We start from the raw sequence: 57347 nt of genomic DNA on the forward strand, positions 1-57347 counted from the left end.
CAATGCCGGACTTCACGCTGACGCCTGATCAGCAAGACCCGTTCTCGCGCCGCGTCATGGACGGGATCGAGGCCAGCACGGTGCCGCTCAGCGAGACAGAGGTGCTGCGCGCACGTCGGGCCTATCTGGCGAATGTCAGTTATTTCGACAGCAAACTGGGCGCCATGGTGAAGACGTTGAAAGATATCGGAGAGCTGGACAACACCGTCGTCGTCGTCACCGCTGATCATGGCGATATGCTGGGTGAGCGGGGATTGTGGTACAAGATGAACTTCTTCGAACACTCCGCCCGCGTACCCCTTGTAATGGCCGGACCCGGTGTTGCGCAGGGCTCTGCTGCCAACGCATGTTCTCTGATCGATCTACTGCCGACTTTCGTTGATATCGCCGGGGGATCGACTGACATGCTGGGTGAACCCATCGATGGGCGCTCGCTGATGCCCTTGGCACGAGGCGAACATGATCCGGTGGATGAGGCAATCGGTGAATACTGTGCCGAGATGACGCCTTATCCGGTCTTCATGATCCGACGCGGGTCGCTGAAATACATCCATTGCGACCCGGACCCGCCGCAGTTGTATGATTTGTTGCACGACCCGTTGGAGAAGGTGAACCTTGCGGATGATCCGGCCTATGCAGATGCGTCAGCGGCCTTTGCTGACGAAGTCGCGCGCCGTTGGGACAGCGAGAAGCTGCGCGCGGATGTAATCGCCACACAGAAATCCCGCCACGCACTGCATGCGGCGATGGAGGCCGGGGCGGGCGAGGCTTGGGATTACAATCCGCCGCGCGATGCCGCGCAGGAATATGTGCGCAATCACATGGATTGGACCGTGGCGGCGACCCGCTATCGTTATCCTCCTTGGAAGGAGACTAAGGAATGATGCTGGACGGCAAAACCGCGCTGGTCACCGGCGGGCGCGGCGGGATCGGGCGCGCCATCGTTGCGCGTTTTGTGCGAGAAGGCGCGCGGGTCTATGCCGCGGACCTGACGCCTGAGGGTTCTTTGGCCGCCCATGACCATGACGGCAGCACCTTCATCCGGCTGGATGTCACGCAGGAAGCGGATGCAATTGCCGCGATGGAACAGATCGGTCGCGAAGCGGGACAGTTGGACATTCTGGTCAACGCGGCAGGGATCGAGATCGAAAAGACCATCGAGGACACCTCGCTTGAGGAATGGAACCTGTCATTCGCGGTCAATGTGACAGGAACGTTCCTGACCTCGAAACATGCCTTGCCGCTGATTCGCGCGGCGACCGCATCGGGCTCCACGGCGTCGATCATCAATTTCGGCAGTTATGACGGTTTCATCGCTGACCCCGGTCTTGCGGCCTATTGCGCCACCAAGGGTGCGGTGCATGCGCTGACCAAGGCGATGGCCTGCGATCATGGCCCCGAGGGCATCAGGGTCAACGCGATCTGCCCTGGTTACGTGGACACGCCGATGTTGCAGAGCTTTTTCACCGGCGAAGGCTCGGGCGCAGGCGGCAAGTCCATTGATCAGTTGCAGCAGGCCGTACGCGATGTACATCCGATGCGCAGCTACGGCACGCCCGAGGATATCGCCAATCTGGTCAACTGGCTGGCCTCGGACGAGGCGCGCTATGCCAGTGGCCAGCTTTGGGTTCTGGATGGCGGATTGTCTGCGCAAGTGCAGCAGATGCGGCTATGAACCAGTGACGTGGGCAACGGCGTTGGGCTCGTATCCCCGCGCATATCATCTGATGGAGGATCGTGGATGCGATTGGCGGGAAAACGGGCTCTGGTGACCGGAGGTCGGCAGGGGATCGGGCGCGGCATTGTTGATGCTTTCAGGCGGGAAGGGGCCAACGTGGCGACCTGCGGTCGAGGCGCGCGGCCCGACGGTCTGGCGGATGATATCCTATGGCACAGTCTGGACGTTACGGATGTCGCGGCAGTCGATGAATTGGCGCGCACGGTGGAGGGGCTGGATATCCTCGTCAACAACGCAGGGGTTCAGGTTGAAAAAACCGTAACCGACAGTTCGGATGCCGATTGGGAGGCCGTGATCGGCACCAATTGCCGAGGCGTGTTCAACCTGTGCCGCGCTTTCATCCCGCGTATGTCCGAGGGTGGGTCGATCATCAACATCGGCTCCATCTCCGGCAGCGTCGCCGACCCATCCATGGCGCTTTACAATGCATCCAAGGCTTTTGTGCATGGGCTGACGCGTTCGATCGCGGTCGACCATGGCCCCCTTGTTCGATGCAACGCGATCTGTCCCGGTTGGATTGAAACCGGAATGCTGGATGCGGGCTTCGATCTGGCCGCCAACCCGCAGGCAGCCCGCGAGGATGCGCTGGCGCGGCATGCGACCCGCCGGTTTGGCAAGCCCGAGGATATTGCCAGCATGGCGGTCTGGCTGGCCTCGGACGAGGCGAGCTTTGCGACCGGACAACTCTTCACCGTGGATGGTGGCATGACTGCGGCCTCGCCGCTGAACCCGGGATTGTTCTGATGGTTGTTCAACACACGGCCTGTCTGGGTGGAGGCGTGATCGGAGCCAGTTGGGCTGCGCTGTTTCTGGCCTCGGGTCGCTCGGTCGCTTTGTTCGATCCCGAGCCAAAAGTTGCGGACACTGTGCGCCGCTATGTCGACACAGCATGGCCCGCGATGACCGAGTTGGGGCTGACTGAAAACGGCACCCCTGACGCGATCCGCTTTTGCTTAAGCGCCGCTGCGGCGGTCGAGGGGGCTGGGTTCGTGCAGGAGAACGTCCCGGAACGGCTCGAGGTCAAACACGCCACCTTCCGCGCCATCGAGCCTGCGTTGTCGTCCGAGGCTATCGTCGCCAGTTCGGCCTCGGGGCTGACGCTCAGCCAGATGCAGCCGGGCTGGCAGGACCCGGGGCGGTTTGTGCTGGGCCATCCGTTCAATCCGCCACATCTGATCCCGCTGGTTGAGGTGCTGGGCAATGACCGCACCGCCGATGGTGTCGTCGAACGGGCGCAGGCGTTTTATCAGTCCGTCGGCAAGACCACGATCCGCCTGCACAAAGAGGTGCCGGGCCATGTCGCCAATCGCCTGCAGGCTGCGATCTGGCGCGAGGCGATACACCTTGTCACCACAGGTGTGGCCTCGGTCGAAGATGTGGATAAGGCGGTCTGGGCCGGGCCGGGTCTCAGGTGGGCGGCGATGGGTCCGACCATGCTGTTCAACCTCGGTGCAGGCGAGGGTGGGCTTCAGGCGTTTTGCGATCACTTCGCCGACACGTTCAACGGATGGTGGGATGATCTGGGTGAGGTTCAGCTGACCGAAGATGTGACCCGCACGTTGGTCGACGGCGTCATGGCCGAAGCCCAGGGCGAAACACCCGCCGCGCTGTCGCAACGGCGGGATGCGCTGATCGTCGCGCTGCAGAAATCCGTCGCGGACCTGCGCTGAGCGGCCTTAGGCGCTGAGGGTAACGGTTTCGCCGCACTCTGCCGCTTGCTGTGCGGCCAGCCCGACGCGCACCGCCCAGATGCCATCAGCCAGCGAGACATCCGGGGCCTGACGCTCACCACGCAGCAGCTCCAGAAAGCCCCTATGCTGATAATAGGTTGATCCGTTGTGATCCCCTGCGGCCAGCAATTCGGGGTCAACCGGAATGTCGCGGGTGACCGGGCCTTTGGGCGCGCGCGGACTTACGATCAATTGAGGCACCGGGGGCTCGCCCAGATGGTCTGGCCAGAACCGCCCCGGTCCGGGGATCAGGGCCTCAAGTTTGGCGGCGGGGCCGATGGCGCAGATCTCTTCCTGATAACGTGATCCTTCGGCGAACATGCATAGCTCGAGCATTGCCCTCGCGCCCGAGGCAAAATCGACGATGACATAGCCGTTGTCCAGAATGTCCGGGGTCTCCCCCGCATATGCCTCATCCAAATGGTTCACCGACTGACCACCGCTGGCCGAGACGCGTACCGGGTCTGATTGCAGGATCAGGCGCATGAGGTCGAAGAAATGGCAGCACTTCTCGACAAAGGTCCCGCCAGTGTTGCGGTTGAACCGGTTCCAGTTGCCGACCTTCTCAAGGAACGGAAAGCGGTGTTCCCGGATCGACAGCATCTTGACGCCACCGGTCGTCTGCGCCTCATCAATCAGCGCCGCGATGGGGGGCATATAGCGATACTCCATCGCCACCCAGATCGGGTGCGGGTAGGTGCGTTCCAACTGCTCAAGCCGGTCCAGATCGGTGGGATCGGTGAACAGCGGTTTTTCCACCAGCAGGGGCAGGGGGCGGGTCTGCGCGATCTCGATGAGCTGTTCGACATGCAGGTGATTGGGGCTGGCAATAACGAGGCAATCGAGATCATCGACCGCCAGCAGGTCCTGGATAGATCCGACCATCTGTGCCTCGGGCGCGATGGTTTGCGCCTTTTGCGCCATCTCTGGGTCGGGTTCGAAAATGGCCGCGACGCGCGTGCCCTCAAGCAGCGCGATATTGTGCAGATGTTCCTGCCCCATCATGCCGCATCCGATCAGCCCGTATTGGATGGTCCGGGTCATGCGCAGTTCCTTTTACTTCAGGCGTTGGACATAGGTGGCCCGATCCGGATCGAACCATGTTTTTGAAAACTCGACAGGGTCCGCCTTTTCGGACCAGCTGAACCGTTCGATATAGCCCGCGACCTGGCCAGCGGGTTTGGTGAAACCTTCGGGCGTCCAATCGGGCAGGGTGCCGACCGAAACGCGATCCTCGGCCCGGGTGATCCAGAAGCCAAGCTGTTGCTGGTAGTAGCGATAGAGCGAGTCCGACAGCAGGTTCTGGTCGATGGTTCCGGCTGATTCGTCCAGCCAGATCTCTTCGACCGCGATGATTGTGTCATTCAGATAGCGCATCCGCCGTACCCGTGATCCGCGCCTGGATTGGCCGAAATCCGGCAGGTCGGATGGCTTTTCCAGCTGATCGACCGACAGGATATCGGCGCGCGGCAAGCCACCCCCCTCGGGCAGTTCCAGCCGGAACATCGCATAGACGCTGTTCTGCGTCCCGGTCTCGCGGATGTAGTTGCCCGAGCCCTGAATACGCTCCAACATGCCTTTTTTCTCAAGCTCCGCCAGCGATTTTCGCAAGGTCCCGACCGAGACATTCAGGTTGGCGGCCATGTCCCGTTCAGGCGGCAGGCGTTCGCCATCGATCAGGCGGCCCGCTGCGATATCACGGATCAGCAGCTCGGATATCTGCACGTAGATCGGCAGGGCGTTGGGATTGCGGCTGTTTGGGGTCACTGTCGCGCGCTTCATTCGGTCGCAGGAAAAATTGATACACTATTGATCTACATCAATGTGGTTGCTACGCAAGAGAAAAGTAAAAGATGTACGGAGCGCGAATCAAATGACCATCGTCCCCATCACATCCCCCGATCTGGATGCGGCTGAGGTCTCGTGGTTTGCCGCACTTTGCTCGGACGATTATCAGTTCCTTGGTGTGCCCGATGGCGATCTGCGGTCCAGTTGGGATCACTGTTCCGGCATCGTGAAAGAAGCCGAGGCGCAGGGGTTCCGCAACATCCTGTGCCCGTCCTCGTATCAGGTCGGTCAGGACACGCTAAGCTTTGTCGCCGGTTGCGCACCGATCACAGAAAAGATCAACCTGCTGGCGGCCGTGCGCTGTGGCGAGATGCAGCCCATCATGCTGGCCCGCACCATTGCGACGCTGGATCACATGCTGAAGGGGCGGCTGACGGTCAACATCATCTCGTCCGACTTCCCGGGTGAGAAAGCCGACAGTGCCTACCGGTATCAGCGTTCCCGCGAAGTGGTGGAGATACTCAAACAGGCCTGGACCCAGGACGAGATCAATCATGCGGGTGAGGTCTATACCTTCTCGGGCCTGACCACCGATCCGGCCCGACCCTATCAGACCGGTGGCCCGCTGCTCTATTTCGGTGGCTATTCCCCATCTGCTTTGGAACTGTGCGGCGAGCATTGCGATGTCTACCTCATGTGGCCCGAAACCAAGGATCAACTGGCTGAGCGGATGAAGGCCGTCCACGCGGTGGCCGAGAACTACAACCGCACGCTGGATTACGGCCTGCGCGTCCACATGATCGTGCGCGATACCGAGGCCGAGGCGCAGGAATACGCGGATTACATCGTCTCGAAACTGGATGATGAATATGGCCGCGCGATCCGCGAGCGGGCGCTGGATGCGACCTCGCTGGGGGTGGCGCATCAGGCCAAGAACCGCGATCTGGCGGATGAATATGGCTATGTCGAACCGGGTCTGTGGACCGGCGTTGGCCGCGCGCGGTCGGGCTGTGGAGCGGCGCTGGTTGGGTCTACCGATCAGGTGATGACCAAGATCGAGGAATATCAGAAGATGGGCATCCGCGCCTTCATCTTCTCGGGCTACCCGCACATGGACGAGGCCCGCCATTTTGGCGCGCGCGTGTTGCCCAACCTGAAAACCTGCTCGCTGCCCGAAGCCTATGGGCGCGTGCCTACAACGATCCCGGCGACCCCGCTGGGTAACGGAGTTCGTCGCTGATGGAACGTGTGAAACTGTCCGACACGCTGGAAATGAGCCGCCTTGTCTATGGCATGTGGCGGCTGGGCGATGACAGCGATACTTCGGCAGCGCATGTTGAGGCCAAGATACAGGCCTGTCTGGATCAGGGCATCACCACCTTCGATCAGGCGGATATCTATGGCGATTACAATGCCGAGGCCGTTCTGGGCGCGGCCCTGCGCGAAAATCCTGCGTTGCGCCAGAAGATGGAGATCGTCACCAAATGCGATATCGTCGCGCCATGCGGCAGGTATTCGCATGCTAAGGTCAAATACTACGACACCTCGCGGGATCATATCCTGAAATCGGTCGATACCTCGCTAACCGGGATGGCGATTGATCATATCGATCTGCTGCTGATCCACCGTCCCGATCCCTTCATGGATCACCATGAAACCGGCGCGGCACTGGATGAGGTCGTGGCCAGCGGCAAGGTTGGTGCGGTGGGCGTGTCAAACTTTCGTCCATGGGATTGGTCGCTGCTGCAATCGGCCATGAAAACGCAACTGGTCACCAACCAGATTGAAATCTCGCTGGGCGAGATCAGCCCGTTTACCAACGGCGATCTGGCCTTTCACCAGCAGCATGGTCACCCGTTGATGGCATGGTCTCCGCTGGGTGGGGGCGTGCTGATGGCCGGAAACCCGCCCGTCGGTGTTGTCGCGGATGAGATCGCAGAGGAGTTCGGTGTGGACCGCGCTGCTGTCGCGGTTGCCTTCCTGCTGGCGCATCCGGCCCATATCCTGCCCGTTCTTGGCACAAACAATTTGGACCGGATCAAACGCGCGTCGGACGCATTCAAGGTCAAACTGGGCCGGGAAAGCTGGTTCCGCCTGTATGAAGCGGCGCTGGGCCAAGAGGTGCCATGATGAATGCAATCTCGCGTGACATGACCCATACTTTTGTGCCGCACAAAGACGACACCCGCACCTTGCGCGACGCGTTTGGCCGCTTTGCCACCGGCGTCACCGTTGTGACCTGCGACAGCGACGATGGGCCGATCTGCATCACGGCAAACAGCTTTTCGTCCCTGTCGCTGGACCCCCCGCTGGTGATGTGGGCGGGCGACCGCAATTCGCGCCGGTTCCGCTATTTCCACGCGGCGCGCCATTTCAGCGTGCATGTCCTGTCTGCCGAACAGGCCGAGCTGTGCTTTGGCTGCTCAAAAGACGCCCATGCGTTGCGGGACATCGAACATGACCGTTGTGAAAACGGCACCCCTTTGCTGCCGGGCAGTCTTGCCCGGTTCGAATGCGAGCAGCACGCCTACCACGACGCAGGCGATCACGTGATCATGGTGGGCAAAGTTCTGAAGGTCAGCATGGCGGATGGAGACGCGTTGACTTTCTTTGCCGGAAAACTCGGCCAATTCGCGCAAAGCTAGGCGCGATATGACGATCGCGGGAAACACCCGCGGCTGACAGTGGGAGGATCCGCATGGGCGGACTGGCATCGGCGTTGACGCCGATTGCATTCGTGAACGAAGCCGTGCTGCGACTGGGCCGCGCGGTAGGGGTTGTTGCGATTGCTTTCATGGTGATCGCAATCCTGATTCAGGTGTTCTTTCGATATGTCCTCGGCAATGCCCTGCCTTGGCCGGATGAAGCTGCCCGGTTCTGCATGCTGTGGATGACGGGCCTGATGGCCCCCACTGCATTCCGGCGCGGCGGGTTCGTGGCCATCGACATGGTGCCTATGATGCTGCCGCGTGTTCTTGGGCAGATTCTGATGCTGTTTCTGTTGTTTGTCTCTTTGGCGGTGCTTCTGGTTGCCGTGAATATCGGCTGGTCCGAGGTCACCGGCTTTGGCGGTCGTTTTGCAACTGCGGCGCTGTATCTTCCCACATCTCTTGGGTTCGACGAATGGTACCGCATCCCCCGCAGTTGGATGATGGCCTCTTTGCTTGTGGGGGTCGTTCTGCTGATCGCGGTGAATATCGAGCTGATCCTGCGCGCCGTCATCACTCTGCTTGGCGGAGGCGATCTGTTGCCGGAAATCGCAGACGCTCCGGTGGGGGCTGAATAGATGCTGATCTGGTTCCTACCCACCTTCCTCGTCTTCCTGATGATCGGCCTGCCGGTCTTCTTTGCGCTTCTGGCGGCCCCCGGCATCCTGTTGTGGCTGAACGGTCAAACCGCTGACATCACGCTGCTCTATCGCAATGTCTATAACGGTATGGACAGCTTTCCGCTGATGGCGATCCCGTTCTTCATGCTGGCGGGCGAGTTGATGAACCGCGGTGGCATCACCATCCGCCTTGTCGAGTTCAGCCAGGCCCTGATGGGCCACCTGCGGGGCGGCCTTGCGCATGTGAATGTGCTGAGCTCAATCCTGTTCGCCGGGCTTTCGGGGTCCGCCGTGGCGGATACCTCGGCGCTGGGCTCGATGCTGATCCCGGCGATGGAAAAGCAGGGCTACTCGCGCAAATTCGCTGCGGCGATCACGGCGGCGAGCTCGGTGATCGGGCCGATCATTCCGCCCTCGGGCATCATGATCATCTATGCCTATGTGATGGGCGAAAGCGTGGCCGCCCTGTTTCTTGCGGGCATCGTGCCGGGCGTGATGGTAGGCGTCGGCCTGATGCTGATGATCAAATTCATGGCCGACAAGTACGACTTTCCGGTTGCCAGCCGCAAATACACATGGGGCGAGCGTCGGCAGGCCAGCCTTAAGGCATTCTTTCCGCTAATGACGCCCGTGATCATTCTGGGCGGCATTTTGGGCGGAATCTTCACCCCGACCGAGGCCGCTGCGGTGGCCGTGGGCTATGCCTTCATCATCGGGTTCTTTGTCCTGCGGACGCTGACCCTGAAGGAGGTGCCCGAGATTCTCAGCAACGCGGGCCTGACCTCGGCCGTTGTGCTGCTGCTGGTGGGCGCTGCGATGGCGTTCAAGACGGTAGTCAGCCTCAGCCATGCGCCCGAGCAACTGGCCTCGCTGATCCTCAGCTTGTCCGAAAACCCGCTGATCCTGCTGTTTTTGATCAACCTGCTGCTGTTCATCGTGGGCATGTTTCTGGACGCGGGCCCCGCGATCATTATCCTCGGCCCGATCCTTGGCCCCATCTTTACCAGTCTCGGTGTAGACCCGATCCATTTTGCCATTATCATGAGCGTCAACCTGACCGTTGGTCTAGCGACGCCGCCTATGGGCCTGGTGTTGTTCGTGGCCGCAGCCGTATCACGCGAGAAGGTCGAGACCATTGCCAAGGCGATCCTGCCGTTTCTGGCTGTCGAAATCATAGTGATCTTCCTGATCACCTATGTCCCCGCACTATCCATGACGATCCCGAGGATAACGGGATTTGCAAACTGAACTGAGTATCACAGGGAGGAAACGCATGCTCAGAGATTTCATTAAAACCGCAGCGGTGGCCACGTCGCTGGTGGCTGCGTCCGCCATCGCCGCCACGGCCGCCGACTATACGCTGCGCGCCACTGCGAACTCGAACGAAAACGACGAGGACTATGACGGCCTGATCGTGTTCAAGAACTATGTCGAAGCCGCGTCGAACGGCGCGATTGAGGTGGAGTTGTTCATCGGCACGCAGCTGTGTTCGAACGGGGCCGAATGTCTGCAGGGCGTGGCTGATGGCACGATTGATATCTACATTTCGACCTCGGGCGGGGCCTCGGGCATCTTCCCCTACGTGCAGGTTCTGGACCTGCCTTACCTGATGGCCGATGATCGCATTGCCGAGCATGTTCTGTCTGGCGATTTCACCCGCACCATGCGCGACATGGCGCTGGAAGACTCGGGCGGCGCGATCCGTCTGATGACCATTGGCAACACAGGCGGTTGGCGCAACTTCGCCAATACGCAGCGCCGCATTGCAGAGCCTGCCGACATGGAAGGCCTGAAAATCCGCACAGTGGTCGCCGACCTGCCGCAGGAACTGGTCAAAGCGCTGGGCGCGTCGCCGACACCAATCCCATGGCCGGAACTGTTCACCAGCTTCCAGACCGGCGTGGTTGAGGGCTCCAAGAACGGCATCACCGACATCATGGGCATGAAGTTCCCGGATGCGGGTCTGCAATATGTCACGCTGGACGGCCATGCCTATATGGGCGCGCTGTGGTGGATGAACAACGCCAAGTTCCAGGAGATGCCTGAGGATCTGCGCCGCGTCGTTGTCGACGGTTTCTATGCGCTGCAGCAGGCCACCTTTGCCTCGCCCAAGCGCAAGTCGATTCAGGCCTATGAGGATTTCGTGGCAGGGGGCGGCGATCTCTACGTCCTGACCCCTGACCAGAAAGCCGCTTTCAAAGAGGCTGCAACGCCTGTCTATGACTGGTTCCAGTCCAACGTGGCCCGCGGGGATGAGATCTTTGCGGCGCTGACCGAGGCTGTTGCTGCGGCTGAGGCCGATGTGAACGCGTCGCGCGACGCGGACCTGAACTAAGCGAACAGGGCCGGGCGGCGCGTCCGGCCCTTACCGAAACGGGTACATCCACCCTTTGTAGTCGTTGACCAGAACATGCGCCCTTTCGATCTGCTCCGGCGTCATCTTCTTGACCACTTCCTCAAGGCTGATCGCCGCATCGGGATCGCCGCCAATCGCGCTGAGCGTGTACCACATATAGGCGCGCACCAGATCGGGCGCGGGCATGCCCAGACCCAGCTCATAGTACCAGCCGATGCCCGATTGCGCGCCCGGATGCCCCTTCATCGACGCGCGCAGATACCACTCGAACGCGCGTTCGTAATCCTGCTCGACCCCAAGACCCAGCCCGTACATGACCCCGATCAACTCCTCGGCCTCGGCATTGCCGGACCGTGCCGCTGGCAGCAGTTCTTCGCGCGCGGCTTCGAAGTCTCCGGCCTCCATCATGTCGCGGGCCTGTTCCAGTTCGGCCAGCGCTGGGGATGCAAGGCAGCAAAGGGCAAATACAAGCTGGCGCATGGGGTTGTTTTCCTCTTGGCCGGGGCGGCCGCAGCGCAGGAATTGCCGCGCCCGCTGACCGATGATGACTTTGTTCCCTTTGATATGGAACAGGCCGCCATCGGTCATCAACTGTTTTACGATCCCATCCTGTCAGGCAACCAAAACATCAGCTGCGCCCATTGCCACCACCCCGATTTCGGCACGTCGGATGGGCTGTCTTTGGGCATCGGAGAGGGCGGGCAGGGGCTGGGGCCCGAGCGCACCCCCGGCACCGGAGCGGACAGGATACGCAAGCGTATCCCGCGCAACTCGCCGGGGCTTTGGAACCTTGGTGCCAAGGACATTCATACTGTGTTCCATGACGGGCGGCTGAGCATCTCGGACGTCTACGATAACGGCTTCAACTCGCCCGCGCAGGAATGGCTGCCCGAGGGGTTGAATTCCCTGTTGGCTGCGCAGGCGCTGTTTCCCCTGACCTCACAATTCGAAATGGCTGGCAATGTGGCCGAGAATGAGGTGACCGGCGCGGTGCATGACCGGATCGACAAGGGTTGGCCTATCCTTGCGAAACGGGTGCGCACCGATCCGCGGTATGGCCCGGCTATGGTCAAGGCGTTCGATGACATCGACACGACCGAGGACATCACCATCAGTCAGATCGCCAACGCACTGGCCGCCTTCATGGCGCTGGAATGGCGCAGTACCGACAGCCCGTTTGACCAATACCTGGCTGGCGACAGCACGGCCCTGACGCAGCGCCAGAAGACGGGCATGGATTTGTTCTTTGGCGAGGCAGGATGCGCAACCTGCCACTCGGGCCCGTTGCTGTCGGATCAGGAATTCCATGCGCTGGGCCTACCGCCCTTTGGACCCGGCAAGACCCGCCAATGGGACCCGTATGCCCGCGACGTGGGCCGTATGGGCGAGAGCAACCGGCTTGAGGACGCCTATCGCTTCCGCACTCCGATGCTGCGGAACGTGACCGAAACCGCCCCCTATGGTCACAACGGGGCGTTCCCCGACCTTGAAGGCATCATTCGCCACCATCTGAACCCGCTGCAAAGCCTCGATAGCTGGACGCCTGAGATGGCTGCATTGCCAGAGGTCCCGTGGCTGGCGCGCGTGGATTTCATCGTCTGGCAGGACCGGTTCGAGATGGATCGCCAGCGCCGGAAGATCGATATACGGCCGCAGGTGTTGACGGACACGCAGATTGCGGATCTTGTGGCCTTTCTGGGCGCGCTGAAAGGCACAACGCTTGATAAGCCGCTATTTGGTGTGCCTGAGGGTTTCGAGCCCTAGAAAAGCCCGTCCAATGTCATTGGATATTTACCCGAAATCTCATAATGCTCCGGGGAAACCAGCCGACGAGGACTTTATGCGGTATCACAACAAGCCATACGATCAGCTTAAGGTCGGCGACTCGGCCGAGTTGGCGCGGATCTGTACGGAAGATGACTTCTATGCCTTTGCCTCGAATTCGGGCAACCATAACCCATTGCATCTGGCTGACGAAGATGGGGATGGCGACGACAAGAACGAGGCGATTGCACCTGCGATGTTTGTGGGGGCACTGATTTCAGCTGTGCTGGGGAACATCCTGCCGGGGGCTGGGACGCTCTACAAATCGCAAAGCCTGAGCTTCAGCACCCGCGCCCATGCAGGCGAGGAATTGGTCGCATGCGTTACCGTCGTGGAAAAGCGTGCCGATCGCGAGGTGGTGCTGGAAACCAAGGTGACCCGCCCCAGCGACGATGCCGTGATTGTTTCGGGCACTGCCGTTGTGATCGCGCCGGAACAAGAGATGTCGTTTCACGAGATCGAAGTGCCCGGCCTCGTGGTGCAGCGCCACCGGCACTTTGATGCTTTGCTTGACCGGTCGCGACCCCTGCCGCCCATTCCCACTGCGGTGGTTGCCCCGGAAGAACCTAACTCGCTTGGCGGTGCCCTGTTGGCGGCGCGTGAAACCATTATCGAACCCCTCCTGATCGGTGACCCGGACAAGATCAGGGCCGCCGCCGCCGAGATTGACCTACCCCTGCGCAATGTCGAGATCATCCCAGTGCAGGACCATCTGGAAGCGGCCAACAAGGCCGTGGATCTGGTGTCAGAGGGCCGTGCCGAAGCCTTGATGAAAGGCCATCTGCATACCGATGACCTTCTGCGGGCCGCGCTGCGGCGCGACGGCGGACTAAAGGTCGGACGCAGGTTTACCCATGTGTTTGTTATGGACGTACCCGGTCAGCCGCACCCGTTGCTGGTGACCGATGCGGCAATCAATATCGAACCGGACCTGAAAACCAAGATTGACATTACGCAGAATGCGATCGATCTGGCGATCTCGATTGGTATCGGGGCTCCGAAAGTCGGTGTTCTTTCGGCGGTCGAAACGGTGAACCCGGCGATCCGCTCGTCGATTGATGCGGCCTTGTTGTCGAAGATGGCCGAGCGTGGGCAGATCAAGGGAGGGCTGGTCGATGGCCCCCTTGCCATGGACAACGCGGTCAGCCTGGCGGCGGCGCGGACCAAGGGGATTGTGTCCGAGGTTGCAGGCCGGGCTGATATTCTGGTCGTACCCAATCTGGATGCTGGCAATATGCTGGCCAAACAGCTGACCTATATTGCCCACGCGGAAGGGGCCGGTGTGGTCATGGGCGCGCGCGTGCCCATCATCCTGAACAGCAGGGCGGATGATGACAAGGCGCGGCTGGCCTCTTGCGCTGTGGCGGCGCTGCATGCGGCGCGTCTGTCGGGAAAGGTTTGATGGATCATATCGTTACCCTGAATGCAGGGTCCTCATCGCTGAAGTTCGGCTTGTTTGCCATGGGTTCTGGTGATCCCGATCCGGTTTGCACCGGGCTGGTCGATCGGATCGGCAGCGCCGAAGCTTCGGTCAGCCTGCGTGGACCCGATGGCCGCAAGCTGTTTGACGAACTCGCGGACACGGTCAGCGATCATGACAGCGCGCTTGATCGGGTTCTGGGACTGTTGCAGGCGCGGTTTCCATCGGCGCGGATCGCTGCAGTGGGTCATCGTATCGTCCATGGTGGACCGGCCAATGACCGTCCAATCCGCATCACCCCCGACATCCTGCGTGCGCTGGAAGACCTGGAACCCTTTGCGCCGTTGCATCAGCCCTACAATCTTGCGGGCGCACGGGCGGTGATGGCACGCTTCCCCGAGGCCGCTCAGGTGGCCTGCTTCGACACGGCCTTTCATCGGCATCACCCCTGGGTCAACGACACGTTTGCCCTGCCGACCGAGTATTATGACATAGGCGTCCGTCGGTATGGCTTTCACGGGCTCAGCTACGACTATATCGCAGGCCATCTGGCGCAGACCGTGCCGCAGGTGCATGCAGGGCGGGTCATTGTGGCCCATCTGGGCAATGGTGCCTCGATGTGTGCGATGCGTGGGGGTCAGTCTGTCGGCTCGACCATGGGCTTTTCGGCGCTGGACGGCCTGCCGATGGGCACCCGTTGCGGTCAGCTTGATCCCGGCGTCATGCTGTATCTGATGGAGCAAAAGGGAATGGCCCCCGCCGAAATTGCGGACCTTCTCTATCGCAAGTCTGGTTTGCTGGGGCTTTCAGGCTTGTCCAACGATATGCGTACGCTGGAACAATCCGATGCGCCCGATGCAATCCGCGCGATCGAGTATTTCACGTTTCGGGCCCGGCGCGAGTTGGGGTCATTGGCTGCGGTTCTGGGCGGGCTCGATGCGATCGTGTTCACCGGAGGGATCGGCGAGAACTCGGCGCGTGCGCGCGCCCAGATTTGTGCGGATATGGCGTGGCTTGGGGTGGCGCTGGACGCCGAGGCCAATCGGCAGAGCACGCGAGTCATTTCGGCCAAAGGTGCGGCTGTGCAGGTGATGGTCATTCCCACCAATGAAGAGCTTGTGATTGCGCGCGCGGCAGCAGAATTGTCGGCCTGAGATGTCGCGATTTGCACGCGAACCGGCGTTATTTTGCTGGGGTTTGCGAAAATAATGGCCTGTCTACGGGAATCCCCCAATTTCGCTGCCCGCAGAGATTCATTAACTATTGGTTAACTACCGGGCGCAAACGCTCAAACCACTTTCACAAATTTCCCCCGATGAGGGGCTGGCTCTTTACCCCCTTGGCCGGCCCCTCTCTTTTTTGCAGGTCAGGTGTTTGGTGGCACGTCCTGCAGAACCTGCTGCACAAGATCGGGAAGATCGGCACTGTTGGCGTAGCTGTGCGTATGGTGCATCTGCGCGACAGGCGACTTGCGATAACCTTCGGTGAACAACAGAAAGGGCACCTGCGCCCGTTGCGCGGTTTCTGCGTCGACCTCGCTGTCGCCTACGAAAATAGTTGGACCTGCATCAGGCAGGGCGTCGAAGCATGCCTGTAAATGCGCAGGATCGGGTTTGCGCATGTGCAGCGTATCCCCGCCAATGATTGCATCGAAATAGTGGGACAGCTTCAACGCATCCAGCACATGGCGCGCCGGGTTTTCAGGCTTGTTGGTACAAATGCCCAACACGCACCCCATGGCTTGCAATCTGTCGAGTGCCTGCGTCACGCCTGGATAAACAGTTGTCTGATCGGATGCGGCGGCGTCGTAGTGATGCAGCGTAAGCTGTGTCAGTTCTGCATGGCGGTCGGCAGATAGTCCACATTCGTTCATGACGCGTTCGACCAGCTTGGGCATCCCGTTGCCTACGAATCGTCTGATGGTTTGTTGGGGCAGCGGGACGACCCCTTGATCCGCCAGCATCCTGTTTGCGGCGTTCGCTATATCGGCGATGCTGTCGACCAACGTGCCGTCCAAATCAAATGCAACCACTGCAACCATGTCCGAATCCACCTTTAGTGCTTACGGACCAAGGCGTAGGGCGCAGCGGCAATATCCGCAACAGAAAGCCGTGGATAGGCCTGAAAAACCATGGGTTGACAAATCTTACTATTTTTATCAGATTAATGCTTAGGAACAGTCAGCCAGCCCGACAGCGGGTCAGCCAGATCAAGCGAACCACGAACAGATAAGGCCATGTGCCAAAAACGCTCTGGAGATGCCCCGATGAACGCGCAGACCCCCAACTCGACCCAAAGCTATGCTGTCTCGATGCTGCCCGCCCATAAGGCCGAAGAACTGACCGCAGGCGGAAACCTGGCCCATATCGAGCTGGGCGATCAGCTGTATACCCTGCGCATCACCCGCGCGGGCAAATTGATCCTGACGAAATGAGCGCGCCTGCATCGCGCGGCGGTGCCGCAGTCGGACGTCTGTCCGACCTGACCCCGATTGAGGCGGGCGCAGTGATGTACCTTCGTCTCTGGGGCGATGGTGCCAGTGGCAGGGCCAATGCTGCCAGCGATTTTGACATCGCACTGGGTGCGGATCACGGACGCGCGGCGATGATGACGCTGGATCGATTGTGCTCGCTCTGTGCGCATCACGGCCGGCGGCCTCTGGTGCGGCACGGGCTTGGATGCGCCTGCCTGGGCGCGGATGAGAACTGCTTTGCCCAGATGATCGCCGCAGCCTCGGAAGGTGCGCGCGAAGATGCGATGATGATGGCCTCGCTGATCGTGCGGCCTGATTTTGCACCCGCGCTGACATCGCTGTCCGAAGAGCTTGGGCTGGCCTTGCGCCGTATGACCGCAACAATCCCCCTGCCGACGACCGGGCACCAACCCCCAACTTCGGTGCTGCAATGACCGGCAAACGCAAAACCCCGGCTATTGCGCCGGGGTTTTGTTTGTCTCAGCAGCAGCCGCAGCCCGCGTGGTGATGATCGTGATCGCAGGCGGGTTCGGGCGCATAGTCACCGACCTCCGACAACACATCGCGCAAGACCCAGAGGATCATATCTACATCCTCGGCCTCGATTGTCAGCGGTGGGCGGATTTTCAGGATGTTGTCCTTTGGCCCCTCGCTGCCGATCAGGATGCGATGATCCCGCATCCGGTTTTTGACATAGCTGCAAATCTCGGTGCCCTCGGAACCATCGGGATTGATCAGCTCGACCCCAAGAAACAGCCCGACGCCGCGCACATCGCCGACCTGCGGGAAATCGACCTCGATCCGCCGCAACCCGTCCATCAGGCGCGCACCCATGAGCCGCGCATTGTCCTGCAGGCCTTCGTCATCGACGATATCCAGCACTTCTTTGCCGATGCGGCAGGACAGCGTGGACCCTCCGAAGGTCGAGAAGAACTCGATCCCGTTGTCAAAGCTCTGCGCGATCTCCTTGGTGGTGACCAGCACGCCCAGAGGATGCCCGTTGCCAATGGGTTTGCCCATCACTACGATATCGGGCAGCGCGCCCTGATGCTCAAAGCCGAAATAATACTCACCCAGACGGCCAAGCCCGGTCTGCACCTCATCAGCGATGCAAACACCGCCTGCGGCACGGATTTTCTCATAAACCGCAGGAAGATAGCCTTTGGGCGGAATGATCTGCCCCCCGACCGAGGGGAAGGTTTCAGCGATGAACCCGGCAACCCCATGACCACGGTCCTGCAAAGCGGCAATCGCCGGATCCACAAAATCCGCGAATTTTGTGGCGCGGTCGGGATCGTCGCGTTTGAACGACCCGCGATAGTCGTCTGCGACCTCAACCAGCTCGACCCAATCCGCCTTGCCGATACCGCCCGGCTTATTGAACTTATAGGCCGAAATCGCCACCGCCGCGTTGGTATTGCCGTGATACCCGTGATCCGGCGTCACGATCCCTTTCGCCCCGGTATGCGCGCGCGCCAGACGCAGCGCCAGCTCGTTGGCCTCGGTGCCGGAATTCACGAAAAAGCAGACCTCGAAATGATCGGGCAGCTTCGACAACACCTTCTCGGCAAAGGCCGTCTGCGCCGGGTGCAGATAGCGGGTGTTCGAATTCATCCGCTTCAACTGATCCGCAGCAACCGCCTGAATGCGCGGATGCGCGTGGCCCACATGAGGCACGTTGTTATAGGCGTCCAGATAGGGGCGGCCCCATTCGTCGAACAGGTGGTGTTTCCACCCCCGCACCAGCATGACCGGATCATGGTACGTCAGGCTGAGGTTGCCCCCAAAGTGATCGCGCCGCCCCTGCAGAATCGCCTGCTTGTCCGTCGGCCGATACGCCACCTTGTCATCCGGCAGGTTCAGCAAGGCCGCGGGGTTCGGGCAGACGGCATTCCACAATTCCAACTCGTCCGGATCGGCCACGCCGGGCCAGTCGGCCTGCATCCCTTGCGTGGTCAGCGCAAGTTGGAAATGTACGTGCGGCGCCCAGCCGCCATTCTGCGTCGCGTCCCCCAGCCGCGCAAAGGCCGCCCCCTGCGCCACCGGATCACCGGGTTTCAGGCGGTCGCAAACCTCGGGATCAAGATGGCCGTAGAGCGTGTAGAACGCATCACCCTCGGGCGTCTCATGGTGCAAGATCACAACGCCACCATAGTCCAGATGCGCATCGCGGTTCTCAACCGCCTCGACCCGACCGCTGAGTGGAGCGTGCAACACCGTCCCGGCAGGCGCAAACACATCCACCGCCAGATGCACCGTCCGCCGGTCCGAGGCCTTCCACGGCCCCTTGCGAAACCCCGGCTCGGCATAGATCAGGCGGGGCTCGTTGTAATATCCCAGCCAGAAACCTTCCCCGAATTCCTCGCCCACCCGCGCGGCCTCGTCCAGCGGCATATGAAACGGGTTCTGCGGCCAGGTCGAGTTTTCAACTGACAGCGAGCCCATCGGTGCGTCGCTCAGATCCTGCCCGAACATCTGGGCGAACTGCCCGCGATGATCAGCCAGATAGCCGTGGATACGCTCCGCCCCATCAACCACCGGCAGACCACAGGCTGCGCGCAGCCGTGCCGCCATCAGCTCGCCATTGACCGAGGTGTTCTCAAGAAACCGCCACGCGGGGGCCTGACTGATCGTCACATACGGATCATCCGGATTCTCCGCCGCCATCAGGGTCGAGTTCACCACGGAAACCGCCAACCGCATCCGCAGCAGCGGCCAGATCAAATCGACCTCCTCCGCGCGCAACCGGTTGGCCGCATGATACCCACGCACCAGCGCCGCCAGCGCCAGTTCGGGTTTTGGATGATCCAGCACCACATAAGCCCCGGCAATTGCCAGATCACAAATCCGCGGCGCGGCACACATATCGCCCAGATCGATCAGACCCGAGACGCGGCGGCGGTCGCTCAGCTGACCCTCGACCAGAATGTTGTAGTCATTGACGTCATTGTGGATCGCCTGCCGAGGCAGATCATCCAACAGACTGCGAATGGCATCAAACCCCGTCACAACCTCCTGCAACAGCGCCCGCCGCGCAGGGTCCTCGATCACGCCCAACTGATCGGCGATCCAACCCGCCTGCATCAGGTCCCACTTGAACCCTTCGCGATGCAGGCTGGGATGCTCAAACCCTTCCAACGCCCGATCCGTCGCGCCCAGCACGCGGCCCAGTTTCAGGATCAAGTCTTCGGTCTTGGGCGCGCTGCGGGCATAGCATTCTCCGGGCATCCGCTCCAGCAACCAGACCAGCCGTTCGGCACCCCCGTCATCCTCGATCACGGGCAACAGCGCCCCGGACAGATCAGCAAAGACCTTCGGAAACGGCAGCCCCGGCGCGACTGATGCAATATGCTCCAGTGCTTTGATCTGTAAATCGACCAGCCCCGGTGCGCACCCTGCCCGCATCACCTTCAGCACATAGTCCTGCCCGTTGGTCGCACGCACCAGAAAGTTGAGGTCATACTCCCCATCCAACCGCGTCAACCGCGCCTCCAGCCCCCAGTGCTGACGCAGCTTCCCTGCCCAATACGCGTTCAAATCGCCCATGCGACACCCCATAGCTCTCCCCAAAAAGGGATCTTCTTCATCTGGCCAAAAATATCCTCGGGGGGAATCGCGCCCGCAGGCGCGATGGGGGCAGACAGCCCCCCTTGCGCTCACCCCAATGCGCGCAACCGCTTGATCAGAGAGGACGTATCCCAACGCCCGCCACCCAGCTTCTGCACGTCCTTATAGAACTGATCCACCAAAGCCGTCACCGGCAGGGAGGCCCCGGTTTCATCCGCCGTCGCCAGACAAATTCCCAAATCTTTGCGCATCCAGTCCACGGCGAACCCATGCTCGAAATGATCGTCCAGCATGGTCTCATAGCGGTTGGCCATCTGCCAGCTGCCCGCAGCGCCCTGACTGATCACCTCGACCACCGCGCGGCCATCCAGCCCGGCTTTCTCGGCAAAATGCAGGGCCTCGCTTAAACCCTGAACCAGCCCGGCGATGGCGATCTGGTTGCACATCTTGGTCATCTGGCCTGCACCACTCTCGCCAATCCGACGGCAGATTTTCGAATAGACCTGCATCACTGGCTCGGCCCTATCATACGCCGCCTGATCCCCGCCGCACATAATCGACAGAACGCCGTTCTCGGCCCCCGCCTGACCGCCCGAAATCGGAGCATCGACGAAGGCAATACCCCGTGCCCCGCCCGCTTCGTACAACTCGCGCGTCACCTTGGCCGAGACGGTGGTGTGATCCACAAAAACGGCACCCTCGGCCATACCGTGAAAAGCACCATCGTCCCCGGTACAAACCATGCGCAGATCATCGTCATTGCCCACGCAGGCCATCACGAAATCCGCGCCCTCTGCCGCCGCGCGCGGGGTTGCCGCCATGGCACCGCCATGTTGCGCAACCCAGGCCTCGGCCTTGGTGCTGGTGCGGTTGTAAACCGTTACTTGATGTCCGGCGGCCTGCAGATGCCCCGCCATCGGATAGCCCATGACGCCCAGGCCAAGAAACGCGACTTTTGCCATTTTCCGAAATCCCCTCCGCTGACCGGCTGCGCAGAGCGCGCCGGAATGTTCAGCGAAGACAAAGCAAAGCTGAGCCCAAAGGGCAACCCCGTGTCACGCTTTGCTGCCGAGGTCTTTCAGTATCGGACAATCCGGGCGGTCATCCCCGGCGCAGGCGTCGACAAGATGGCTCAGCGTATCTCGCATCCCCTTCAGGTCAGCGATCTTGGCGTCGATCTGCGCCAGATGATCGCGCGCCACGCGTTTCACATCCGCGCTGGCGCGGGATTCGTCTTCATACAGCGCCATCAGAGTACGACAGTCCTCGATCGTGAACCCCAGCGCACGGGCACGGCCCAGAAAGTTCAGCTTGTGAATGTCCTGATCGCGAAAGCGCCGATATCCGTTGTCATCGCGCAGCGGTTTGATCAGATTGATATCCTCGTAGTACCGGATGGTCTTGGCGGGCAGGCCGGTGCGGGTCGAGACATCTCCGATATTCATGCCGCTACCTCTTGTGGGGTTGTGTTGGCTTGCGCCTCAGGCAGGCTGGCGCGCACGCGACGCAGGCGCAGCGCGTTCGAGACGACAAAGACGCTGGACAGCGCCATCGCTCCGGCGGCCAGAGCCGGCGACAACAGATGCCCACCAAACGGATAGAGCACGCCCGCCGCAACCGGGATCAGCAGCGTGTTATAGCCAAACGCCCAGCCGAGGTTCTGCCGGATATTGCGCATGGTACGGCGACTGATCTCGACAGCGTTGGCCACGCCGCGCAGATCACCGGACATCAGCACCACATCGGCGGTTTCAATCGCGACATCGGTGCCGGTACCAATCGCGACCCCAATATCCGCCGTGGCCAGCGCCGGGGCGTCGTTGATCCCGTCGCCCACAAAGGCGAGCGTACCGAATTGCTGCTGCAAGTCCGAGATCGCGGCGACCTTGCCATCGGGTAACACCTCGGCTGCGACATGGTCGATGCCCAGACGGTCGGCCAAGGCCTGCGCCGTCCGCGAGTTGTCGCCGGTGATCATCGCCAGCGTCACACCCATGTCATGCAAGCGGGCCAGAGCCTCGGGCGTGCCGGGTTTGATCGGGTCCGACACCGTCAGAGCCGCCGCAGCCTGACCGTCGACCGCGACATAGATCGGAGTCGCCCCTTCGGCGGCGCGCTTCTGCGCCTCGGGGTGCAAATCGCCCAGATCAATGCCGTTCTGCGCCATCAACCGATCCGCGCCCACCAGCACCGCGCGCCCCTCAATCGTCGCGCGCAGGCCGAGACCTGTGAGCGACTCGAACGTCTCAACCTCGGGCAGAACCTCGGGCCCGGCGCGGGTAATTGCGGTGGCAATCGGGTGTTCGGATTGGGCCTCAGCGGCGGCGGCAAGGCGCAGCACCTCCGCGCGGTCAAAGCCGTTTGTGGTGAGGACCTCGTTCAGTTCGGGCCGTCCAAGGGTCAGCGTGCCGGTCTTGTCCAGCGCGATGACCTTGGCCTGCTGCAGCTGCTGCAGCGCATCACCCTTGCGGAACAGAACGCCCAGTTCCGCCGCGCGGCCCGTACCGACCATGATTGAGGTCGGCGTGGCCAGACCCATAGCGCAGGGGCAGGCAATGATCAGCACCGACACGCCCGCGACCAGAGCCAGTGGCAAAGCCGGGACGGGGCCGAATATCAGCCATATGGCAACCGTCAGGACAGCCACCGCCATCACCGCGGGGACAAAATAATAGGTGATGCGGTCAACAAGCCCCTGAATGGGCAGCTTTGCCCCCTGTGCCTGTTCGACCATGCCAATGACCTGCGCCAGCACCGTATCGGCACCCACATGGGTTGCCTTGATGCGCAGCGCCCCGGTGCCGTTCACCGTGCCGCCGACCACCGAGGTGCCGATGGCCTTGCCGACGGGCACCGGCTCACCCGTGATCATGCTTTCGTCGACGTAAGAGCTGCCATCCAGCACCTCACCATCCACGGGCACGCGCTCTCCCGGGCGGATTTGTACGATGTCGCCAACCACGATCTCAGCAATGGGACGGTCGATCAACGCGCCATTGTCCTCGACCCGCGCGGTTTTGGGCTGCAGGCCCACCAGTTTGCGAATGGCCGCCCCGGTCCGGCCCTTGGCGCGGGCTTCCATCAGGCGGCCCAGCAGGATCAGGACGACGATGACGGCGGCCGCCTCAAAATAGACATTGGCGGTGCCCTGCGGCAGCAGCCCCGGCGCAAAGGTTGCGATCACCGAATACAGATATGCAGCCCCGGTTCCCAGAGCCACCAGCGCGTTCATATCTGGCGCACCGCGCAGCAGGGCGGGGAGGCCTTTGGCGTAAAACACCCGCCCGGGCCCGATCAGAAGCACCGAGGTCAGGGCAAACTGGATCAGATGACTGGTCTGCGTGCCAATCGTCGTCATCACCCAATGATGAAAGGCCGGGATCATGTGCCCGCCCATTTCAAGCACGAAGACCGGCAACGCCAGCGCCGCCGCGATCAAAGTCGTGCGGCGCAGACCGTTCAGTTCATCGGCTTTGGCGTCCTGATCCGTTGCGTCGGAAGCCGCGGGTCGTGCCGCGTAGCCCGCTTCGGCCACAATCCGCGCCAACCGGGCGGGATCGGTCGCACCTTCGACATAAGCGATGCGCGCGCTTTGGGTGGCAAGGTTGACCGACGCCGTGGTGACGCCGGCGCTGGCCTGCAGGGTACGCTCGATCCGGGACACGCAGGATGCGCAGCTCATCCCGTCGATCTTCAGGTGTACCTCGCGCATTGCTGCCGGGTATCCTGCTGTCTCAAGCGCGGTCAGGATCTCTGACAGCGGGCCGTCATGGCGCACATCTGCCGTCTCTGTCGCGAAATTGACTGCGGCTTCGCGAACACCGGGCAAATCCCGCAGCGCGGCCTCGACCCGGCCAACGCAAGAGGCGCAGCCCATGCCCGTGATTTTGATTTGATCGCGCCGCGGTACGGTCATCCGAGTCGTCCTGACAATGACTTTCGCCCCTCACATAAGGGTTCCAGTCACGGGAAGGTCAAGGGCGAAGCCGTCCGTTTTGCAGCCCGCGTCGGTTTGGCGCGGGCTAGGACGCGCCGGATTTCAACGCGGCCAATTCGCGTTGCAACCGCTGGTTCTCGGCCTGCAGCACCGCCAAGTCCTGACCCAGCGCGTTCAGGTGGGGCCGCAACTCGGCCTCGGTAAAGCGGGGCGTGATATGGCGCGGGCAGTTCCAGTCGAGCGCTTCGACACGCACAATCGCCGCACGTTCCGCCTGTGCCTCGGCGCCAGCGGGGTAAAGGTCGGCCGCGGCCTCTGCGCCCTCAGAAAATGCCATCCGCCCGAGGATCTTCATGCGGCGACTGTTGGCGTAGTCCATCAGGATCAGCGCCACCCGGTCGTTCCCGTCCAGATTACCGCGCGAGATATACTGCTGATTGCCCGAGAAATCCGCATAGCCGATGGTCTTTTCGTCGAGAACCCTGAGGAAACCCACGGGGCCGCCGCGAAACTGGACATAGGGCCAACCGGTCTCGGACACGGTGGCCTGATAGAAGCCGTCGCGGGCCTGTATGAACGCTTTTTCAGCGGGTCCGATGCGATGACCCTGCCGCGGTCCGTCTTCTATGAACTGCGCATAGGTTGCAGCCGATCCCATCCGCTCTTGGTGCGCGCGCACGGCGGGGGTGAAGGTCAGTTCCGGGAAAGCGCGTGGCATGGTCTTTCTTTCATCAGCCGTTGGAGGGCATAAAAGCCGGTTCCGCCCGGCCTGTCACGCCATCCAACTCAGATGTGATGCTAAGGATGGGGACGTTGCGTAGCCGGGTACACGGACGCCACGTCACATGGATTGGCAGCGCTTCGCTGCGCGGATAGCTTTGAACAAACACCTGAACCGGAGAGCTCTTGATGTCGCTTTTTACCAGCACCGCCGCCTGGGTTACGGATGAACACCGGATGTTTGCCGATATGGCTGGCCGGTTTATGGATGATGCACTGGTGCCAAACGCCGAACGCTGGGTCGAAAACGGCATGGTGGATCGGGCGTTCTGGCGGCAAGCCGGTCAGGCTGGGCTGATGGCAGGTTCGATTGCCGAAGAACATGGCGGCGTGGGCGGCGGCATGGGGTTCGATTCTGTGACGCTCTATGAGCAGTCCGCGCGCGGGGATGTCGGTTGGGGCTATGGCATTCAGTCGATCGTGACCCATTACATCACCGCCTATGGCAGTGAGGATCAGAAGGCGCGCTGGCTGCCCAAGCTGGCTTCGGGCGAGATGATCGGGGCGCTGGCCATGACCGAACCGGGCACCGGATCGGATGTGCAGGCGGTCAAGACAAGCGCCGAGAAGGACGGTAATTCCTATCGGCTGAACGGGTCCAAGATATTTATCACCAACGGCCAGTCTGCCGATCTGGTGATTGTCGCGGCCAAGACCGACAAATCGCTGGGTGCCAAAGGCGTCTCGCTGATTGCGGTCGAGACCGAAGGGGCCGAGGGGTTCCGCCGTGGGCGCAATCTGGAGAAGCTGGGGATGAAGGGCAACGATACCGCCGAGCTTTTCTTTGAAGACGTCAAAGTGCCCATGACCAACCTGCTGGGCCCGGAAGAGGGGCAGGGGTTCTATCAGCTGATGAAGCAACTGCCATGGGAACGGCTGACCATCGGCATCATGGCGCTGGGCGCGATTGACTTCGCTATCGCCGAGACTGTGAAATATGTGCAGGAGCGTAAGGCCTTCGGGCAGCGGGTGATGGATTTCCAGAACACGCGGTTCAAGCTGGCCGAATGCAAGACCAAGGCCGAGGTGCTGCGCAGCTTTGTCAATGATTGCATCGGCAAGCTGGAGGCCGGTGAGTTGGATGCGGCCACTGCCTCGATGGTCAAATACTGGGGGTCCGAGGTGCAGAATGAGATCATGCACGAATGCCTGCAACTTTTTGGCGGCTATGGGTTCATGATGGAATACCCGATCGCGCGGCTCTATGCGGATGCGCGGGTGCAGATGATCTATGGCGGCACCAATGAAGTGATGAAAGAGCTCATCGCTCGTTCACTGGACGTCTGAGGCAAAGCGCTCCCGCCCGTCGTCGACATTCCTTACGGAACGTCTCCTTCCGTTGGGCCGGGCAGGCCGCGCCTGCCCGGCCCCCCTGCCGTCCGCAGGACGCAAGGCCGAAGGCCGCGCCGCTTTCTATCTTTTCCGGATTTGCTGATCTGCCGCCCACCTGCCATGATCGTTGCAACTGGTCTGATGAGAAAGAGCCCGCTCATGGCTGCGTCAAACAAATCCCGTATATGCGCGCTGCTCAAAAGCATTGAAACTGGTGATCCCGGCCCTGTCTCGGTGGTAAACGAGGCGCAGTATATCCAGCATAACCCGCAGACCCATGAAGGCAGCGAAGGCTTGGCGGCGCTGTTCAAACGCCTGTCCGAGACCTCTCCCCGAGTGAATATCGTTCGTGCGTTCGAAGACGGCGCCTTTGTCTTTGCCCATACCGAGTATGATTTCTCGCGCCGCAATATCGGGTTCGAGGTGTTCCGGTTTGAGGACGGGCAGGCGGTGGAGCATTGGGACAATATTCAGCCACGCCAAGGCCCCAATGCCTCGGGCCACAGCATGGTTGATGGGGTGACGGATGCAGGTGATCCCGCACTGACGGAACAGAACCGGGCATTTGTCCGCGCCTTTGTTGAAACAGTGCTGATCGCGGGTGATCTGGATCAGATCGCGGCCTGCATTGATGCGGAGACCTATGTCGAGCATAACCCGCACCTGTCCGATGACGTCAGTGCCCTGCGTGCTGAATTGTCCGATGCCAATACGGTGAACTACCAGCGCCTGCATCGTGTGCTGGCCGAGGGTGATTTTGTCTTAACCGTCTGCGAAGGCGCGTTTCGGGGCAAGCACAGCGCATTCTATGATCTGTTTCGCGTCGCGGATGGCAAGATCGTCGAGCATTGGGACACGGTTGAGACCATCGCCCCGCGCGAGGATTGGAAAAACGACAATGGCAAGTTTTGACCTATCCTGATGCCAACTGGTCCTGCAGCCAGTCCTGAAAGGATTTCAGCGGCTCGGGCATGGCGCGGTCGGTGGGCCAGACCAGATAATAGTCACCCAGACTGACGGGCGGCCCCTGCCAGGCGGGCACCAAACGCCCTGCCTCCAGATCATCGCGCACCAGATATGAGGGCAGCAGACCCACGCCCATCCCGTGGATGGTCGCCTGTATCATGGTCGAGAACTGATCGAACAGCATTCCGCGCAGGCCTGAGACCGCTTGGCCTTGCATGTAAAACCACCTTTCCCACGCGTCGGGGCGCGATTCCAGATGCAACAGTGGGGTGCTGCGCAGGGCGTCCAGCGTCTCATGCGCGGTCTCTTTCAGCGCCGGGGCGCAAACCGGCAGAACCTCTTCCCGCATGATCGGCAGGTAGTGAACTCCTGCCCAATCTTTCTGGCCGAAATGAATGGCGGCGTCGAAGGGTTCAGCGCCAAAATCGAACGGTTTCAGCCGGGTGCCCAGATTGACCGTGACCTCGGGGTGGCGGCGCGCGAAATCCTGCAGCCGGGGGGCCAGCCAGTGCATGCCGAAGGCAGGCAGGATTGACAGATCAAGCGATCCGCCTGCCGGGTTCGCTTTTAGCTTCAGCGCTGCCTGCGCCAGATCCTGCACGGCAGATCTTGCGATTTGCACATAGTCTTTGGCCGCAGGCGTCAGGTGCAACCGCATCTGGCTGCGCTCGATCAGCTGTACGCCGAGCTGATCCTCCATGGTTTTCAGCTGGCGGCTGATTGCGCTTTGCGTCAAAGACAATTCCTCCGCCGCAGCCGAGGCGCTGCCGAGCCTGTCCACCGCTTCAAGCGCCAGCAAGGATGAGATCGAGGGCAGGAACCGGCGTGGCGCAATCATATAACAAATCCTCATACCTTATACATGCAATAGCACTGGTTTTTCCAAGCGACCAGCGACATGAGTGCAAGACGGCCTCTTTGCCCGTGCCTCTGGCGACCTTGAAATCCATGGCGGGGCACGTGACAAATCCGTCATTGGCCGATGACACTGACCAAACAAGGCAAGACCCATGGACCGCGCCCAGATCGTACATGAGAACTTCCTGACCCGCGTAGCACAACGCGACCTGCCCGAAGGTACGCCGCCGCGTCCGGGGCTGAGCGATACAGATGCCGTATCGCTGTTTCGCTCGCAGGTGCTGAGCCGGGCCTTGGACAGGACCAGCCGCGCCATGCAGAAGGCGGGGCAGGGTTTTTATACCATCGGCTCTTCGGGGCATGAAGGCATGGCGGCTGTTGCCCACGCGCTGCGCCCGACGGATATCGCGTTTCTGCATTACCGCGATGCGGCGTTCCAGATCGCCCGCGCCGAACAGGTTCCCGGCCAGCAGATCGCTTGGGACATGCTGCTGAGTTTCGCCTGTTCGAAAGAGGATCCGACTTCGGGCGGACGGCACAAGGTTTTGGGATCAAAAGCGCTGATGATCCCGCCTCAAACCTCGACCATTGCCAGCCATCTGCCCAAGGCGGTGGGCGCGGCCTATAGTCTGGGTGCGGCACGGCGGCATGACCCGGAACATCGCGAATTGCCCGAGGACGGAATCGCGATGTGTTCCTTCGGCGACGCCTCGGCCAACCATTCCACCGCGCAGGGGGCGATCAACACGGCGGGCTGGACCAGCGTGCAATCGACGCCGCTGCCTCTGCTGTTTGTCTGCGAAGACAACGGGATTGGGATTTCGGTCAAGACGCCGAAGGGGTGGATTCAGGCCTCGATGGAGCATCGGCCCGGGATCAAGTATTTTCAGGCCAGCGGTCTGGATATCTATGAGACGTTTGCCGTGGCGCAGCAGGCTGCCGATTACGTCCGCACGCGCCGCAAGCCGGCCTTCCTGCATCTGAAAACCGTGCGCCTTTATGGCCATGCCGGGGCGGATGTGCCCACGACCTATCTGCCGAAATCTGAAGTCGAGGCGGACGAGGCCAATGATCCCCTGCTACACTCTGTGCGCCTGCTGGATCAGGCCGGGGCGCTGGCTCCGGATCAGGCGTTGAAAATCTACGAAGAGACCTGTGCCCGTACCGACCGTGTGGCTGCCGAGGCGGCTTCGCGTCCTCATCTGGCCTCAGCGACAGAGGTGATGGCCAGCCTGATCCCGCCCAAACGAGCCTGCCGCCCGACCAACGGCCCCAGCGCCGAGGCGCGGGCCAAGGCCTTTGGCGGCGATATGCGCGCGATGGACGAGCCGCAGCCCATGAGCCGCCTGATCAACTGGGCGCTGACCGATCTGATGCTGGAACATGGCGAGATCGTCTGCATGGGCGAGGATGTCGGCCGCAAGGGCGGCGTCTATGGCGTGACGCAGAAGCTGCAGCAGCGCTTTGGCCCGGACCGTGTGATCGATACCCTGCTGGACGAGCAATCCATTCTGGGCCTTGCCATCGGCATGGGCCATAACGGGTTTATTCCGATCCCCGAGATCCAGTTTCTCGCCTATCTACACAATGCCGAGGATCAGATCCGGGGCGAAGCCGCAACCTTGCCGTTTTTCTCGAACGGTCAGTTCACCAACCCGATGGTGCTGCGGATCGCGGGGCTGGGCTATCAAAAGGGCTTTGGTGGGCATTTCCACAACGACAATTCTCTGGCCGTTTTGCGGGATATTCCCGGCGTCATTATCGCCTGCCCGTCGACCGGAGCGGATGCGGCGCAGATGCTACGCGAATGCGTGCGGCTGGCGCGTGAGGAGCAGCGGGTCGTGGTGTTTCTGGAACCCATCGCGCTTTATCCCATGCGCAATCTGCACGCGCCGCAGGATGCGGGGTGGATGACCCGCTATCCTTCACCGGATCAGCGCATTACGTTGGGCGAGGTGGGCGTGCATGGGGACGGCACCGATCTGGCCATCGTGACCTATGGCAACGGGCATTACCTGTCGCAACAGGCATTGCCCGAGTTACAGGCGGCAGGCCTGAAGACACGGATCATCGACCTGCGCTGGCTGGCCCCGATGCCAGTCGAGGCCCTGCGTGCGGCCACCAAAACATGCGCGCATGTTTTGATTGTCGACGAATGCCGTCGCACCGGCAGCCAGTCCGAGGCGCTGATGACTTTCTTCGACGAAGAAAGTCCCGCCACCCCAACCGCCCGTGTGGTGGCCGAGGATTGTTTCATCGCAACCGGCCCGGCCTATGCCGCGCCGTTGCCGTCGAAAGACAGCATTGTGGCCGCCGCGCTCAAACTGACCGGAGGTGCCGCATGACCCGCACTGCCGTTGTGATCTGCCCGGGCCGGGGCACCTATAACAAGCCTGAACTGGGCTATCTGCACCGTCACCATGCCGACCGGATGCAGATGTTCCACAGTTTCGACGCCATCCGCGCCGAGGCCGGGCAAGAGGCGGTCACCGCTCTGGACGGCGCAAGCCGCTTTACTGTCAGCAAGTATTCGCGCGGGGATGTGGCCTCGCCCCTGATCTATGCTGCATCCCTGGCCGATGCCCAGGCCCTGGCGAGTGACATCGAGGTGGTCGCTGTCACCGGGAACTCGATGGGCTGGTATATCGCAATGGCCGCCGGGGGCGCGTTGTCGCCCGAGAACGGATTCCGCGTGGTGAACACAATGGGCACGCTGATGCAGGACCATCTGATCGGTGGTCAACTGGTCTACCCCTTCACCGATGACACTTGGGCCAACGATCCCGCGCGCAAGGCCGAGCTGCTGGACGAGGTGGCACGGATCAACGGGGTGGAGGGTCACACCCTGGCCCTGTCCATCGATCTGGGCGGCATGCTGGTTCTTGCAGGCAACGAGGACGGCCTGAACGCGTTCGAAGACTCGCAGCCTACAGTTCACGAGCGTTTTCCAATGCGGTTGGCCAACCACGCCGCGTTCCACACGGCGCTGCAAGCCCCTGTTGCAGCACAGGGACGTTCTTTGCTGAGCCCAGATGTATTCGGCCAGCCGGAATGCCCCTTGATCGACGGGCATGGCAAGATCTGGTGGCCCGGGGCGACGGATACGCGGGCGTTGTGGGACTATACTCTGGGTCATCAGGTGACCGAGCCTTATGATTTCACCCGCGCAATCCAGACTGCGGCGCGCGAGTTTGCGCCTGATCTGCTGATCGTCACCGGTCCCGGTGCGACACTGAGCGGGGCGGTTGCGCAGTCGCTGGTTCTGTCCAACTGGCGGGGCATGGATGACAAGGCCGCGTTTCAGGCGCGACAAGAGGCGCAGCCCGTCGTGATCGCCATGGGGCGCGATGACCAAAGGCCGCTTGCAACCGGCTGACGCAGCGCTCTAAAGAACCTGCGATACCGCGAGGAGCCCGACGTGAACAATCATGATCAGTCCCTTTGGCTGGAAACCTGTCGCGAACATTTGCAAAGCCAGCCTTTGACCCGCGACATCACGGTCGATCTGGCGATCATTGGCGGCGGATATACCGGTTGTTCAGCCGCCCTGACAGCCGCGCAAGCGGGGGCGTCGGCCTGTGTGCTTGAGGCGGCAGAGATCGGACACGGAGGCTCGGGTCGCAATGTGGGGTTTGCCAATGCGGGCCTCTGGTTGCCGCCCGAAGAGATACGCAAGCATTTGGGTCCAGAGGCAGGAAATCGACTGATTGATCTTCTGGCCGCAGCGCCCTCTGACGTATTCGACCTGATCGACGCACATGAGATCGCGTGCGATCCCACACGCAACGGGACCCTGCATTGTGCGCATTCGGCGGGCGGCTGGCGCGATCTGCAGGCGCGATACGCGCAATTGAGGGCGACGGGCGCGCCGGTCGAACTGCTCTCTTCTGATCAGGCAGCACAGCGCACCGGGAGCGGGGCGTTTTTTGGGGCGTTGTTTGACCCTCGGGCAGGAACGATTCAGCCACTGGGTTACGTGCGTGGTCTGGCGCGTGCGGCACAGGCGGCGGGTGCGCAGGTATTCACGCAAAGCCCGGTTCAGTCCATGCGCCATGATGGCAATGTCTGGATTCTGACAACCGGGCAGTGGCGCGTACGGGCAAAATCGGTGCTTCAGGCGACCAATGCCTATCACCGGAACCTGCAGACTTCGGCCCCGGCCTATGTCCCGGTTTACTACTTCCAATACGCAACGGCACCTTTGTCCGACAACCTGCGCGCCAGCATCCTGCAGGGGGGAGAGGGGGCCTGGGATACGGGGCTGATCATGACCTCGTTCCGGATGGATCGCGAAGGGCGGTTTATACTCGGCGCGATGGGCGATCTGGCTGGTGCAGGGGGTGCCGCGCATACCGCCTGGGCCAAACGCAAACTGGCCGAGCTTTATCCGCAACTGGCCGATCAAGCCCTGCGGCAAGGCTGGCACGGGCGCATTGCGATGACGTCGGACCATATCCCCAAGATCACCCGGATCGGGCCGAACGCGCTTGCGGTCCATGGCTACTCGGGTCGCGGCATCGGGCCAGGCACTGTGTTTGGCCGCCTGACGGCACAAAGCCTTTTGCAAAAAGACCCCGCCTTGTTACCTGTCCCCGCAGTGGCAGATTACTCCGAGCGCTGGACTGGGCTGCGCCGAGTGTACTTCGAAACCGGTTCGGCGCTTACGCATCTGTTCAAGGCGCGCTTCTGATCTTAGGTTTTGTGGCCACGATCAGTCCTTTAACGTCGCCGCGATGGACTCGATCCGGTCCCGCAACCAGCGATGCGCCGGGTCGTTGGCCGAGCGTTGGTGCCAGACCATGTAGATCGACACCGGATCGCAGTTGAAGGGCAGCGGTGCGCAATCCAGCGCTGCCAGCGGACCACGTTTCATCAGTGCCGTGTCGGTCGAGATCAGGTCGCTGCCTTTCACAAAGGGCGGGATGGCGTTGAAATGCGGCAAGGTGACGACGGGCGGTCTGATCTGGCTTTGATCCACGCCGCGCATCACGGCGCGCGCGTTGCGGCCATCGGCAAAGCGCACCTCGACATGGTCGCTGTTGCAATAGGCCTGCCAGTCCTGCGGTGGATCGCGGTGCGTGGCGTCGTAGAACACCATCAGCGGACTGCTCAGCAGCCGTTTCTGAAAGATATCCGGCCCGTCGGGTGGCAGCGGCGTGAGCATCAACTGACACCGGTCGCTGCGCAGCAGGTCCGGGTCGGGCACGCCCGAGGGGATGAATTCCAACCGCAGACGCACCCCTTCGGTCCGCGCGTCGCGCAGCAGGTCGGGAAAGATCAACTCACGCGGCATATCATTGGTGGCGATCTGAACGTCGATCTGCTCGGATAACGGATCAAAGGGCCGCCCCTGCGTCAGCGCCCGCATCCCGTCCAGCACCCGTTGCGCAGGCTCTTTCAGTGACAGCGCGCGCTCGGTCGGGGTCAGGCCCTGACCGGATCGCACGAACAACGGATCGCCCAGCACCTGCCGCAGTTTGGCCAGCGTGTGGCTAATCGCCGATTGCGTTACGCCCAGCCGGTCGGCAGCTTTTGAAACCGAGCTTTCGTCGAGTATCGTCAGGAACACCCGCAGGACCTTGCCGTCGAGATCAGTGAAATCAATCTTGCTCATATCATCTATGATTATTCATGAATGGATTTGGTGTCTATGCAGCTTTAGATGATCCTTAGCAAGCAGGGGGCACGCGATGGGAATCCGCTTTTTCTCGGACAAAAACCGACCCGTTCATATGGGACCATACCCGCTGGAACGGCTGGCGCGGCAGGAGCAGATGCCCGATCTGGCGCAGGTCGCCCCGATGCGCGCGCTCAGCTTTCAACGGCCAGATCAGCCCGAGAGCATTGTTAATGCGATGGGCGAGTTTCAGGCGATGATGGATGCGATCCGGGACGGGTTCGTGAACCCGGTTGCCTCGGAAGTACCGCCTGATCCGGCAGAGCGCGCCAACCATCTGAAAGCGTTTGGTTATTTCAACGATGCGTCGATGATGGGCTGTGGGCCTCTGCCACCCGAGGCGATGCTGGCCGAGCCCCGGCGCAACCCCGATATCGATCGGTTGGCCCATGCGCTGAAAACGCGCCAGACCAAGACGCTGGCCTCGGGTATCGACGTGATCATGGCGGACCTGAAGGAAAGCATGGAGGCCGCGCCGCGCGCGATGGACAATCACCGCCATGCGATTGTCTTTCTCTACGAACATAACCGCGACCCTGATCCGAACGAACCCGGAGCCGATTGGATCGGCGATGCGCAGGACCACCGCGCCTGTCTGCTGGCAACCGAGAATGCGGTGGTGATCGCCAACTATATCCGTCTTTTGGGGTTCGATGCGCGGGCGCATACAGCGATGTCGTCCGAGGTTGATCTGGGCAAGCTGGCGGTTGCGGCGGGGCTGGCCTCGGTCGAGGGGGGCGACGTGATCACCCCGTGGCTGGGCAAGCGCTTCGGTCTGGCCGCCGTGACCACCGAGATGGAGATCGCCCATGATCGCCCCCTGTGCCCAATGGCCGACCAGCCGTGGTTCCGCACACAAGGCCCCGCATGGTGGCTGGGCGCGGGCTTTGCCAAGAACGCGCTTAATCGGGATGCCTATGCCAGACGGCGTTATGTGGACGGGGCGCACCCGTTTGAAAACCTCAAGCGGGTCGAGAGCCCGACCACATATATCGACGAGGAAAACGTCGCTCGCGTGCCCAAACGCGCCGATATGTTCGCGCGCGCGCAGTTCGGGGACATGGGCAAGTCGCTGCAGGACGCGACCAAGGGCGGGCATTACGTGCGCAAATCCGCCCCCAGCTTTGCCCAACGCCGCGCGCTGGGCGCGTTTGTTCTGCTGCAGGATGGCGACAGCGCCGAGGCCGAGCGGCCCACTGATGCGAAACGCAATGCCGCCAATATCAAGGCCGCGACCTATTTCCTTGGGGTCGATGCGGTGGGCCTCAGCCGGTGTCCCGAGTGGAGCTGGTATTCCCACGACGCCACCGGGGAAGAGATCGTCCCACCCCATGATCAGGCCATCAGCATGATCATCGATCAGGGCTATGAGACCATGGAGGGCGCCAGCGGCGATGACTGGATCAGTGTCGCGCAGTCTATGCGCGCCTATTTGCGGTTCTCGCTGCTCGGCGGCGTGATTGCGCAGCAAACCCGCAACCTCGGTTACAAGGCCAAAGCGCATACGGTGATGGACGGCGAGGTGCTGCAGCCTCCGCTGTTACTGCTGTCCGGCTTGGGCGAGGTCAGCAGGATCGGAGAAGTGATCCTGAACCCCTATCTCGGCCCGCGTCTGAAATCGGGTGTGGTGACGACCGATATGCCGATGGCCCATGACAAGCCGATTGATTTCGGCCTGCAGACCTTCTGCGAGTCCTGCAACAAATGCGCGCGGGAATGCCCTTCGGGCGCGATCACAGCCGGGCCGAAGCTGATGTTCAACGGCTATGAGATATGGAAATCCGACAGCCAGAAATGCGCGACCTACCGGATCACCACGCCCGGAGGCGCGATGTGCGGGCGGTGCATGAAGACCTGCCCGTGGAATCTCGAAGGTATCTTCAAGGAGCGCCCCTTCCGCTGGGCCGCGATGAATATCCCCAAGCCGCGCCGGCTTTGGCCAAGCTGGATGATGCCGTGGGCAATGGCGGGCTCAATGACGTCAAGAAGTGGTGGTGGGATATCGAATTGGACCCCGATGGGGCCTACCGCCCTTCGAAACACGCACTCAACCGGCGCGATCTGCAGCGCGACCTTGATCTGAAATACGAGGATCAAACGCTGGCCGTCTATCCCGCCCCGCTTGCGCCGCACCCGTGGCCTTACCCGTTTCACATGGACCGCGAAGCCGGGATTGCGGCCTATGAGGCGATGGTCACGGCCTCAGATTACAAGGCCCGCAAGGCGGCGGGCGACTGGTCGGTCGTCCACCGCTACCAGGTCGCGGGCGACGCGCCGGTGATGCGGGTAGAGCTGACTAAAGTCGACAAGATGACCGCGGATGTCACCAAGTATGAATTCGCCACTTTGGACGGCGCGCCGCTGCCAGAATGGACCGCTGGCGCGCATCTGGACGTTTTGGTGTCGCCTGAATTCCTGCGGCAATATTCGATGTCGGGCGATCCGTCCGACCGCAGCACCTATCAGATCGGGGTGTTGCGCGAGGATGAAGGGCGCGGCGGTTCGGCGCTGTTGCACCGCATCTTCGACGAAGGGCGCAAGGTCTTCATCTCGAAGCCGATCAACCATTTCGAACTGGATGAAACCGCGACGAAGACCTTCCTGATGGGCGGTGGCATCGGCATCACGCCGATGATCGCCTTCGCCCACCGGCTGCACGCCTTGGGCAAACCGTTCCAACTGCACTATTCCGCCAGCACCCGCGCCGGGGCCGGGTATCTGGACGATCTGGCCGCGATGCCATGGGCCGAGCATGTGCACTATCATTTCTCGGATGAAGGCACCCGCGCCGATCTGGACGCGATCCTGTCGGGCTATCAGGACGGCTGGCACGTCTATACATGCGGCCCAGATCGCTTCATGGATGGCGTGATGCAGGCGGCCGAGGCACAGGGCTTTCCCGAAGAGGCGCGGCATCTTGAGTATTTCTCGGTCCCTGAACAGCCGGAATACGAGAATCATCCATTCACGCTGCGGCTGGCGAAGTCGGGCCGCGATCTGCCTGTGCCCGCCGACAAGGACGCGGCGCAAGTGCTGAATGAGGCGGGCATTCACGTGGATGTGAAGTGCTCGGACGGTATCTGCGGCGTCTGCAAATGTGGCGTGATTTCCGGAGAGGTCGAGCACCGCGACTTTGTCCTGTCAAACAAACAACGCGAGGGCGCGATCATCCTGTGTCAAAGCCGTGCCGCCCAGCCGGAGGCGGTGATCGAGATCGATCTGTGAACGATCACCAAAAACGACATTTCGATTCACAAAAATTGGTCGCTCCAGCCATGGACGCGGCGGGTTTGCTGCACTAACGTCCCGGTCAAACCCCAGTCTATCCTGATCAACAGGTGCGAGGTATTTTCATGGACTATCACAGCCCCGCCAGCTTCGCCGAGGCGTCGGCTCTGGCAACAAATGCAACGGGTATCACGCGGTTTCTGGCCGGCGGCACCGATGTGCTGGTGCAGCTGCGCTCGGAACTGGTGACCCCCGATACGCTGATCGACATCAAGAAGATCGAAGGTGTCAGCGACATCACCCACAATGCCGATGGCAGCTGGACGATCGGCGTCGCCGTCACCGGTGCCGAGATGAGCGAACACGCCGAACTGGGCCGCGACTGGCCCGGCGTGGTCGAGGCGATGGACCTGATTGGCTCGACCCAGGTGCAGGGGCGCGCGACGCTCACCGGCAACCTGTGCAATGGCTCTCCTGCAGCGGATTCAGTGCCTGCGATGGTTGCAGCCGGAGTGACGGTCACCGTGATTGGACCCGATGGTACCCGCGAGGTCGCTGTTGAGAACATCCCGACCGGCCCCGGCAAGACCTCGCTGGCAAAGGGCGAGGTGATCTCGGCCGTGAACATCCCGGCGCGCGGAGACAACGCGGGCGATGCCTATCTGCGGTTCATCCCGCGGACCGAGATGGATATCGCCGTGGTCGGCGTTGGCGTCAGCCTGCGCCTGGACGGTGACACGGTCACCGAGGCCCGAGTCTCGCTGGGGGCGGTGGCGCCCACCGTCTTGCTGGTTGAGGACTGTGCCAAGGCGATCATCGGCAGCACGCTGGATGACGCCGCACTGGATGCGCTGGCCGCTGCGGCCTCGGCCGCGTGCAGCCCGATCGACGATAAACGCGGCACCATAGCGTTCCGCACTGAAGTGGCCGGTGTTCTGGCCAAGCGCGCTGCGAAAATCGCCTATGCCCGCGCGAAGGGAGAGCAAGCATGAGCAAGATTCACGTATCCACCACCGTAAACGGGGACGCGGTCGAATACCTTTGTGATCCGCGCGAAACCCTGCTGGATTGTCTGCGCGACAAGCTGAATCTGACCGGCGCGAAAGAGGGCTGCGGCACCGGCGATTGCGGCGCGTGTTCGGTGACTGTCGATGGTCGTCTGGTCTGTTCCTGCCTGATGCTGGGAGCCGAGGCCGAGGGCAAGGACATCGAAACCGTCGAAGGCATTGCGGATGGCGACGTCCTGCATCCGCTGCAGAAAAAGATGATCGAATATGCTGCCCTGCAATGCGGCATCTGCACGCCGGGCATTCTGGTGGCGGCCAAGTCGCTGCTTGAGAAAAACCCGAACCCCACCGAAGAGGAAACCCGGTATTGGCTGGCAGGTAACCTCTGCCGCTGCACCGGATACGACAAGATCATTCGCGCCGTAATGGACACGGCGGCAGAGATGCGGGAGGCGTCATAATGGCTCTGGACGATCGTAAATCCGACTTCACATTTGTGGGCACACGCCCCGACCGACCGGATGGTCTGGACAAGGTCACAGGCCGCGCCAAATTCGGCGCGGATGCCTATGCGCCGGGGATGTTGCACGGGGCCATTCTGCGGTCGCCCCATGCGCATGCGCGGATCGTGAAAATCGATACCTCAAAAGCTGAGGCCCACAAGGACGTCAAGGCCGTCGTCACACGCGCCGATTTCGCCGATGTACCGTTCCTGCCCGGTCTGGAAGGCGAGTTCTGGAACGTGCTGGAAAACGTCATGGCGGGGGAGAAGGCGCTTTATGACGGCCACGCGGTGGCAGCGGTTGCGGCTACCTCGGCGCTGGCCGCGCGCGACGCGTTGAAACTGATCGAGGTCGACTACGAGGTTCTGCCGCACGTCACCGATGTCGACAAGGCGATGGCCCCGGACGCCCCCGTGATCCGCGAAGGTGCTGCGGACTATTCCGTGCCGGAAGGGATGCACCCCAACGTCGTGCGCTATCACGAAAGCGGGCATGGCGACGTCGAGGCCGGTTTCGCCGAGGCCGATCTGGTCATCGAAGACAGCTTTACGACTGAGGCCACCCATCAGGGCTATATCGAACCCCATGCCTGTCTCGCCTCGATGGGCAATGACGGTAAGGGTGAGCTTTGGTGCACCACGCAAGGCCACTGGATCGCACAGAAAACCTGCGCTGCGCTTCTGGGCATCGAAACCTCGCAACTGCGTGTCACCGCATCCGAGATCGGTGGCGGTTTTGGCGGCAAGACCACCGTGTTCATCGAGCCGGTTGCGCTGGCGCTCAGCCGCAAGGCGAACCGCCCGGTCAAGGTCGTGATGAGCCGGTCCGAGGTGTTCCGGGCCACGGGGCCGACCTCATCCGCGTCGATGGATATCAAAATCGGCATGAAGAAAGACGGCACGATCACTGCCGCTCAGGGCATCTTCCGCCTGCAGGGTGGGGCTTTCCCCGGCGCTCCGGGCGACATGACCGCCATGTGCGCCTTTGCGCCTTATAACCTGACCAATGTGCGGCAGGTCGGCTATGATGTGTTGGCCAATCGCCCGAAACAGGCGGCGTATCGCGCGCCCGGTGCGCCGATGGGCGCGTTTGCCGTGGAATCCGTGCTGGATGAGCTGTGCAACAAGCTCGGCCTCGATCCGGTTGATGTGCGCCTGAAAAACGCCGCGCATGAGGGCACTAAGGCCAGCTATGGCCCGACCTATGAGCGTATCGGTCTGGTCGAAACACTGGAAGCGGCCAAAGCGCATCCGCACTATTCAGCCCCTCTGAAACCGGGGCAGGGACGCGGCATCTCCTGCGGGTTCTGGTTCAACCACGGGGGCGAAACATCCGTGTCGCTGGCCCTGTCCGAGGATGGCTCGGCGCAGGTTATGGTGGGCACGCCGGATATCGGCGGCTCGCGCGCGTCGATGGCGCTGATGGCGGCTGAGGTGTTGGGCATTCCCTATGAGAACATCCGCGTTACCGTCGCCGACACCGCGACACTGGGCTACAACGACGTCAGCCACGGTAGCCGGGTGACCTATGCCTCTGGTCTGGCGACCATCAAGGCGGCCAAACACGCGGTTGAACGCCTGTGTGAACGCGCCGCTGCCAAGTGGGGCATTCCAGTGGATGCGGTGAAATGGGAAAACGGCTGTGCAGTGCCTTCGGGGCCAAACGCAGGCGATTTCGATCCGTTGCCGCTGGCGGATATTACCGCCAATATGGGCGCGACGGGGGGGCCGATTTCCGGCCACTTCGAAGCGACCCCCGAGGGCGCAGGCGTGTCCTTCGGCACCCATATCGTCGATGCCGAGGTCGATCCGGAAACCGGCAAAACCTCGATCACCCGCTACACCGTCATTCAGGATGCGGGCAAGGCGATCCACCCCACCTATGTCGAAGGCCAGTATCAGGGCGGGGCCGCGCAAGGCATCGGCTGGGCGCTGAACGAGGAATATATCTATGGCGAGGATGGCCGCCTGCAGAACTCGATCTTCCTCGACTACCGTATTCCGGTCGCCAGCGACCTGCCGATGATCGACACGGTGATTGTCGAGGTTCCCAACCCCGGCCACCCGTTCGGCGTGCGCGGTGTGGGTGAGACGGGCATCGTGCCCCCGTTGGCCGCCATCGCCAATGCAGTGTCCAACGCGGCGGGCGTGCGGATGAAGCAACTTCCGATGTCTCCGCCGCGCATCCTCGCGGCGCTCAAGGACAATGGTTGAGGTCCACCTCTGGTCCGGTCTCCGGTCTTTGACCGGGGGCCAGCAGGTGGTCGAGGTCGAGGCCCAAACCACCGGCGAACTGCTTGGCGCATTGGTGCGCGCCCATCCGCAATTGCAGGCCCCGATTGATGCGGGTGTCTCGATCGCGATTGATGGGCGCGTCATTGCCAGTGGGTTAACCGAACCGATCCCCGAAGGGGCAGAGGTTTATCTGATGCAGCGCCTGCGCGGCGGTTAATACCTGCGGAACCGCTTGGGTGAATAGCGGTAGTGAGGCGTGCGAAAACCTTTGCGCTTTAGCTGCAGTTTGTGCGCCCGATATTTGGGGTGCTTGAACGCAGGGTGATAGTATTGCTTTTTAACCTTTGGTTTCTTGTAAATCTTTAGCTTTGGCTTCTTGTAGATCTTTAGCTTGAGCTTCGGCTTGTGAACGTTCGCTTTAACGACCGGAAGGTCGACTTGCGCCGGGCTCACGGCGACGGCGTGATACCGGTTGATACGCGGGGCCGAAGCCTCGTGAAGCGCGACGTCGAACGCCGGGACAGTTTTATGCCCGAATGGCTGAACGGCCGTCACCTGCTGTGCGTGTACGGCTTGCCCGGCCAGCAAAACAACCAGCGCGGACAGATATGTATGGATGGGCTGTTTCATCATCTCTCCTATCTCTTGCACCACTTTTGGGCCTGAGAATGAGATGGGAGCGGCGGTGTCTCTTGCCCAATAAAGCTTGCTCACAGCCCGGCGAGAGAATGTGCGAAGTGACGCGTGAACCCGGCGCTCAGGGCCAGCTGTCCGAAAGAATGAACTGACTACAGATTTCGGTCAGCGCGGGAAAGCGGGTGCGTTCCCTGAGATAGAGATATACCTGCCGTTTGTCGCTCAGATCGGCAATCGGGCGGAAGGCGACGCCTGCGGGCAGGAATTCAGCCACTGTCTGCGGCAGGACCGTGATCCAGTGACCCGACCGCACCATCGTGATCAACGAGTGGGTGTTGTGCACAGTGACCTCGGCAGTGTCGGTTTTCGCCGCGAATTCAGGGGTCTGGATCAGATTGCATAGCGGGTTGCGGATAAAGGATGCGGCTTGCAGATCCGCAATGGTCGGTGGGACTTTTTGCGTGAACAGCGCATGTTCCGAGGCTGTCACGAGGCCAAAGGCATCTTCAAACAGCGGCATGGCGCGGACCCCGTTCAAAGCATGCAGCCCCGAGGCGATGCCGATATCCGCCTGATCGCTGGTCAAGGCGTCCAGTACCTGCTGCGTGTCGGTATCGCGCAGTTCAACCTGCACTCCGGGACATTGTGTGGTCATGTGTTCCAGCAGCCTGGGAAACAGCAGCGCGCCCACCGACGGGACCGAGACGATACGGATCAGACCCTGATCCGCATGGGCAGCGGCCTCGATATTCTGGATTGTCTGGTCGAATTGACGAACTTGTTGCAGGGCCAGATCAAACACCTGCTCTCCCAGCGCGGACAGTCGGTTTTTGCGCTCGCCTTCGAACAGCTTCTTGCCCAGATGGTCTTCCATCTGTTTCAGCGTCATCGACAGTGCGGATTGCGTGCGGCCCAGCCGGTCTGCGGCTTCGGCCAGATTGCCGGTCTGGGCGACTGTGCAAAAGCACCGCAGCATTTCCTGTTTCAGGGTCAAATTTCAATTTTCCTGAACTTGTCTTCAATTATTCGAGTTTGACTGATGTGATCAAAGGAATCCATCCTGCGCGGGGTAAATTCTGACTCTGGGGCGCAATGTGACCAAACTGAACCTGATCGCTGGTGAATGGCTGGCGGGTGAAAGTGAAATTCAGAACCGCAATCCATCGGATCTGAGCGATCTGGTCGGCATGTTCGCCCAGGCCAGTGCAGACCAGCTTGACGCGACGCTGGATCAGGCGCGGATTGCGCAGGCTGAATGGGCCGCCTACGGGCTGGAGCGTAAGCAGGCCGTCCTGAACGCCATCGGCACCGAGCTGATGGCCCGCGCTGAAGAGCTGGGTACGCTGCTCAGCCGCGAAGAGGGCAAGCCGCTGGCCGAAGGCAAGGGCGAGGTGTTCCGCGCCGGTCAGTTCTTTACCTATTACGCCGCCGAATGCCTGCGCCAGATCGGAGAGAACGCGGATTCGGTCCGCCCCGATATCGAGATCGATGTTCGGCGCGAAGCCGTCGGTGTGGTTGCCATTATCAGCCCGTGGAATTTCCCCACCGCCACCGCGTCGTGGAAGATCGCGCCCGCCCTTTGCTATGGCAATGCGGTGGTCTGGAAACCCGCCAACATCACGCCCGCTTCGGCTGTGGCACTGACCGAGATCATCGCGCGGCAGGACATTCCGAAGGGCCTGTTCAGTCTTGTGATGGGGTCGGGGCGCAGCATTGGTCAGCGCCTGGTGGAAAGCCCGAAGGTCAACGCGATCTCTTTCACCGGCTCTGTGCCGGTGGGTAAGGGGATTGCCGCTGCGGCGATTCAGAACCTGACCAAAGTACAGATGGAGATGGGGTCCAAGAACGCGTTGGCCGTGATGGATGATGCGGATCTGGATCTGGCGGTAACGCTTGCGCTGGGCGGCGCATTTGGAGGGACTGGGCAGAAATGCACCGCCTCGTCGCGCCTTGTGGTGCATGAGGGCATTCACGATGCCTTTGTCGAAAAACTGGTTGCGGGCGCGCAGGCGATGAAGGTCGGTCATGCGTTGGAGGAGGGCACTCAGATGGGCCCGGTTGTCAGCCAGCAGCAGTTGACCGAGAACCTTGCCTATGTCGATCTGGGCATGTCCGAGGGGGCCGAGCTGGCCTGCGGCGGGCGGCGGCTCGAAATGCCTCATGACGGGTTCTATATGTCGCCGGGCGTATTCCTGAATACGACCAACGAGATGCGCATCAATCGGGAAGAAATGTTCGCGCCGCTGACCAGCGTCATCAAGGTCGGCAGCTATGACGAGGCGCTGAGCGTGGTCAATGACACCCGTTTTGGCCTGACTTCGGGCATCGTGACCACATCGCTGGCCCGCGCGACCCATTTCCGCCGCAATGCGCGCACGGGCGTCGTCACCGTGAACCTGCCCACCGCTGGCACGGACTATCACGTACCCTTTGGCGGGCGTGGCGACAGTTCCTATGGGCCGCGTGAACAGGGTAAAGCGGCGGCAGAATTCTACACGACCGTCAAAACCGCCTATATCAGCGCGGGCCCGGTGTGATGCTGATTGATGGCCTGCAATATGCCAATTGGTCGGAGAAGATTTTCCGCCAACTGCGCGAAGGGGGTGTGGACGCGATCCATGTCACCATCGCCTATCATGAGAACTTCCGCGAAACGGTTCTGAACTTCGAGAAATGGAACCGCTGGTTTGAGCAATACCCGGACCTGATCATGAAAGGCCGTTGGGCCAGTGACATCGACAGGGCCCGCGCAACCGGGCGGACGGCTGTGTTCTTCGGGTTCCAGAACCCCTCTCCGATCGAAGATGACATCGGGCTGGTTGAAATCCTGCACGATCTGGGCGCGCGCTTCATGCAGCTGACCTATAACAACCAATCGCTGCTGGCGACCGGCTGCTATGAGGCTGAGGACACAGGCATCACCCGCATGGGAAAGCAGGTGATCAGGGAAATGAACCGCGTCGGCCTTGTGATCGACATGAGTCATTCCGCAGATCGCTCGACCATCGAGGCCGCCGAATTGTCTGAGCGTCCGATCGCCATTACACACGCCAATCCACATGACTGGGCCCCCGCCTTGCGCAACAAGCGCGATGCGGTGATCCGTGCGGTTACGGAAAACGGTGGGATGTTGGGCTTTTCGGTCTATCCTCATCACTTGAAAGACAAGTCCGACTGCACGTTGGAGAGTTTCTGCAACATGATTGCCCGTACAGCAGACACATATGGGGTCCAGCATTTGGGGATTGGTACCGACCTGTGTCAGGACCAGCCCGACAGTGTGGTGGAGTGGATGCGCGTCGGGCGCTGGACGAAAGAAATCGACTATGGCGAAGGCTCGGCCTCGGCCCCCGGGTTTCCTCCGATGCCCAAGTGGTTTCAGGATAACCGCGATTTCGGCAGGATCAGGGAGGGTCTGCGCGCAACCGGCATGAATGCCGACGAGGTCGCGGGCATTATGGGCGGAAACTGGTATCGCTTCTTCGCAGACAATTTCGGGCCTCAGGGCGAATGAGAGACCAAAGCCTTCATATCGCGCGTCGTGATCCCGGCATGGTGATGCGCCTGTCGCGGTTGGGGTCGCTGCATCAGTGTCGGCTCAGCTTCATGCGGCAACTGACCCGCCGGATGGCCGCCGAGCGCTGGACTTTCACCCGGCCGGTCTTTGAGATTGATGACAAGGGTGTTGGCCATGCTGTCTACACCGCGCAAGGGCCCCAGCGCGCCTATTCGCTGGTGGCGTTCGCCCATGATCTGCCGCCCGAGCAGCGCTCGGACCGAGTGATTGCCGAAGCCTGGGACGCGACCTTTGCGCTGTTCGATGGTATCCCCAGCGCACAGGACATTGATCGTTTATCCCGGAACGTGCCGCTGCAAGAGGCTGGGCGCGTAAGTGAGCGCGAGTTGTCGCTGTCGCGCGCCAACCGCTCGGTGCGTTTGTGGGCGCATGTGGTGGATTGTCTGGCCGCCGGTCGGCAGCCGGACCTCGAACAGATATACAAGGTCGGCTACCTGATGCGGACCACAGCCGTCTATGGCTCGGGCAAATTCGGCGCGGCGGATCGTGAAAAGATCGCGGATCGGGATGAGGTCAGCGCGCCGTTTCAGGCCGAGATGCTGTCGGTGTACCTGACCCGAACCTTCGTGCGTGATCTGGTGCAGCACATGGCGCACGCCAAGGGCGGTGACCGAACCGCGCGGCTTGATCCGGATATCGCGCGCTGGTTGGGGATCGGCAATTCAACAGGGCTGGGAATGGCCCCATTCATCGTCAACCACCCCATTCTGTTCAACAACTGGATCATGGTGCGCGAAGAGGCCATCGCGCGCGTCCGGTCAGTGAAAACGGCATCAGAGGCCGAAACAACCCGTTTCCGTGACCTGTTTGAACGCAGCAAGCTTTCAGCTTCATGGTGGCGCTCTGAGCATCCCGTCCAGATCGACAAGCTTGCCGCGTTGGACGCAGACCTGCGCGCCATCTCTGCCTATATGGACGGGGCAGATCTGGCCGAAGATTACCCATGGGATCGCCTGATCCTCTGGTCACAGGAGGCGCTGAGCGAAGAGGGGCAGGAACTGCTGGCTTCGCTGATACTGGAGCCGTACGGCGATCTGGTCGATGGGTTGACCTGTTGCATGGCAGACAGCAACAGCGCCGCGCATGTCATAGACGGTGGCATGACCGTTGCCGACGTGCGCGACCTGATCCGAACCAGTTTCGGCTGGGCACTTGATCTGGACTGGAGCGCACCCGCGCATTGCGGGCGTGCGTGGTATGTCTCGGAAGAAAAGCTGGAACCCCGGCTGGGCGAGCGGTTTGATGAGCCAATCGCCGAGTATGAGCAGCCGTTGGCCCCGGCCCGGGATGCGGCTTTGGCTGACAGGTTGCTTTCGCAATGGCCGGAAACCGCCCCGATCGCCGATGTCCTGCTGGACCACCCCGAACATCGCCACACAATCCGTCGCGCGCAAATGAGCCGTTTCGCGCCCTATGGCGAGATTCGCGACAACACGATCAGCGCTGATTTGCTGCCAATTGATATGCTGCGGGCCAAGTTGTCGTTTTTTGGGGCTACGCACTTTGATCCGCGATCGGACAGGTGGGTGCGTATCTGTATGTACGCCGGTGCGCCCTATCCCGAAGAACTGACGGATCAGACCGCCGATCATTGGGTTTACCCGGAGCGCGCGCAGTGACCCGGTCGCTCAACGAGGTTGAAGCCACGGCCAAGCGTGCGGCACGCGGCGCAGGTTACCCGTGGGGCCTTGCCGAGGAGGCGGGCAAGGCCACCCGCTGGCTGTGTGCGCAAGGGTTGGATGGCGCAAAGGCTTTGACCCAAGTGTTGCAGCAAGATCTGGCGGCCTCGCTACAGGATCACCGACCGGCATCCAATGGCATGGATTGGCAAGGACAGGGGGTGCTGTGCCCGATCTTCACGGGCGCGTTGCTTTCTGACCGCGCGGCCCTGCTGAGTGCCGGACCGATCCGCATCCGAAACCTTGCGGTGCCGGTCTTGCTGATGCCCTTTGCCGCCTCTGCGGCGCGTGCCCGGAAGGCGGTGATCACGATAACATCCGACCTGTGCAAGGCCGCCACCGATGGCGAGAGGCTTGCAATCGAGCGCGACTGGCCCCTGCTTGCCGATCATGCCGAGATCGCCTTGGGCGGCCAGCTTGGCACGCCTCGGCCGCAGGCGACCCGCGCGGTCCCGGACCCGGCCAGTTGGGCCGCGCTCAACCGATATGCCCATCGCACATATGCGCCCGCCACCGAAGAGTCTCGGCTGTTGGGGGCCGGGGCGGGCCTGTCCGACAATGACTGAATGAGAGATTGATATGATCGAAACCCGCACCCTGACCCTGGCTGAAATCGAGGATTTGTCGTTCCGCGCGCTGGTGGCCGCAGGAACAAGCCCGGAAAACGCGCGACCCTTGGCGCTGGCGACGGCCGCGACCGAAGCGGACGGGGTAGCAAGCCACGGTCTGGCGTACATTCCGATCTATTGCGAACATGTTCAGTGCGGAAAGGTGGATGGTCTGGCCACCCCAAAGCTCTCGCAGCCGCGCCCCGGTGTGGTGACTGTCGATGCAGCCACCGGTTTTGCCCACGCTGCCATTGATGCGGGATTCGAGGCGCTGATCCCTGCGGCGCGCGCGCAAGGTGTCGCGGCTTTGGCGATCCGAAACAGCTATAATTGCGGTGTGCTGGGATATCATACCTTCCGGCTGGCGCAGGCAGGCCTTGTGGGGCTTGGGTTCACCAACGCGCCAGCCTCGATTGCGCCGTCTGGTGGTGCCAAGCCGGTTGTCGGGACCAACCCGTTTTCAATAGCCGTCCCCGGCGAGGATGGCCAACCCGCCTTATTGATCGACCAGAGCGCCAGCACGATCGCAAAAAGCGAGGTTATGAAGCACGCGCGCGAGGGAAAACCGATCCCGGTCGGCTGGGCGCTGGACGCCGAGGGTAATCCAACGACTGACCCGGCAGTGGGGCTCAAGGGGTCGATGGCCCCTTCGGGTGGATACAAAGGCGTCGGCGTGGCCCTGTTGACCGAAGTGCTTGCCGCAGCGCTGACCGGGGCGACGCTGGGCATCCATGCCTCACCGTTTTCGGGCACGGCCGGAGGGCCGCCGAAGACCGGTCAGTTCTTTATCGCAATTGACCCCGAAGCGACCGGGACCGGCGATTTTGCAGACGGAATTGGCCAGCTAGTCGCGGCAATCCGTGGACAAGAACATGCGCATCTTCCTGGTGACGGGCGTCGTGGTTGTCGGCAGCGGGCAGCCGAGCAAGGGGTCGCTGTGAACGTTGCCACGCTGACTCGGATTGAGGCCATGCTAAAATAGCGCCGGCGCGGGACGATCTATTTCAGCGCGCGGGCCAGAAAGGCGCTGGTCGCTTGATGTGCCGGTTTTTCGAACAGCACAGCGGGTGGACCTTCTTCGATGATCCGCCCGCCGTCCAGAAAACAGACCTTGTCTGCGGCTTCACGGGCGAAACCCATCTCATGGGTGGCCATCACCATCGTCATACCCTGCTGTTTCAGCGCCAATAGAACATCCAGGACTTCGCCCACAAGCTGGGGATCAAGCGCCGAAGTGATCTCATCAAACAACATGACTTCGGGCTGCATGGCCAGCGCCCGGACGATTGCGACCCGCTGTTGCTGCCCACCCGACAACTGATCGGGATAGTGCTGCATCCGATCTGCAAGCCCGAACCGGTCGAACAGGGCCTCAACCTCGGGCAGCAGGTCGGCGCGCGAGAGGCCACGAACCCGGCGCGGGGCGAGCAGGACGTTGTCCAGCGCTGTCATGTGAGGGAACAGGTTGAAGCTTTGAAATACGATCCCGATCCGGGCGCGGATGGATTGCGGGTTTAGGCCGGGTATCGCAATATCATCGCCATCCAGAAAGATCGCTCCGTCCTCGATCGGTTCCAGCAGGTTGATGCACCGCAGCAGGGTGGATTTGCCGGACCCGGACGCACCGATCAGGCAGACCATCTGGCCCTCGTCCACAGTCAGATTGATGCCGTCACAGACCGTGCGGTCGCCAAAGCGTTTCACGACGCCGCGAAGTTCCAGTTTGGGCATCAGCGCCTCTCTCGCGTCTGGCGCGCCATCAGGTGGTCGGCATAACGCGTCGCCGGAATTGTGACGATCAGAAAGATGATCGCGGCCCCGACATATGGCGTAAAATTGGCCAGAAGGGATTTAAACACACCGGCCTGCCGAAAGATCTCGACCGGTCCGATGAAACTGAGCAACGAGACGTCTTTTTGCAGGGCAATCAGCATGTTCATTTGTGACGGCACCACGTTGCGGATCGCTTGCGGCAGGACGACGTCGCGCATCACCTGCCGCTCGGACAGACCCAGAGACAGAGCTGCGGCGCGTTGGCTATGATGCACGCTGTCGATGCCGGATCGGAAGATTTCGGCAACATAGGCCGAGTAAGTCAACACAAGGGCCAGCGTGCCCCAGATATAGGGCGAGTTCCACGGACGCGGCAGCCCGAGGCCCGGAATGCCGAACCCGATCAAGTAAACTGTCAGGATGACAGGAACACCCCGAAAAACGTCGGTAAACGCGGCCCCGAAAATGCGCAACGGAAACAGGGCCGGGGATTTGACGTCGCGCGCCAGCGCAATCAGCAGGCCAAGAATGGCGATGGCCGGTGCCGACCATGCAAAGATCATCACGTTGATCCGAAACGCTTCAAGCAGCTTCGGGAAGGTTTTGACCAGAACTTCAACATTGAAAAAGCTCTGTTGGACTTTGGCCCAGCCGGGGCCAGAGGCACAAGGACATACAACGCAGCAATCACAGTGATCGTGCTGGTTGCCGCGATCACCAAAGACCTGCGGCGCTGCTGCGCCTCATAACGTTCCCGGCGGGTCATCCCGCCCGCCTTTTGATTGCTCATGTCACTTGATCAGCGGGACACCGGTTGAATCCTGCAACCACTTGGCCTCGATCTCGGCCAGTGCACCGCTGGTGGCCAAAGCGGCCAACGCCTGATCGACGCATTCCTTCAACGGGTTTCCCTCTTCCATCAACATGCCGAACTGATCGGGGTTGTCGCTTTCATCCGCTGGAAACTGACCGATGACCTTTGATCCTTCGATCATCACCGCGCTCAGGAACAACGCGGTTGGCAGATCGAACAACGCCGCGTCGATCTGGTTTGCACTCATCGCGGCATTCACATCCGCATTGTCACCGTAAAGCAGTGGGTCGCTGTCGGGCTGAATGATGCTGGCCAGCTTCGGCACGGCGGTGGTGGTGCCGACCGCACCCCATTGCAACCCTTTCAGCGCATCCAGCGTCGGGGCCGTATCGGTCGCGCCGGGGCTGACCAGTACCGCCATGGGCGCGGTGTAATACGGGGTTGAGAAGTCGACGACCTGATCCCGCTCGGGCGTGATCGAGTATTGCTGCATGTTGATGTCGAATTCCTTGGCGCCGGGTTGAATCGCTTCATCGAACGACGATCTGACCCAGACGACATTCGCCGCGTCAAAGCCCATTTCCGCAGCCACCGCATAGGCGACGGCGGCCTCGAACCCTTCGCCGGACTCGGGCGTGTCATCGATGACCCACGGGTAGTAGGCCGGGTTGCCGGTTGCGATGGTCAGCTTGCCATCTGTCAGAGTTTTCCCAGCGGCACAGTGCCCATCTGCGAAGGCCGCTGTTGAAAGGCACAACACAGAACCTGCCGCGATTGAGAGTATCTTGGACATCGTTGGAAACTCCTGCTGGATTGCTTTGCGGATACGGTAGTTCTGCCCGCGGGTACTGTCCAGCGCGGGTTTTGACCCACCTGATGCAAGGTTCAGGCGACGCAAAAGCCCGCCGGTGATCGGCGGGCCTGCAGAGGTCTTCCTGGACCGATCGCTTAGCCGAATACCCGCCCCAAGGCGCCGTCCACGGCATCGGTGATCTGGTCGATATCGTCCGGTGTCGCAATCAGCGCGGGCGAGAAGCACAGCGTGTTGTTCTTGCCAGGGACCGAGCGGTTGGTGACGCCGATGATCACGCCTTGCGCCATACAATCGGCGACGACGGCCTGTGCCATCTTCTCGTTCACCGGCTCGCGACTTGCGCGGTCGGCAACCAGTTCAGCGCCAAGAAATAGCCCTTTGCCGCGCACATCTCCGATGACTTTGTGCTTTTCCATCAGCGCCTGCAGGTTACCGCGCATCCGCGCGCCCATATCGGTGCAGTTCTGCAGCAGGTTTTCGTCTTCGATAATCCGCATGTTTTCGATCGCCGCTGCCGGGCCGGCGGTGCAGCCACCAAAGGTCGAGATGTCGCGGAAATAGTTCATCGGGTCATCGGCGTTGTCTTTGAACATGTCAAAGATTTCCTCGGTCGTGACCATGCAGGCAATCGCCGCGTAACCCGATGCGACGCCCTTGGCCATAGTCACAAAGTCCGGTTTGACACCATATTGCTGATAGCCGAACCACGTGCCGGTGCGCCCTACGCCGCAAACCACCTCGTCGATATGCAGCAGGATGTCATACTTGTCGCAAATCTCCTGCACGCGCTGCCAATAGCCCTCGGGTGCTTCGATCACGCCGCCGCCGGCTGTCACAGGCTCAAGGCACAGGGCGCCCACGGTATCGGGGCCTTCGCGCAGGATCACCTCTTCGATCTGATCGGCGGCCCATTCACCAAAGTTTTCCTCGGGCGCGCCGTCCAATTCGTGTTTGCGGTATTCCATACAATGGGGCACGCGCACGAAATCGGGTGCAAAGGGGCCGTATTGCGCGTTGCGCTCGTCCTGACCACCTGCCGACATCGCCGCCAGGGTCGAGCCGTGATAGTCACGGTCCCGGTACAGGATTTTGGTCTTCTTGCCGCCGTACTTCTTGTGCGCGATCTGGCGCACCATCTTGAACGCTTTCTCGTTCGCCTCAGACCCCGAGTTCATATAGTAGACCCGGCTCATACCCGGCATCTTGCTGATCAGCTTCTCAGCAAAAATCGACCCCGGAATCGACCCCGCGGATTGCGCGAAATAGCACAGTTTCATCAACTGGTCATAAACGGCCTTGCAGATGGTTTCGCGGCCATAGCCCACATTCACAGTCCAGACCCCGCCCGAGACCGCGTCCAGATGCTCTTTGCCGTTCTGATCCCAGACACGCATGCCCTTGCCTTCGACGATGATACGGGGATCGTTGGTTTCAAAGGGCTTATGCTGGATCAGGTGATGCCAGATATGCGCACGGTCGGCTTCGACAATGCGCGAAAGATCGTTTTCGTTGAACGTGCCGTCCATGACATATCCTTTCAGGGTAAGGCGCGCAGGAATCAAACTCCCGGACGGGCGCGCAGTGACGTGATGCTGCAGATCAACGCGAATGGGACCCGCGCAGTAGGGCCAGATTAACCCATAGAATAGCGCCAGTGTATCAAAATCGCGTATTATTACGGGTTTGTTTTGCCGTAATCTTTGTGCTCAATACCTCAAGTCTGTCGCGTTTGGGAGGAGCACCAGATGAGCGCCGCAAACATCTATGAACAGCATCTGGACAAAGGTCCGGCGAATTTCACGCCGCTGTCCCCGTTAAGCTATATTGAACGCACGGCAGCGGTTTATCCGGACTATCCGTCTGTGGTTTATGGCGATCGCAGGTATACCTGGGCGCAGACTTATGCGCGTTGCCGCCGTCTGGCCAGCGCGTTGAGGGCCCGAGGGGTGGGGCAGGGCGATACGGTGTCGATCATCGCCGCCAACACCCCCGAACTCTACGAGGCCCATTTTGGCGTGCCCATGGCAGGGGCGGTTCTGAATGCAATCAACACGCGGCTGGATGCGCCGATCATTGCCTTTGTCCTCAACCATGCCGAGGCAAAGGTTCTGCTGGTTGACCCGGAATTCTCGGGGGTTGTGAAACAAGCCCTGGCGCACGTGGATCATGATGTGCTGGTCATCGACATCGAAGATCACAGCTTTGATGGTGGCGAACGGCTGGGCGACCTGACCTATGAGGCGCTTCTGGCTGAAGGGGATCCCGAGTTTGACTGGTCCCTGCCTGCCGACGAATGGGACGCGATCACGCTGAACTATACCTCGGGCACCACCGGCAACCCCAAGGGTGTGGTCTATCACCACCGGGGGGCCGCGCTGAACGCGACGTCGAACATTCTGACATGGGGGATGCCGCAGCATTCGGTCTATCTATGGACCTTGCCGATGTTCCATTGCAACGGCTGGTGCTTTCCGTGGACCATGGCGGCCAATGCGGGCACATCCATCTGCCTGCGTGCCGTGCGGGACGAGCCGATCTATCGCGCCTTCCGCGACGAAGGTGTGACGCATTTCTGCGGCGCGCCCATCGTGCTGAACATGCTGGCCAACGCGCCCGATTATCTGAAGGATTTCAGCCAGCAGATCAAGGTGATGACCGCCGGTGCGCCACCGCCCGCCAAAGTGATCGAAGCGATGGAGGGGATGGGGGTCGAGGTCACCCATGTCTATGGCCTTACGGAAACCTACGGGCCGTCCGTTGTCTGCGCCTGGAAAGACGAATGGAACAGCAAAGAGGCCGAAGACCGCGCCGCGCTGAAAGTCCGTCAGGGCGTCAAATATGTGGCGCTCTCGGGTCTGATGGTGGCCGACCCGGAAACGCTGGAGCCCGTGCCTGCCGATGGCGAAACGATGGGTGAGATCTTCATGCAGGGCAATATCGTCATGAAGGGTTATCTCAAGAATGCCGAGGCGACCGACCAAGCCTTCAAGGGTGGATGGTTTGCCTCGGGTGATCTGGGGGTCATGCACCCCGATGGCTATATCGCGCTGAAAGACCGGTCCAAGGACATCATCATTTCGGGCGGTGAGAATATTTCGTCCGTTGAGGTTGAGGATACCCTCTACAAACACCCCGCCGTGATGGAGGCGGCCGTCGTCGCCCGACCGGATGAGAAATGGGGCGAAACGCCCTGCGCTTTTATCGAACTGAAACCGCAAGCGGAGGCAAGCGAGGCCGATATCATCGCCTTTTGCCGCGATCACATGGCCCATTTCAAAGCGCCCAAGACGGTCGTTTTCGGGGCGCTACCCAAAACTTCGACGGGCAAAATCCAGAAATTCATCCTGCGTGATCAGGCGCGCGCATTGACATAGCGCGGCCAACCCGACCCGCTGTGGCTGGGCGTTACTGCACCTTCAGGCGTAACGCCTTGCTTCTTTTGTTCTAAAATACCTCGAGAGAACCCCCGAGGGTTTTTAATCGAAGATCGACAGATCAAGCTCCAGCATCTCACCCATCCAGATGGCGCGGTCGCGGTGATCGGTCAGATGATCGCCGGTTTCTGGGTGGGTAAAGATTGTCAGCCCATTCCGGTTCAGGATCAGCCAGGGAAAGACCTGATCGAACGCCGCAGCAGGGAAACCCAACTGGCAGCTCCAGCGCGGGTGCGGGCCGACATTTCGGGCGTGCATTCGACCCATCTGCACGTCCGGGAACAGGCGTGCGGCCTCTTCGCAGACCTGCTGCGCCGTTTGCTGCGTTTCGGCGTCGAAATAGACATGGGCGTGATAGCCGGTGATCTCTGGCATTGGGAACCTCCCGTGTGTCGGATGCACCCAATTTACGCCCGTCGCCGGGTTTTGCACACACGCGCCGATACACAGACCTTGTGCGCAGCCTCAGGCGGGGGCGTGCATATCCGGGTGCGCCGCCGCAAAGGCGGGATGGTCCGCACAGACCGCTTCGACCGCCAGCAGGCGGGGCATATCGGACAGATCGACCTCCCAGCGGCGGGCGTTGTAGAGCTGCGGGATCAGGCAGATATCGGCCAGACCGGGCGTATCGCCCGTGCAGAACGGCGTCTGGTCGAACCCGCCCAGCAGGGCCTCGAAGGCGAGCAGGCCCGGGCGGATGAAATGGCGCATCCAGTCGCCGGGCATATCGCCTGCGCCGCCGCTTAGTGCGGTCGCGTGGCGCGCCACGGACAGGTTGCAGACTGGGTGGATATCCACCGCGATACTGTGTGCCAAAGCCCGCGCCGCAGCCCGGTGGGCCGGGTCTTGCGGCAGCAGGCCCATGTCTCGGGTCTCATCCAGATAGTCGAGGATCGCCAGCGATTGCGTCAGGCGCAGCCCGTCAATCTCAAGCACCGGCACCAGCCCTTGCGGATTGCGCGCAAGATGCTCTGGCGCGCGATGTGCTCCGCCGACCAGATCGACCACCACCGGGCGATAAGTGATGCCTGCCAGATTCAGCGCGATCCGCAGCCGGTAGCTGGCAGAGGATCGCCAGTAGTCATAGAGAACCACATCAGACATTCAGTGTTCAGCCCTTGCTCAGTTCCTTGGCGTGCAGCCAGTCAGCATGCTGAGGCGCCTTCTTGGTGCGCGACCATTCCTCGAGCATATCCCATTTGACCGAATCCAGCCGGGCCAGCATCGCCTCTTCTTCCGGGTCCGGGCAGGCCAGTTCGACGCGATGGCCATTGGGATCGAAGAAATAGATCGAATGAAAGATCGAATGGTCGGTCACGCCCAGAACCTCGACCCCGTTGGCCTCGAGGTGGTCCTTGAAGGCGATCAACTCGTCGCGGTCCTTCACCTTGAAGGCAATGTGCTGCACCCAGATCGGCGTGTTCGGATCGCGGCCCATTTCGGGTTTGGTGGGCAGTTCAAAGAAGGCCAGCACGTTGCCGTTCCCGGCATCCAGAAACAGGTGCATGTAAGGATCGGGTTCATGGGTCGAGGGCACATGGTCTTCGGCAATCGCCAGAATGAAATCCATGTTCAGCATCTTGCCATACCATTCGACGGTCTCTTTCGCGTCCTTGCAGCGATAGGCGACGTGGTGAATCTGTTCGATTTTCATGACGCTTATCCTTGTTTCAGCGCGGCGGCGTCCAGCGCCTGTTTCAGCACGGCGTTGTCGCCGATGTGGTTGGCCAGCACCAACACCAGCCGCGCGTTCAGCGCGTCGCTGTCGGCTTTATCAAGACCCTCATGGGCGGCCAGCAGGTCGGCATAGAAATCATCCGCATGGGTCAGGTTGGGAGACAGGATCAGATCGGTCATATCGCTTACTCCTTGCCGGTGGCGCGGCGGACCGCGTGCCGGAATGCGTTTTCTTCATAGCTGTCGCGGCGCGCTGCCACATGCTGATCGGGTCGGATCAGGTAGACCGCGCTGGTCGCATCGCCCAGATAGCGGCGCTTCAGCGTCAGCGTGGGGTCGTCCTTAACCGAGAGCGCAAGGCGCTTGACTACGACCCCGTCGACCTCGATCTCATCCGGCGCATCGGCGTCGATGGTCAGCAGCGTGAACTGCCCGGCCAGTTTCGACAGCAGGAAACCGTCGCCCAAGGGCGCATCCGGGCAGGGCGCGCCGGGGCGGGTCTGGGCCGGGCCATTCAGCGCATCCGCCGAGTTCAGCGGTGAGCCGTCATAGACGCAAGGCACGCTCAGCCGGCCCGAATTTACCATGGGACGAGCGAAATCGTAATGCTCGCTCAGGTCCAGTACCGCATCGCGCAGCAGGCGGGACATCTGCGATTTCGGCGTGATGAAATCGGTGGAGCGGGTCGAGTTCAGGATGTTCTCATCCGCACCGTGGATACGCTCGGTATCGTAGCTGTCCAGCAACGACTCGGGCGCTTTGCCGTCGATCACCAGTTTCAGCTTCCAACACAGGTTGTCGGTGTCTTGCAGACCGGAATTCGCCCCGCGCGCGCCAAACGGGCTGACCTGATGGGCGCTGTCGCCGGCAAAAATCACGCGGCCATGACGGAACTGCTCCATCCGGCGGCACTGGAAGGTATAGATGCTGACCCATTCCAGCTCGAACTCCACGTCGTCGCCCAGCATGGCCTTGAGGCGCGGGATGACGTTTTCGGGGCGCTTTTCGCGTTCCTTGTCGATGTCCCAGCCCAGTTGCAGGTCGATGCGCCAGACCCCGTCGGGTTGCTTGTGCAGTAGCGCCGATTGCCCCTTGTTGAAGGGTGGATCGAACCAAAACCAGCGCTCCGAGGGGAAATCCGCCTCCATGATCACGTCAGCGATCAGGAAGTTGTCTTCGAACACGCGGCCCACGAAATCCTTGCCCAGCATGGTGCGCATGGGCGAGGCGGCCCCGTCGCAGGCGATCACCCAGTCGGCCTCGACCGTATAGGACCCTTCGGGGGTTTCGACTTCAAGCTTGGTGTGGTCGTGATGGGTGCCGACCGCCTCGACCTTGTTGCGGCCGCGGATCTCGATCGGCGCGCCCTGGGCCTGCAATTCGCGGACCCGGTCGACCAGATATTCTTCGAAGTAGTACTGCTGCAGATTGATGAAGGCCGGGCGCTGATCGCCGCTGTCGGGCTGCAGGTTGAACTCATAGACCTGGCGTTCGTCGAAGAACACCTTGCCGGTGTTCCACAGAACGCCCTTGTCCACCATCGGCTGGCCACAGCCCAGACGATCCAGAATTTCCAGCGGGCGTTTGGC

General features: G+C 61.3%; 51 protein-coding genes and 2 pseudogenes (2 of these 53 cut by a window edge). 31 read left to right on the top strand and 22 right to left on the bottom strand.

Translation table 11 applies throughout. The features are described 5' to 3' along the window. From betC to ACR3EN_RS08270, 4 genes are all read left to right on the top strand, one after another. Nucleotides 1-884, top strand: the 3' portion of a protein-coding gene (betC, locus tag ACR3EN_RS08255; RefSeq protein WP_480824870.1) for a choline-sulfatase. 652 nt of this gene lie to the left of the window's left edge; 884 of the gene's 1536 nt are visible here — the last part of the coding sequence; its start codon lies off the left edge, out of view; the stop codon is at nucleotides 882-884. Beyond that, a complete protein-coding gene (locus ACR3EN_RS08260) occupies nucleotides 881-1675 on the top strand; it encodes an SDR family NAD(P)-dependent oxidoreductase (RefSeq protein ID WP_480824868.1) in 795 nt (264 codons plus the stop codon). The genes betC and ACR3EN_RS08260 overlap by 4 nt, the downstream gene beginning before the upstream one ends. Before the next feature lie 66 nt (nucleotides 1676-1741). Then, the gene (locus ACR3EN_RS08265; protein WP_480824866.1) at nucleotides 1742-2482 is read left to right on the top strand and encodes an SDR family NAD(P)-dependent oxidoreductase; all 741 of its coding nucleotides are present in this window, start codon (nucleotides 1742-1744) and stop codon (nucleotides 2480-2482) included. Beyond that, entirely contained in the window at nucleotides 2482-3408 is a 927-nt protein-coding gene (locus tag ACR3EN_RS08270; protein WP_480824864.1) for a 3-hydroxyacyl-CoA dehydrogenase NAD-binding domain-containing protein, read from the top strand. Before ACR3EN_RS08265 ends, ACR3EN_RS08270 begins: the two co-directional genes overlap by 1 nt. A gap of 6 nt (nucleotides 3409-3414) precedes the next feature. Here the strand turns inward: ACR3EN_RS08270 and ACR3EN_RS08275 are convergent, their stop codons facing one another. Then, nucleotides 3415-4512 (bottom strand): Gfo/Idh/MocA family protein, encoded by a 1098-nt coding sequence (locus ACR3EN_RS08275; protein WP_480824862.1) that lies wholly within the window; start codon nucleotides 4510-4512, stop codon nucleotides 3415-3417. Between the two features lie 12 nt (nucleotides 4513-4524). Beyond that, nucleotides 4525-5250: a GntR family transcriptional regulator gene (locus tag ACR3EN_RS08280; RefSeq protein ID WP_480824860.1), complete on the bottom strand. Its 726-nt coding sequence runs from the start codon at nucleotides 5248-5250 to the stop codon at nucleotides 4525-4527. Between the two features lie 91 nt (nucleotides 5251-5341). Between ACR3EN_RS08280 and ACR3EN_RS08285 the strand changes: the two genes are divergently transcribed. Genes ACR3EN_RS08285 through ACR3EN_RS08310 form a run of 6 tightly spaced genes read left to right on the top strand, consistent with a single transcriptional unit; the run spans nucleotide 5342 to nucleotide 10919 of the window. Continuing rightward, the gene (locus ACR3EN_RS08285) at nucleotides 5342-6496 is read left to right on the top strand and encodes an LLM class flavin-dependent oxidoreductase (protein WP_480824858.1); all 1155 of its coding nucleotides are present in this window, start codon (nucleotides 5342-5344) and stop codon (nucleotides 6494-6496) included. Then, on the top strand, nucleotides 6496-7386 hold the full coding sequence (locus ACR3EN_RS08290; RefSeq protein WP_480824856.1) for an aldo/keto reductase: 891 nt from the start codon (nucleotides 6496-6498) through the stop codon (nucleotides 7384-7386). Before ACR3EN_RS08285 ends, ACR3EN_RS08290 begins: the two co-directional genes overlap by 1 nt. Then, on the top strand, nucleotides 7386-7901 hold the full coding sequence (locus ACR3EN_RS08295; protein ID WP_480824912.1) for a flavin reductase family protein: 516 nt from the start codon (nucleotides 7386-7388) through the stop codon (nucleotides 7899-7901). The genes ACR3EN_RS08290 and ACR3EN_RS08295 overlap by 1 nt, the downstream gene beginning before the upstream one ends. 53 nt (nucleotides 7902-7954) lie before the next feature. Continuing rightward, nucleotides 7955-8542, top strand: coding sequence for a TRAP transporter small permease (locus ACR3EN_RS08300; protein WP_480824854.1), 588 nt, complete (start codon nucleotides 7955-7957; stop codon nucleotides 8540-8542). Further along, nucleotides 8543-9832, top strand: a complete 1290-nt coding sequence (locus tag ACR3EN_RS08305; protein WP_480824852.1) for a TRAP transporter large permease — start codon at nucleotides 8543-8545, stop codon at nucleotides 9830-9832. 25 nt (nucleotides 9833-9857) lie between these two features. After that, nucleotides 9858-10919 carry a TRAP transporter substrate-binding protein gene (locus ACR3EN_RS08310; protein WP_480824850.1) on the top strand — a complete coding sequence of 354 codons (1062 nt, stop codon included), beginning with the start codon at nucleotides 9858-9860 and terminating at the stop codon, nucleotides 10917-10919. A 30-nt stretch (nucleotides 10920-10949) separates the two neighbouring features. On the opposite strand, the gene ACR3EN_RS08315 is transcribed toward ACR3EN_RS08310, so the two are convergent. Next, the gene (locus ACR3EN_RS08315; protein WP_480824848.1) at nucleotides 10950-11420 is read right to left on the bottom strand and encodes a tetratricopeptide repeat protein; all 471 of its coding nucleotides are present in this window, start codon (nucleotides 11418-11420) and stop codon (nucleotides 10950-10952) included. Nucleotides 11421-11435: 15 nt separating this feature from the next. Here ACR3EN_RS08315 and ACR3EN_RS08320 point away from each other — a divergent pair, with 15 nt between their 5' ends. The 3 genes from ACR3EN_RS08320 to ACR3EN_RS08330 all read left to right on the top strand — a co-directional run bounded on the left by ACR3EN_RS08320 (nucleotide 11436) and on the right by ACR3EN_RS08330 (nucleotide 15338). Beyond that, on the top strand, nucleotides 11436-12704 hold the full coding sequence (locus ACR3EN_RS08320) for a cytochrome-c peroxidase (protein WP_480824846.1): 1269 nt from the start codon (nucleotides 11436-11438) through the stop codon (nucleotides 12702-12704). A gap of 76 nt (nucleotides 12705-12780) precedes the next feature. Continuing rightward, nucleotides 12781-14166 (top strand): bifunctional enoyl-CoA hydratase/phosphate acetyltransferase, encoded by a 1386-nt coding sequence (locus ACR3EN_RS08325; protein ID WP_480824844.1) that lies wholly within the window; start codon nucleotides 12781-12783, stop codon nucleotides 14164-14166. Next, complete coding sequence (locus ACR3EN_RS08330) at nucleotides 14166-15338, top strand: acetate/propionate family kinase (RefSeq protein ID WP_480824842.1); 1173 nt, start codon at nucleotides 14166-14168, stop codon at nucleotides 15336-15338. The genes ACR3EN_RS08325 and ACR3EN_RS08330 overlap by 1 nt, the downstream gene beginning before the upstream one ends. Before the next feature lie 212 nt (nucleotides 15339-15550). Here ACR3EN_RS08330 and gph read toward each other — a convergent pair whose 3' ends face one another. After that, a complete protein-coding gene (gene gph / locus ACR3EN_RS08335; protein ID WP_480824840.1) occupies nucleotides 15551-16225 on the bottom strand; it encodes a phosphoglycolate phosphatase in 675 nt (224 codons plus the stop codon). Nucleotides 16226-16450: 225 nt separating this feature from the next. On the opposite strand from gph, the gene hemP reads away from it, so the two are divergent. Both hemP and ACR3EN_RS08345 read left to right on the top strand, forming a co-directional pair. After that, complete coding sequence (hemP, locus tag ACR3EN_RS08340) at nucleotides 16451-16618, top strand: hemin uptake protein HemP (RefSeq protein ID WP_480824838.1); 168 nt, start codon at nucleotides 16451-16453, stop codon at nucleotides 16616-16618. After that, on the top strand, nucleotides 16615-17091 hold the full coding sequence (locus tag ACR3EN_RS08345) for a hypothetical protein (RefSeq protein ID WP_480824836.1): 477 nt from the start codon (nucleotides 16615-16617) through the stop codon (nucleotides 17089-17091). The genes hemP and ACR3EN_RS08345 overlap by 4 nt, the downstream gene beginning before the upstream one ends. 46 nt (nucleotides 17092-17137) lie before the next feature. Here the strand turns inward: ACR3EN_RS08345 and ACR3EN_RS08350 are convergent, their stop codons facing one another. The 5 genes from ACR3EN_RS08350 to ACR3EN_RS08370 form a co-directional block, all read right to left on the bottom strand. Further along, nucleotides 17138-20203, bottom strand: coding sequence for an aminotransferase class III-fold pyridoxal phosphate-dependent enzyme (locus ACR3EN_RS08350; RefSeq protein WP_480870961.1), 3066 nt, complete (start codon nucleotides 20201-20203; stop codon nucleotides 17138-17140). 110 nt (nucleotides 20204-20313) lie between these two features. Then, complete coding sequence (locus ACR3EN_RS08355; RefSeq protein WP_480824832.1) at nucleotides 20314-21186, bottom strand: NAD(P)-dependent oxidoreductase; 873 nt, start codon at nucleotides 21184-21186, stop codon at nucleotides 20314-20316. Nucleotides 21187-21279: 93 nt separating this feature from the next. Next, complete coding sequence (gene cueR / locus ACR3EN_RS08360) at nucleotides 21280-21669, bottom strand: Cu(I)-responsive transcriptional regulator (protein ID WP_480732293.1); 390 nt, start codon at nucleotides 21667-21669, stop codon at nucleotides 21280-21282. Further along, nucleotides 21666-24140, bottom strand: a complete 2475-nt coding sequence (locus ACR3EN_RS08365; RefSeq protein WP_480870963.1) for a heavy metal translocating P-type ATPase — start codon at nucleotides 24138-24140, stop codon at nucleotides 21666-21668. The genes cueR and ACR3EN_RS08365 overlap by 4 nt, the downstream gene beginning before the upstream one ends. 106 nt (nucleotides 24141-24246) lie before the next feature. Next, nucleotides 24247-24879 (bottom strand): pyridoxamine 5'-phosphate oxidase family protein, encoded by a 633-nt coding sequence (locus ACR3EN_RS08370; protein WP_480824828.1) that lies wholly within the window; start codon nucleotides 24877-24879, stop codon nucleotides 24247-24249. A 191-nt stretch (nucleotides 24880-25070) separates the two neighbouring features. On the opposite strand from ACR3EN_RS08370, the gene ACR3EN_RS08375 reads away from it, so the two are divergent. Both ACR3EN_RS08375 and ACR3EN_RS08380 read left to right on the top strand, forming a co-directional pair. Beyond that, complete coding sequence (locus ACR3EN_RS08375) at nucleotides 25071-26228, top strand: acyl-CoA dehydrogenase family protein (RefSeq protein WP_480824826.1); 1158 nt, start codon at nucleotides 25071-25073, stop codon at nucleotides 26226-26228. 204 nt (nucleotides 26229-26432) lie between these two features. Then, the gene (locus ACR3EN_RS08380) at nucleotides 26433-27185 is read left to right on the top strand and encodes a nuclear transport factor 2 family protein (RefSeq protein ID WP_480824824.1); all 753 of its coding nucleotides are present in this window, start codon (nucleotides 26433-26435) and stop codon (nucleotides 27183-27185) included. 1 nt (nucleotide 27186) lies between these two features. Here ACR3EN_RS08380 and ACR3EN_RS08385 read toward each other — a convergent pair whose 3' ends face one another. Continuing rightward, the gene (locus ACR3EN_RS08385; RefSeq protein ID WP_480824822.1) at nucleotides 27187-28077 is read right to left on the bottom strand and encodes a LysR substrate-binding domain-containing protein; all 891 of its coding nucleotides are present in this window, start codon (nucleotides 28075-28077) and stop codon (nucleotides 27187-27189) included. Nucleotides 28078-28249: 172 nt separating this feature from the next. Here ACR3EN_RS08385 and ACR3EN_RS08390 point away from each other — a divergent pair, with 172 nt between their 5' ends. The 3 genes from ACR3EN_RS08390 to ACR3EN_RS08400 are packed head-to-tail and all read left to right on the top strand — an operon-like array spanning nucleotide 28250 to nucleotide 32787. Further along, on the top strand, nucleotides 28250-30442 hold the full coding sequence (locus tag ACR3EN_RS08390) for a dehydrogenase E1 component subunit alpha/beta (RefSeq protein WP_480824820.1): 2193 nt from the start codon (nucleotides 28250-28252) through the stop codon (nucleotides 30440-30442). After that, on the top strand, nucleotides 30439-31473 hold the full coding sequence (locus tag ACR3EN_RS08395; protein WP_480824818.1) for an ACP S-malonyltransferase: 1035 nt from the start codon (nucleotides 30439-30441) through the stop codon (nucleotides 31471-31473). The genes ACR3EN_RS08390 and ACR3EN_RS08395 overlap by 4 nt, the downstream gene beginning before the upstream one ends. 42 nt (nucleotides 31474-31515) lie before the next feature. Next, the gene (locus ACR3EN_RS08400) at nucleotides 31516-32787 is read left to right on the top strand and encodes an NAD(P)/FAD-dependent oxidoreductase (protein ID WP_480824817.1); all 1272 of its coding nucleotides are present in this window, start codon (nucleotides 31516-31518) and stop codon (nucleotides 32785-32787) included. Nucleotides 32788-32808: 21 nt separating this feature from the next. Here the strand turns inward: ACR3EN_RS08400 and ACR3EN_RS08405 are convergent, their stop codons facing one another. After that, entirely contained in the window at nucleotides 32809-33711 is a 903-nt protein-coding gene (locus tag ACR3EN_RS08405) for a LysR family transcriptional regulator (RefSeq protein WP_480824816.1), read from the bottom strand. Nucleotides 33712-33787: 76 nt separating this feature from the next. Here ACR3EN_RS08405 and ACR3EN_RS08410 point away from each other — a divergent pair. The 5 genes and pseudogenes from ACR3EN_RS08410 to ACR3EN_RS08430 all read left to right on the top strand — a co-directional run bounded on the left by ACR3EN_RS08410 (nucleotide 33788) and on the right by ACR3EN_RS08430 (nucleotide 40963). Then, nucleotides 33788-36999: pseudogene (locus tag ACR3EN_RS08410) on the top strand (reductive dehalogenase). Between the two features lie 128 nt (nucleotides 37000-37127). Continuing rightward, a complete protein-coding gene (locus tag ACR3EN_RS08415; protein ID WP_480824813.1) occupies nucleotides 37128-37994 on the top strand; it encodes an FAD binding domain-containing protein in 867 nt (288 codons plus the stop codon). Then, the gene (locus tag ACR3EN_RS08420) at nucleotides 37991-38470 is read left to right on the top strand and encodes a (2Fe-2S)-binding protein (protein WP_480824811.1); all 480 of its coding nucleotides are present in this window, start codon (nucleotides 37991-37993) and stop codon (nucleotides 38468-38470) included. Before ACR3EN_RS08415 ends, ACR3EN_RS08420 begins: the two co-directional genes overlap by 4 nt. Next, the gene (locus ACR3EN_RS08425) at nucleotides 38470-40725 is read left to right on the top strand and encodes a xanthine dehydrogenase family protein molybdopterin-binding subunit (RefSeq protein WP_480824809.1); all 2256 of its coding nucleotides are present in this window, start codon (nucleotides 38470-38472) and stop codon (nucleotides 40723-40725) included. Before ACR3EN_RS08420 ends, ACR3EN_RS08425 begins: the two co-directional genes overlap by 1 nt. Next, nucleotides 40718-40963: a MoaD/ThiS family protein gene (locus ACR3EN_RS08430; protein WP_480824807.1), complete on the top strand. Its 246-nt coding sequence runs from the start codon at nucleotides 40718-40720 to the stop codon at nucleotides 40961-40963. Before ACR3EN_RS08425 ends, ACR3EN_RS08430 begins: the two co-directional genes overlap by 8 nt. Here the strand turns inward: ACR3EN_RS08430 and ACR3EN_RS08435 are convergent. Continuing rightward, nucleotides 40960-41460: a hypothetical protein gene (locus ACR3EN_RS08435; protein ID WP_480918410.1), complete on the bottom strand. Its 501-nt coding sequence runs from the start codon at nucleotides 41458-41460 to the stop codon at nucleotides 40960-40962. The two genes, ACR3EN_RS08430 and ACR3EN_RS08435, sit on opposite strands and share 4 nt — an antisense overlap. 43 nt (nucleotides 41461-41503) lie before the next feature. Then, nucleotides 41504-42376 (bottom strand): LysR family transcriptional regulator, encoded by an 873-nt coding sequence (locus ACR3EN_RS08440; protein ID WP_480824803.1) that lies wholly within the window; start codon nucleotides 42374-42376, stop codon nucleotides 41504-41506. 100 nt (nucleotides 42377-42476) lie between these two features. On the opposite strand from ACR3EN_RS08440, the gene ACR3EN_RS08445 reads away from it, so the two are divergent. The 5 genes from ACR3EN_RS08445 to ACR3EN_RS08465 are packed head-to-tail and all read left to right on the top strand — an operon-like array spanning nucleotide 42477 to nucleotide 48228. Next, nucleotides 42477-43919, top strand: a complete 1443-nt coding sequence (locus tag ACR3EN_RS08445) for an aldehyde dehydrogenase family protein (RefSeq protein WP_480824801.1) — start codon at nucleotides 42477-42479, stop codon at nucleotides 43917-43919. Further along, nucleotides 43919-44896, top strand: a complete 978-nt coding sequence (locus ACR3EN_RS08450) for a membrane dipeptidase (RefSeq protein ID WP_480824799.1) — start codon at nucleotides 43919-43921, stop codon at nucleotides 44894-44896. Before ACR3EN_RS08445 ends, ACR3EN_RS08450 begins: the two co-directional genes overlap by 1 nt. Then, nucleotides 44893-46578, top strand: a complete 1686-nt coding sequence (locus ACR3EN_RS08455; RefSeq protein WP_480824797.1) for a hypothetical protein — start codon at nucleotides 44893-44895, stop codon at nucleotides 46576-46578. The genes ACR3EN_RS08450 and ACR3EN_RS08455 overlap by 4 nt, the downstream gene beginning before the upstream one ends. After that, the gene (locus ACR3EN_RS08460) at nucleotides 46575-47204 is read left to right on the top strand and encodes a DUF3726 domain-containing protein (RefSeq protein ID WP_480824795.1); all 630 of its coding nucleotides are present in this window, start codon (nucleotides 46575-46577) and stop codon (nucleotides 47202-47204) included. The genes ACR3EN_RS08455 and ACR3EN_RS08460 overlap by 4 nt, the downstream gene beginning before the upstream one ends. Before the next feature lie 13 nt (nucleotides 47205-47217). Continuing rightward, a complete protein-coding gene (locus tag ACR3EN_RS08465; RefSeq protein WP_480824793.1) occupies nucleotides 47218-48228 on the top strand; it encodes an Ldh family oxidoreductase in 1011 nt (336 codons plus the stop codon). Between the two features lie 17 nt (nucleotides 48229-48245). Here the strand turns inward: ACR3EN_RS08465 and ACR3EN_RS08470 are convergent, their stop codons facing one another. The 4 genes and pseudogenes from ACR3EN_RS08470 to ACR3EN_RS08485 all read right to left on the bottom strand — a co-directional run bounded on the left by ACR3EN_RS08470 (nucleotide 48246) and on the right by ACR3EN_RS08485 (nucleotide 52173). Next, complete coding sequence (locus ACR3EN_RS08470) at nucleotides 48246-48977, bottom strand: amino acid ABC transporter ATP-binding protein (protein ID WP_480824791.1); 732 nt, start codon at nucleotides 48975-48977, stop codon at nucleotides 48246-48248. Then, nucleotides 48977-49809, bottom strand: a pseudogene (locus tag ACR3EN_RS08475) (amino acid ABC transporter permease). Before ACR3EN_RS08475 ends, ACR3EN_RS08470 begins: the two are co-directional and overlap by 1 nt. 1 nt (nucleotide 49810) lies before the next feature. Then, a complete protein-coding gene (locus tag ACR3EN_RS08480) occupies nucleotides 49811-50626 on the bottom strand; it encodes an ABC transporter substrate-binding protein (RefSeq protein ID WP_480824787.1) in 816 nt (271 codons plus the stop codon). Between the two features lie 155 nt (nucleotides 50627-50781). Further along, nucleotides 50782-52173, bottom strand: coding sequence for an aminotransferase family protein (locus ACR3EN_RS08485; protein WP_480824785.1), 1392 nt, complete (start codon nucleotides 52171-52173; stop codon nucleotides 50782-50784). A 219-nt stretch (nucleotides 52174-52392) separates the two neighbouring features. On the opposite strand from ACR3EN_RS08485, the gene ACR3EN_RS08490 reads away from it, so the two are divergent. Continuing rightward, nucleotides 52393-54021, top strand: coding sequence for an acyl-CoA synthetase (locus ACR3EN_RS08490; protein WP_480870966.1), 1629 nt, complete (start codon nucleotides 52393-52395; stop codon nucleotides 54019-54021). A 102-nt stretch (nucleotides 54022-54123) separates the two neighbouring features. Here the strand turns inward: ACR3EN_RS08490 and ACR3EN_RS08495 are convergent, their stop codons facing one another. The 5 genes from ACR3EN_RS08495 to ACR3EN_RS08515 form a co-directional block, all read right to left on the bottom strand. Beyond that, complete coding sequence (locus ACR3EN_RS08495) at nucleotides 54124-54456, bottom strand: DOPA 4,5-dioxygenase family protein (protein WP_480824781.1); 333 nt, start codon at nucleotides 54454-54456, stop codon at nucleotides 54124-54126. 90 nt (nucleotides 54457-54546) lie between these two features. Then, nucleotides 54547-55185, bottom strand: coding sequence for a maleylacetoacetate isomerase (gene maiA, locus ACR3EN_RS08500; protein ID WP_480824779.1), 639 nt, complete (start codon nucleotides 55183-55185; stop codon nucleotides 54547-54549). A 7-nt stretch (nucleotides 55186-55192) separates the two neighbouring features. After that, the gene (locus ACR3EN_RS08505) at nucleotides 55193-55735 is read right to left on the bottom strand and encodes a VOC family protein (protein WP_480860430.1); all 543 of its coding nucleotides are present in this window, start codon (nucleotides 55733-55735) and stop codon (nucleotides 55193-55195) included. Nucleotides 55736-55740: 5 nt separating this feature from the next. Further along, complete coding sequence (locus tag ACR3EN_RS08510) at nucleotides 55741-55938, bottom strand: DUF2783 domain-containing protein (RefSeq protein WP_480734079.1); 198 nt, start codon at nucleotides 55936-55938, stop codon at nucleotides 55741-55743. A gap of 5 nt (nucleotides 55939-55943) precedes the next feature. Further along, on the bottom strand, nucleotides 55944-57347 hold the 3' portion of the coding sequence (locus ACR3EN_RS08515; RefSeq protein ID WP_480824774.1) for an FAD-dependent oxidoreductase. The gene runs 207 nt beyond the window's last position; the window shows 1404 of its 1611 coding nt (coding positions 208-1611); the start codon falls outside the window, past its right edge; its stop codon occupies nucleotides 55944-55946.

The sequence above is a fragment of the Ruegeria sp. G7 genome, from assembly GCF_056535465.1.

Coding starts and splice junctions, on each gene's coding strand:
- ACR3EN_RS08300 (WP_480824854.1), top strand. CDS start 7,955: ATGGGCGGACTGGCATCGGCGTTGACGCCGATTGCATTCGTGAACGAA.
- ACR3EN_RS08405 (WP_480824816.1), bottom strand. CDS start 33,711: ATGAGCAAGATTGATTTCACTGATCTCGACGGCAAGGTCCTGCGGGTG.
- ACR3EN_RS08480 (WP_480824787.1), bottom strand. CDS start 50,626: ATGTCCAAGATACTCTCAATCGCGGCAGGTTCTGTGTTGTGCCTTTCA.
- ACR3EN_RS08310 (WP_480824850.1), top strand. CDS start 9,858: ATGCTCAGAGATTTCATTAAAACCGCAGCGGTGGCCACGTCGCTGGTG.
- ACR3EN_RS08485 (WP_480824785.1), bottom strand. CDS start 52,173: ATGGACGGCACGTTCAACGAAAACGATCTTTCGCGCATTGTCGAAGCC.
- hemP (WP_480824838.1), top strand. CDS start 16,451: ATGAACGCGCAGACCCCCAACTCGACCCAAAGCTATGCTGTCTCGATG.
- ACR3EN_RS08275 (WP_480824862.1), bottom strand. CDS start 4,512: ATGACCCGGACCATCCAATACGGGCTGATCGGATGCGGCATGATGGGG.
- ACR3EN_RS08325 (WP_480824844.1), top strand. CDS start 12,781: ATGCGGTATCACAACAAGCCATACGATCAGCTTAAGGTCGGCGACTCG.
- ACR3EN_RS08315 (WP_480824848.1), bottom strand. CDS start 11,420: ATGCGCCAGCTTGTATTTGCCCTTTGCTGCCTTGCATCCCCAGCGCTG.
- ACR3EN_RS08375 (WP_480824826.1), top strand. CDS start 25,071: ATGTCGCTTTTTACCAGCACCGCCGCCTGGGTTACGGATGAACACCGG.
- ACR3EN_RS08365 (WP_480870963.1), bottom strand. CDS start 24,140: ATGACCGTACCGCGGCGCGATCAAATCAAAATCACGGGCATGGGCTGC.
- ACR3EN_RS08465 (WP_480824793.1), top strand. CDS start 47,218: ATGATCGAAACCCGCACCCTGACCCTGGCTGAAATCGAGGATTTGTCG.
- ACR3EN_RS08355 (WP_480824832.1), bottom strand. CDS start 21,186: ATGGCAAAAGTCGCGTTTCTTGGCCTGGGCGTCATGGGCTATCCGATG.
- ACR3EN_RS08395 (WP_480824818.1), top strand. CDS start 30,439: ATGACCCGCACTGCCGTTGTGATCTGCCCGGGCCGGGGCACCTATAAC.
- ACR3EN_RS08270 (WP_480824864.1), top strand. CDS start 2,482: ATGGTTGTTCAACACACGGCCTGTCTGGGTGGAGGCGTGATCGGAGCC.
- ACR3EN_RS08510 (WP_480734079.1), bottom strand. CDS start 55,938: ATGACCGATCTGATCCTGTCTCCCAACCTGACCCATGCGGATGATTTC.
- ACR3EN_RS08290 (WP_480824856.1), top strand. CDS start 6,496: ATGGAACGTGTGAAACTGTCCGACACGCTGGAAATGAGCCGCCTTGTC.
- ACR3EN_RS08385 (WP_480824822.1), bottom strand. CDS start 28,077: ATGATTGCGCCACGCCGGTTCCTGCCCTCGATCTCATCCTTGCTGGCG.
- ACR3EN_RS08345 (WP_480824836.1), top strand. CDS start 16,615: ATGAGCGCGCCTGCATCGCGCGGCGGTGCCGCAGTCGGACGTCTGTCC.
- ACR3EN_RS08420 (WP_480824811.1), top strand. CDS start 37,991: ATGAGCAAGATTCACGTATCCACCACCGTAAACGGGGACGCGGTCGAA.
- ACR3EN_RS08505 (WP_480860430.1), bottom strand. CDS start 55,735: ATGAAAATCGAACAGATTCACCACGTCGCCTATCGCTGCAAGGACGCG.
- ACR3EN_RS08490 (WP_480870966.1), top strand. CDS start 52,393: ATGAGCGCCGCAAACATCTATGAACAGCATCTGGACAAAGGTCCGGCG.
- ACR3EN_RS08390 (WP_480824820.1), top strand. CDS start 28,250: ATGGACCGCGCCCAGATCGTACATGAGAACTTCCTGACCCGCGTAGCA.
- ACR3EN_RS08495 (WP_480824781.1), bottom strand. CDS start 54,456: ATGCCAGAGATCACCGGCTATCACGCCCATGTCTATTTCGACGCCGAA.
- ACR3EN_RS08295 (WP_480824912.1), top strand. CDS start 7,386: ATGAATGCAATCTCGCGTGACATGACCCATACTTTTGTGCCGCACAAA.
- cueR (WP_480732293.1), bottom strand. CDS start 21,669: ATGAATATCGGAGATGTCTCGACCCGCACCGGCCTGCCCGCCAAGACC.
- ACR3EN_RS08380 (WP_480824824.1), top strand. CDS start 26,433: ATGGCTGCGTCAAACAAATCCCGTATATGCGCGCTGCTCAAAAGCATT.
- maiA (WP_480824779.1), bottom strand. CDS start 55,185: ATGTCTGATGTGGTTCTCTATGACTACTGGCGATCCTCTGCCAGCTAC.
- ACR3EN_RS08350 (WP_480870961.1), bottom strand. CDS start 20,203: ATGGGCGATTTGAACGCGTATTGGGCAGGGAAGCTGCGTCAGCACTGG.
- ACR3EN_RS08415 (WP_480824813.1), top strand. CDS start 37,128: ATGGACTATCACAGCCCCGCCAGCTTCGCCGAGGCGTCGGCTCTGGCA.
- ACR3EN_RS08330 (WP_480824842.1), top strand. CDS start 14,166: ATGGATCATATCGTTACCCTGAATGCAGGGTCCTCATCGCTGAAGTTC.
- ACR3EN_RS08455 (WP_480824797.1), top strand. CDS start 44,893: ATGAGAGACCAAAGCCTTCATATCGCGCGTCGTGATCCCGGCATGGTG.
- ACR3EN_RS08305 (WP_480824852.1), top strand. CDS start 8,543: ATGCTGATCTGGTTCCTACCCACCTTCCTCGTCTTCCTGATGATCGGC.
- ACR3EN_RS08425 (WP_480824809.1), top strand. CDS start 38,470: ATGGCTCTGGACGATCGTAAATCCGACTTCACATTTGTGGGCACACGC.
- ACR3EN_RS08260 (WP_480824868.1), top strand. CDS start 881: ATGATGCTGGACGGCAAAACCGCGCTGGTCACCGGCGGGCGCGGCGGG.
- ACR3EN_RS08280 (WP_480824860.1), bottom strand. CDS start 5,250: ATGAAGCGCGCGACAGTGACCCCAAACAGCCGCAATCCCAACGCCCTG.
- ACR3EN_RS08450 (WP_480824799.1), top strand. CDS start 43,919: ATGCTGATTGATGGCCTGCAATATGCCAATTGGTCGGAGAAGATTTTC.
- ACR3EN_RS08265 (WP_480824866.1), top strand. CDS start 1,742: ATGCGATTGGCGGGAAAACGGGCTCTGGTGACCGGAGGTCGGCAGGGG.
- ACR3EN_RS08430 (WP_480824807.1), top strand. CDS start 40,718: ATGGTTGAGGTCCACCTCTGGTCCGGTCTCCGGTCTTTGACCGGGGGC.
- ACR3EN_RS08285 (WP_480824858.1), top strand. CDS start 5,342: ATGACCATCGTCCCCATCACATCCCCCGATCTGGATGCGGCTGAGGTC.
- ACR3EN_RS08370 (WP_480824828.1), bottom strand. CDS start 24,879: ATGCCACGCGCTTTCCCGGAACTGACCTTCACCCCCGCCGTGCGCGCG.
- ACR3EN_RS08470 (WP_480824791.1), bottom strand. CDS start 48,977: ATGCCCAAACTGGAACTTCGCGGCGTCGTGAAACGCTTTGGCGACCGC.
- gph (WP_480824840.1), bottom strand. CDS start 16,225: ATGGTTGCAGTGGTTGCATTTGATTTGGACGGCACGTTGGTCGACAGC.